The sequence below is a fragment of the Acidimicrobiales bacterium genome, from assembly GCA_040219085.1.
Lineage (GTDB): Bacteria > Actinomycetota > Acidimicrobiia > Acidimicrobiales > JAVJTC01 > JAVJTC01.
This window is the reverse complement of the sequence record JAVJTC010000026.1, coordinates 1-56,351: the sequence shown is the minus strand read 5'-3', so window position 1 is coordinate 56,351 and position 56,351 is coordinate 1. Positions and strand designations below refer to the sequence as shown.

Here is a 56,351-nt window from a genome sequence, read left to right as displayed (position 1 = left end):
GCGGCGCCCGCCCGATAGCATCCGAGTTCGCACATCACGGGCTGTGGCGCAGTTTGGCTAGCGCGCTTCGTTCGGGACGAAGAGGTCCCGGGTTCAAATCCCGGCAGCCCGACAGCCACCCTTGCAATCCGACGCATGACCCCTGGCAAGCACCACGTTCACGTGGCCGTTCAGGTGACCGGACGTCCCGCAGGCGCGGAACGACGACGCTGCGAAACCTAGGCGCGGTGTTCGAGCGCCCCGAGGAGGTCGCCGACCATGTGGTGGGCCTCGAGGGGGTGGCGCATCGGCACGTCGGTCTTGAGGTGGTAGTGGTTGCGCCGGCCGACCTTCTCACGCTCGATGTAGCCCGCGGCCTCGAGATCGGTGATGATTCCCATCGCCGTGCGTTCGGTGATGCCGACGAGAGAAGCGATGTCTCGCAGCCGCAGATTCGGGTTGGTCGCGATCGCCAACAGCACGTGGCCGTGGTTGGTGAGAAACGTCCAGCGGGGCGACTCGTCGGTTTCGGTGCTCATTGGTACCCCATTGGTAGAGGATTGATTCCACCCACATGTCATGTAAGTGAAACTTGCTCGCTACGGATAAACGGACTTCACGGACACTACCCCCGTCGGACGACGGAGACACGTTTCGCTACCCCTGTTGAGTTCACCTTTCGTTAACCCGCCCGCCGACCCCCGTTCGACCGGCGTTCGGCCAGACTGTCCGCGGTGCCGCCTGAACTCGTGATCTTCGACAACGACGGCGTCCTGGTGGACAGCGAGCCGTTGTCCAACTCGGTCATGGCGACGGTTCTCACCGAGCTCGGCGTGCCGACGACCGTCGAAGGCTCGATGAGCAGATTCCTCGGTCGATCCCTGCCTGCGGTTCGTCACATCGTCGAGACCGAGGACGGGATCACGCTCCCGATCGACTTCGAAGGGAGCTATACCGACCGCCTCCACGATCTCTTCACGACGTCATTGACGGTGGTACCCGGGATGCGCGATGTGGTCGAAGCCGTAGCCGGAGCCGGCATCGCCTACTGCGTCGCGTCCTCCGGCGGCCACGACAAGATCCGACTCACCCACGCCCTCGTCGGCCTGACAGACCTCTTCGCAGACCTCACGTTCAGCGCGGACGACGTCGCGCACGGAAAGCCCGAACCCGACCTTTTCCTACATGCGGCCGCGTCGATGGCTGTCGACCCCGCCGCGTGCATCGTCATCGAGGACAGCCCGGCGGGCGTCGAGGCCGCCCGACGGGCCGGCATGGACTGCATCGGCTTCGCGGCCCGGACCGGCACGGGTGCACTGCACGCAGCCACCCTGGGGGTCGTCACCGCCGCTGACGACATCGGCCCGATCCTCGGCCTCTAGGCTCTAGCCGTGCAGATTGACGTCATCGTCGAAATCCCCAAGGGCTCGCGCAACAAGTACGAGGTCGACCACGAGACGGGCCAGATCCGCCTCGACCGACACCTGTTCACCGCCACGCGCTACCCCGCCGACTACGGCTTCGTGCCCGACACCCTCGCCGAGGACGGCGACCCGTTGGACGTGCTCGTCCTCCTCGAGGAGCCGACGTTCCCGGGATGCGTCATCGGCGCCCGCCCCATCGGCGTGATGTGGATGCGTGACGAGGCCGGGCCCGACGCGAAGATCCTCGCGGTGCCCGCCGGCGACCCGCGCTGGGACGAATGGCGGGACCTTTCCGACGTGCCCGACCACCTGATGGCTGAGATCCGCCATTTCTTCGAGATCTACAAGGCGCTGGAGCCCGACAAGACCACCGAGGTGCGCGACTGGGAGGGCCGGGAGTCCGCGGAGCGTGTGGTCGAGGAGTCCCGCCGCCGCCACGACGAGCATCACTGACGCCCCACCGCCGCGACTACGGTCCCCGCGATGCAGATCGGCGAGTTCCAGGACCTGATGGAGAACCTCTATGGCGACGCCGACCGCGAGCGCGGGATACCCGCCACCGTTGCCTGGCTGGCCGAGGAACTCGGTGAGCTCGCCCAGGCGGTGAGGAAGGGCACGACCGCTCAACAGCTCCACGAACTGGGCGACGTCTTCGCGTGGCTCGCGTCGCTCGCGAACCAACTGAACCTCTCGCTCGAGGACGCGGCCGACCGCTACGTCACCGACCCGCCGCTCTGAGATCCCCGCTCTACGAACGGCGGGCGAGCAGTGCCTCGGCGATCTGGACCGCGTTGAGCGCGGCGCCCTTTCGGAGGTTGTCCCCTGACAGGAACAGCGCCAGACCGTTGGGCACCGTCGGATCCCGGCGGATCCTGCCGACGTAGGTGGCGTCCACGCCGGCCGCCTTGAGCGGCGTGGGGACGTCGGTCAGGACGACCCCGGGTAGGCCCGTCAGCAACTCGGTGGCGCGCGCCGCGCTGAGTTCACGCTCGAACGACGCGTTGATCGCGAGCGAGTGGCCGGTGAAGACGGGAACCCGCACGCACGTGGCGGACACCTCGAGGTCGGGCAGGCCCAGGATCTTGCGGCTCTCGTTGCGGAGCTTGCGCTCCTCGTCGGTCTCGTCCGAGCCGTCGTCGAGCAGGCTCCCGCAGAACGGGATCACGTTGTGGGCGATCGGTTCGACGAACTTGTCGCCCGGCGGGAACTCCACGGCGCGACCGTCGTGGGTGAGCGCGAGGGCACCGTCGATGGTCTTGTGCAACTGCTCGTCGAGTTCACGCACCCCGGCCAGGCCGGCTCCGGAGGTGGCCTGGTAGGTCGAGACCACCAACGAGGTGAGGCCGGCCTCACGTGCGAGGGGGTCGAGGACCGGCATGGCCACCATCGTCGTGCAGTTGGGATTGGCGACGATCCCCTTGGGGATGTGTGCCAGCGCGGCCTCGTTCACCTCGGGGACCACGAGCGGGACGTCGGGGTCCATGCGCCAGGCCGAGGAGTTGTCGACCACGATCGCCCCGTCCGCGGCGACCTTCTCGGCCAACTCCCGGGAGGTCCCGCCACCGGCGGAGAACAGAACCACGTCGAGATCGCCGTAGTCAGCTGTCGACGCGTCCTCGACCGTCACCTCCGCCCCGGCCCATGGCAGTGTCGTGCCCGCCGAACGGGCTGACGCAAAGAAACGGATCCGGCCGACGGGGAACTCACGCTCGGCGAGGATCGACCTCATGACGCCGCCGACCTGGCCGGTTGCTCCAACGATTCCGATGTCCATGCTTCGAGGCTACCGGCCACCGTCGGAGCGCCCCAGGGGTCATCGAACCGCTCAGGTCACACCGACCGGTCCTCGGGGGCGAGATGGAGTTCGAAGGCGGCGTGCAGCAGCTGGATCGACCGTTCCGCGTCGGACTCGTCCACGACGCAACTGATCCGGATCGGCGAGGTCGAGATCATCTCGAGGTTGATACCGGCGTCGGCGAGGGTCTCGAACATCTTGGCGGCGACGCCCGGGTTGGTCTTCATGCCGGCGCCGATGAGAGACACGAGGGCGATCGTCTCGTCGAAGGAGGTGTCCTTGGCACCGATCGCCTCCACGAGGCCGGCCGCAGCGGCGGTCACGGCGTCGATCTGGCCGCGCGGGACGGTGAACGAGATGTCGGTCACCCCCTGATCCGACACGTTCTGAACGATCATGTCGACGTTGACGTCGACGTCCGCGAGCGTGCGGAACACGTTGGCAGCGACGCCCGGCTGGTCCGGGACGCCGCTGATGGTGACCTTTGCCTGGTCGACCTCGTGGGTGACCGCGCGGATGATGGCCTTCTCCATGGACGAATCCTCCTCGGAGACGATGGTGCCCCGTTCCCAGGTGAACGCGGAACGGACGTGGAGCGTGACCCCGTAGGCGCGTGCGACCTCGACGGAACGCATCGCGGGCTTGGGGCAACCGGTGGCGGTCATTTCCAACAGCTCGTCGAAGGTGACCCGTGACATCTTGCGGGCGTCGGGCACGACGCGGGGATCCGTCGTGAACACACCAGACACGTCGGTGTAGAGCTCACACGCGTCCGCGTCGAGGACCTGGGCGAGAGCAACCGCAGTGGTGTCGGAACCGCCCCGACCCAGGAACGTCACGTCCCTGTCCACCGACACGCCCTGCGAACCGGCGACGACCGGGACGCGCCCGGCCGCGACGGCCTCACGGATACGGTCCGGCCGGATCTCACGGATACGGGCGTTCTGGTGGATGCCGTCGGTGATGAAACCGGCCTGGCTGCCGGTGAACGAATCGGCCGGTACGCCCAAATCTGCCAGCGCCATGCAGACGAGAGCACAGGCCTTGCGCTCGCCGGTGGTGATCAACATGTCCATCTCACGACCGGGCCTGGTGCTCGAGACGGCGTGCGCCACCCGCAGGAGCTCGTCGGTCTCCTTGCCCATCGCCGACACGACCAGAACGATCTGGTCGCCGCGCTTACGGGCCGCCGCGACCTGACGCGCGACCTCCCGGATGCGATCCGGGTCCGCGACGGAGGTGCCGCCGAATTTCTGTACGAGCAGAGCCACGGGCGCTCACGCTATCGCCGCGTTGTGGCCGGCCCCGACGGCACCGCTATCGCGGACCGCCCCGCGGGCGGTAGCTTGCCTGCGCATGGGTACCGACAAGCGTGAGCGCCAGAAGCAGGGCCGACAGGAGAGACTCGCCGAGAAGCAGGCCGCTGAAGCGCGCGCCAAGCAGCGCAAGACGATCATCCGGGTGGGCGTTCTCGCCGCCATCGCCGCCATCATCATCGTCTTGTTCGTCACCCTCGGAGGCGACGACTCCGACGACAGCCTCGTCGGCGGCGACACCAGCACCACGACGACCACCGCACCGCCGGAACTCGTCCTCGAGCCTTTCGTGGACAGCGACTACGGCGAGGGTGAGTGCGCTCCCGTCGACGGCGTCGACGAACCCGTCACCACCTTCGACGACGCCCCGGCACTGTGCATCGACCCCACCGAGACCTACGTGGCGACGTTCGCGACCACCGCCGGCGACATCGTCGTGGAACTGACCGCCGCCGACACACCCGGCACGGTCAACAACTTCGTGAACCTCGCCCGCTACGGCTACTACGACGACACCCTCGTCCACCGGGCGGACGACAGCATCGGCATCCTCCAGGGCGGCGCCCCCACCACGAACTCGGCCGCAGATCCCGGTCCCGGCTACACGATCCGCGACGAGGGCGCCGGCTTCACGTACGAAGCCGGGCAGATCGCCATGGCGAACCGTGGGCCCGACACGGCAGGCGGCCAGTGGTTCTTCACCGTCGACGAGAACGCGGCGCTGCTCGACGCCCAGGGAGCCTGGACGGTCTTCGGGGAGGTCACCGAGGGTCTCGACATCCTCGTGGACGTCCTCGCCACTCAGGTCGACGACGACAGCGGCCTCGGAGGCAGCCCCGACCCCGACGTCGTCGTCGAGTCCGTCACGATCACGACGCCCGACGGAGCCGGAAGCCCCGCCGAGAGCTGAGCTCACACAGGCGAGGGAAGGTCGGCGAGCGACGCCGGCGTGCCCGCCCTGTAGACCTGCACCGAACCGACACCGCGCACGACCCACTCACCGTCGATGTGGGCGAGCACCGTCCGGTCCTCGATGCCCGCGATCGTCATGTCCGCGGAGGCGAGGCGGATCGTGCGGCGGATCTTGTCGCGCGACCAGCGGTTGTGATGCGGGATCACCGACAGCCCGGTGAGAACACCCAACCCGACCGTGAAGGCACCCCCACGGGAGTCGACCATCGCGTCACAGAGCACGTCGGCACCGGCACCCGAGGCGACGAGGGCCGCCCCGCCGCGCCACGCCTCGACGATCGCCTCGAGCGAGTCGGTCTCGTGCAGCACCGAGCGCAGGTGCATCGCCGCACCGTCGAGGACGTAGACCATGCGCGCCGCCCGCAACTGAGCGGCCACACCGGGGTCCTTGGCTCCCTGACGGTCCCACACATCGAGCACGACGGACTCGAGGCCGACGGCCGCGAGACGCGACCGTGCACGGTCCAGGTGGCGGCCACGGTCGAGATACGCGGCGGCCGACGGCACGATCACGACGGCATCGGCCCCGGCGGCCGTGGCGATGTCGGCGTCGAAGTCGCACCCGTCGGTGAACTCCTCGCCGCCGACGAGAGCGAGCGGTCCCAGCGTGGTCATCGAGCCTCATCTCCTGTCGAGTGTGTTGGAGAGTCTCTCGCGGGTCGTGCCGTTCCCCACACCCAGTCCCGCAGCGGCAGGACGAGCGTCGGGACGCTGAAGCGCCGGACGCGCAGCACCGACATCCCCCCGGCCCAGAGCCGACGCGTCAGATCCGTCCCCACGTCGACACCCGCCAGCGACCACAGGCGGGATGCTCCACGGCCGGCGGTGCCCGGTCCCGGGTCGGGCTCGACGAAGACGAGCCGGCCGTCGGGAGAGAGGCCCGCGGCGATGGCGCCGATCAGCGCATCGGGGTCCGCGTCGAACGCGAGTCGCCCCATCGACACGACCGTGTCGAACGGAGCCAAACCCTCGATCTCGGACGCGAGACGGCCCGGGTTCGCCCCGAGCACGGTCACGGATCCGCGAACGTCGGGCGGATAGTCCGCGACCGATGAGAGGTCGCCGCCCAGATCCACGATCCGACCCTGGGCGACGAGCAGCGACCGCCCGACCCGGGCCCGCACGAGCCTGCGCACTGCGAGTGGAAGCGCATTCCGGCGAGCCGGAGCCGGGGGGAACGTGAGACGCTTCGCCACGCCGGCAACCTAGCCGCCCCCGCGGGCCCACCGAGACCGATAGCGTCGGATCCGTGCCGGTCGAACCCCCACCGTCACCGTGGTTGTTCCCACACCCCGGCGAGGGCGACCCCGACGGTCTCGTCGCCGTCGGAGCGGACCTCGCCCCCGGGACCCTCCTGCAGGCCTACCGCAGCGGGATCTTCCCGATGCCGATAGGTGACGGCCGCCTCGGCTGGTGGTCACCTGACCCGAGGGGCATCATCGAACCCGACGCCCTACGGGTGTCACGGTCGCTGCGGCGCTCGACGCGGCGCCTCGCCACCACCTTCGACGAGGACTTCACCGCGGTCGTGACCGCGTGCGCCACCACGCCCCGGCCCGGTGGGTGGATCACACCCGGCTTCGTGGACGCCTATGCCCACCTGCACCACCTCGGCTGGGCGCACAGCGTCGAGGTGTGGGACGACACCGGCCACCTCGTCGGCGGCCTCTACGGAGTCGCCATCGGCGGCCTCTTCGCCGGCGAGTCCATGTTCCACACGACGACCGACGCGTCGAAGGTCGCCCTGGTGTCCCTGGTCGAGGCATTCCGGCTCGGCGGTGGCCTCCTGCTCGACGTGCAGTGGTGGACACCCCACCTGGAGACACTGGGCGCAACCGAGGTCCCCCGACGCGAGTATCTTCGGCGTCTGCGGATCGCAGTCGAATCACCACAGGTCCAGCTGGGACCTGCCGATGACTCCGGGGGATCGTGACCGCAACCGACCGGGGGAGCCCCATGTCCACGAGCGCCGAACGGATCATCGTCTTCATCTGGGCCGCCGTCGGCGTCGGCGCGCTCATCGTGGGCGCCGTCGGCGAGGCCGACGACCGGGTGATGCGTCCGCTGGCGGCCGGCGGGGTGATCGCCGCGATCTGTTTCGGAGCGATCGTCGCCACGTGGGCACTGCGCTCAACCCATCGACGTGCCTACACACGACTCGCCGAGCTCGAGCAGGCGGTCGTCGCCCAGAACTCCGTCGAGACCGAACTGCACAAGACGGTGCACGAGGCCGCGGTCGCTGCCGCCGGAGGGGGCGGCGCTATCACCGATACCGACTCCGGTCTTCTCAACGAGACGTACCTGAGAGCTGCCCTCGTCGGCCGGGTCCACAACGCCCGGCGACACCTGCGCCCTCTCGCCTACTGCATCGTCCACGTGGGACGGGACGCCGACTCGCCCGAAGCGCCCGAGCCGTCGGCCGAACGCATCGCCGCGATCCTCGACGAGACACTGCGTGACGCCGACACCTCGTGTCGCCTCGACGACGGGCGATTCGGTCTCCTACTCGAGGACACTCCCGAAGACGGCGCCGTGTGGACCCTCGAACGGGTCCGACGCAACGTCACCGAGCAGTTGCCGGGGGCCACCGTGTGGGCCGGCGTCGCGACCTATCCGGCCCATGCGACCGACAGCGACGAACTGGCCGCAACCGCCCGCGACGCCCTCGCCCGGGCCCGCGAGTGGAAACAGAGCCGCATCGAAGTCGCTGCCCGAATCGGTTAGGGAGTCCCGGCTGCTACAGACGAGGCCGCTGGCGCCGTAGCGGCGCAGGCTCGCGCCACCAGCGGCCCGAGAAGCGCCACCGGCGGGCGTTGCCGGCGGATTCGTCGGAGTCCTCACCGGTCCCACCGGCCGACAGCCACGTCGCCTGGGCCGCCGCCACGATGGCCGCCGCCTCTTCGGGCGTCGGGACCGGGCGGATCTCGAGGCTCACAGCGGCATCACGCCGTGCTTGCGCTTCGGAAGCTCCTCGCGCTTGGAGCGGAGGAGCTCGAAACCGGCGATGACCTTCCGGCGCGTCTCGGCCGGATCGATCACATCGTCGATGTAGCCCCGCTCAGCGGCGATGTAGGGGTGGGCATAGCGTTCGATGTACTGGTCGATGAGCTCGGCCCGCTTGGCGACCGGATCCTCGGCTGCGGCCAACTCACGCCGGTTGATGATCTCGACGGCACCCTGGGGTCCCATGACGGCGAGCTCAGCGGAGGGCCACGCGTAGCAGAGGTCCGAGCCGACGGACTTGGAGTCCATGACGACGTACGCCCCGCCGTAGGCCTTGCGCGTGATGACCTGGATCCGCGGGACGGTCGCCTCGCAGTAGGCGTAGAGCAACTTGGCCCCGTGACGGATGATGCCGCCGTACTCCTGATCCACCCCGGGCAGGAACCCGGGTACGTCGACGAAAGTGAGTAGCGGGACGTTGAAAGCGTCACACGCGCGCACGAACCGGGCCGCCTTGGACGACGACTCGATGTCGAGGACACCGGCGAGGACCATCGGCTGGTTGCCGACGATGCCGACGGTGCGGCCGTCGAGGCGGCCGAACCCACACACGATGTTCTGCGCCCAGCTCGCGAAGTACTCGAGGAAGTCACCGTCGTCGACGACCGACGCGATGACGGACTTCATGTCGTAGGGCTGGTTCGGCGACGCGGGCATCAGGTCCCGCAGCTCCGGGCACGAGCGCGTCGGGTCGTCGCCCGCGGCGTAGGCCGGCGGATCCTCGAGGTTGTTGGCCGGGAGGTAGCCGACCAGTTCCTTCACCGAGTCCAGGACGTCGGTCTCGCTGTCACCGACGAAGGTGGCGACGCCGGACTTGGTCGCGTGGCTGTTGGCACCACCCAGTTCCTCGAGAGTCACCTCCTCGCCCGTGACGGTCTTGACCACGTCGGGGCCGGTGATGAACATGTGTGAGCTCTCGCGCACCATGAAGATGAAGTCGGTCATGGCGGGGCTGTAGACGGCTCCGCCGGCGCACGGGCCCAGGATCACGCTGATCTGGGGGATGACCCCCGACGACTGGACGTTGCGGAAGAAGATCCCGCCGTAGGAGTCCAGCGAGACGACGCCCTCCTGGATGCGGGCGCCGGCGCCGTCGTTGAGACCGATCATCGGGGCCCCGACCGACAGGGCGAGGTCCATCACCTTGTGGATCTTCTCCGCGAAGACCTCGCCGAGTGCGCCGCCGAAGACGGTGAAGTCCTGGGAGAACAGGAAGACCTTGCGGCCGTCGATAGTCCCCCAACCGGTGATCACACCGTCCGTGTAGGGGCGCTCCTCGATCCCACTCTCATGGGCGCGGTGGCGCGCCAACATGTCGAGCTCGTGGAAAGAGCCCTCGTCGAGCAGATACTCGATCCGCTCACGCGCGAGCATCTTGCCCTTGTCGTGCTGGCGCTGGACCGCCCGTTCCGAACCGGCATGGAGCGCCTGCTCCCTGCGGTCGAGGAGGTCGGCCAGTCGTTCGTCCATCGATCGTTCGGCCATCGGCGGCGATGCTACAGGGTCGACGGCGGGAGTCCGGAAAGCGGGCGCCGTGACCCCGCCCGCGGGACTACAGTCCGCGCCATGTCGGACCCCACTCGAGTGTGCGTCTTCTGCGGATCGGCGAGCGGCGCAGACCCCCGGTTCGAGGACCTCGCACGGGAACTGGGCACCCGCCTCGCCGAACAGGGACTGGGTCTCGTCTACGGCGGCGCGTCGGTCGGGCTGATGGGCACGGTCGCCGATGCGGCGATGGCTGCCGGTGGCGAGGTCATCGGCGTCATTCCGGGGAACCTGATGGAGCGCGAGATCGGCCACGAGCGCCTCACGGAGTTGATCGTCGTCGACACGATGCACCGGCGCAAGGAGCGCATGTACGCCCTGGCGAGCGGCTTCATCGCGCTACCGGGAGGGCTGGGAACTCTCGAGGAGCTCTTCGAGGCGGCCACGTGGAACCCGCTCCGGCTGCACGGCTCCGATCCGAAGCCGCTCGTGATGCTCGACGTCGGCGACTACTGGCGACCACTCGCGCAGTTCCTCGACCAGACCGTGGCGAGCGGCTTCGTCAAGCCACGGTGGCGAGATCTGATCGGCTACGCGACGGACCCGGACGCCGCGTTGGCGTTCGCGGCCGGATCCGTCATCCACTGACGTGGGGGTCGGCGACCTCCCGGTGAAGCCGCCGGTCAAGCCGATGCTCGCCAAGGCGGTGGACGGCTTCGAGGCCCTCGGGGGCCGCGAGCTCGTGTTCGAACCGAAGTGGGACGGATTCCGCTGTATCGCATTCCGCCACGACGACGACATCGAACTCGGCAGCCGCAACGAGCGGCCGCTCACCCGGTACTTCCCCGAGGTCGTCTCGCTGCTGCGCGAACACCTGCCGGCGCGTTGCGTCGTCGACGGTGAGCTGATCGTCGCCTCCGGCGACCACCTCGACTTCGCCGCACTGCAGCAGCGGATCCACCCGGCGGAGTCCCGGATCACGATGCTCGCCGAGACGACGCCGGCGGCCTTCGTCGCCTTCGACGTCCTCGCCGCGGGAGAGGTGGACCTGCGTGCGCGGCCGTTCAGCGAGCGCCGCGCCGTACTCGAGACCATGGCCCCCGCCTTCGGGCCGGACGTGCGCCTCACGCCGACAACCGGGGACCGCACCGTGGCCGCCGAGTGGTTCGTTCGGTTCGAGGGGGCGGGGCTCGACGGTCTGATCGCGAAGCCGCCCGGAGATCCCTACGTCGAGGACCGCCGCACCCAGTTCAAGCTCAAGCACACCCGCACTGCGGACGTCGTGGTCGCCGGGTACAGGATCCACAAGGACCGGCGCGGCGTCGGGTCGCTGCTACTCGGCCTCTACGCCCGGGACGGGTCGCTGTCCCACATGGGTGTGGCCGCCAGCTTCACGACGAAGCGACGCACGGAGCTTCTCGAGGAGCTCTCCTCGGTGACCATGGACGACCCGGACGGTCACCCGTGGGCGGCGTGGGCCGGATCCGGCACACCCAACCGGTGGAACGCGGGTCGCGATCAGTCGTGGACGGCGGTCCGCCCCGAGCTGGTCTGCGAAGTGAAGTACGGATCGACGCTCGGAGGTCGCTTCCGCGCGACGACACGCTTCGTGCGCTGGCGCCCGGACCGTGACCCGGCGTCATGCAGCTTCGACCAGCTCGAGGAGCCGACCCCCATGCCGCTGCGCGACGTCTTCGAACCCTGAGTCGTCCCCGGCTCCGTCAGCCCTCGCTGCGCCCGCCCGCGAGCCGGCGCAGGCGCACGGCCAGATCCGGCGCGTCGATGTCGGCACACACGGCGTCGATGTCGGGGCTCGGTCCGTCCCAACGCCAGTCGTCAACCGTCCCGACCTCGACGTCGCGCTCGACGGTGGCGATGCGACGGAACAGCAACGCGTCGGCCAGGTCGGCGGCGAGAGTCGTCGCGAGCTTCTGGGCACCTCTCACCTTCACGTCCCAGTCCGCCGCATCCGTCGGGATGTCCTCGATGTGGCCGTACCGGGCGAGGACGGTGGACGCGGACTTCGCGCCCCACCCCGGCAGGCCGGGGAATCCGTCGGCGCTGTCGCCGACGAGTCCGAGATAGTCGGCGATGGATCCGGGCTCCACGCCGAACTTGTCGACGACACCGTCGTGGTCGATCAGCAGGTCCCTGCGACGGTCGAGTTGCACCACGCGCCCGTCACGGGTCACGCACTGGCCGAGATCCTTGTCGGGCGTGCAGATGACAGCCCTCCTCACGCGGCTGTCCGCCGAGGCGACGGCCGCCGCCGACGCGAGAGCGTCATCGGCTTCGTGCTCGACCATCGCCCACACCGTGAATCCCGCGGCGGCGAGGACCGTCTCGAGGAGGGCGAACTGTGAACGCAGCTGCGGGTCGATGCCCTCGCCGTTCTTGTAGCCCGGGTAGAGGTCGTTGCGGAAGGACTCGATGACGTGGTCCGTGGCCACACCGACGTGGGTGGCACCCGACTCCACGAGACCGGCGATGCTGCCGAGGACGCCTCTGGTGGCCGCGACCTCGCGACCCGAACCGTCGACGTGTGACGGGAGGGCGAAGAAGTAGCGGAACAGCTCGTACGTTCCGTCGACGAGGTGGACCTCCATCGACGCCCTCTACTCCTCGACGAGTTCGATGAGCGTCCCGAATGATCCCTTGGGGTGGATGAACGCCACGGTGGTCCCACGCGAGCCGGGGCGCGGTTTCTCGTCGATCGCACGAGCTCCTGCCGCGACCATCGCGTCGAGCGCAGCGGCACAGTCGTCCACCCTGTAGCCGACGTGATGCAGACCTTCACCCTTGCGCTCGATGAACTTCGCGATGGGCGAGTCCTCGCGGGTGGCCGCGGTGAGCTGGATGTAGGAGTCGGCGACCTTGACGAGCGCCTCCTCGACGCCGTCACTGTCGACGACCTCCCGATGATGGACCTCTGCGCCGAAGGCCCGCCGGTAGTAGTCGACGGCGGCGTCGAGGTCCGCGACGGCGATGGCGACGTGATCGATCTCCGTGAGAATCATGACGAGATCATTCCAGACCCTCACTCCCGGCGCCGAGGCGCCGATGTGTTGATGAAGGTGTCAGCGCGTGTGGAGGTGGGCAGTGCCCGCGAATTCCGAAGAGATCATCGCCAAGGACTTCGACGTGGTCCGCAAGGGCTTCGACCGGGATCAGGTCAAGACGTTCCTGCGCACCGTCGCCGAGAGCGTCGCGCGCTCCGAGGCGGAGCTGCAGAAGGCGCGCGTCGAGGCCCAGACCGCCGAGCGCCGCGCAGCCGAGGCCCAGCAGGCGGCAGGTGAGGCCGCTGAAGCCCCGGCGCCTGCGGCAACGCCCGAACCCGACGACGACTTCGCCCGACTCGGCTCGCGGGTGGCGGCCGTCCTGCAGTCGGCCGAGATGCAGGCCGCCGAGATCACCGACGAATCCCTGGCCGACGCCCAGCGGATGCGCTCCGAAACTGACGAGTACGTCCGCACTGCGCGTGGGGAGGCCGATGAGTACTCGCGTCGCACACGCAGCGAGGCCGACGCCTACGCGGAACTCGTGAGGGGTGAGGCCGAGACCCGCGCCCGGAGCCGGGTCGAGACCATCCTCACCGAGGCGGCCGAGGCCCGCGACCGGGCCACCGCCGTGGAGTCTGCCCTCGAGAGTCGCCTGCGCACTGCGCTCGAAGACGTGCGACTCACCCTCGAGGCATTCGAGGCCGACCGTCCCTCCGACGCTTCGCAGCGACCCGGCGACGACGCCGATGGCGTGCTCGCAGAGGTGCGCGAGGCCGCCGGGGTGTTCGCCGGCGCGAGCAGGCCCGACGAGGGCACCGACCGGGACAACTGGGGCTGAACCCGCGCGCCGGGTGTTCGCCGGCGCCCCACGTCGTGTTACGAACCTGTGACACCTGGGCACTGCGCGCGTTGTACCGAACACTCTCCGTGTACCCACGTCGGGCCGACCGGCGCCCGAACACGCCCAGGGCGCGCCTCGGCCGCCACGCGCTTGCACCGCTGGCCCTGACGATGTAACATGACCGCAACGTTCACGACGGGGGGATTCGTCCAGTGAAGACCGACGGCACAGAGGTCGCAGCGACGGCCCGCCGCGGTCGGAGCCGGACACGGGTTTCGCATTTGCCACGAACCTCCCCTCCACCCTCCGTCGAGGACGTAGGGGTGCCGTTCCGCTGACGCCGGACTGTTCGCCCGCGCCCGACGGCTCGGAGCGGCACCCCTGAGTTCCCTCTCCACGGTTCGGCCGGGCTCTTCGGAGCCCGGCCGTTCCGCGTATGACGGGAGTTCAGCCGGCGTCGAGGGTGCGTCGGCCTTCGAGAGCCCGACCCAACGTCAACTCGTCGGCGTACTCGAGGTCGCCGCCGACGGGTAGCCCGCTGGCGAGTCGGGAAACCGTCACCCCCAGCGGAGTCAGCAACCGGGCGATGTACATCGCCGTCGCCTCACCCTCGATGTTCGGGTTCGTGCACACGATGACCTCTTCGATGCCGCCCGCGCCGATCCGCTCCAACAGTTCGGCGACGTGGAGTTGCTCGGGGCCGATCCCCTCGATGGGGTTCATGGCGCCGCCGAGGACGTGGTAGCGACCGCGGTACTCGTTGGTCCGTTCGACCGCGACGATGTCGCGCGCATCTTCGACGACACACACGAGCGATGCGTCGCGACGGGGGTCCTCGCAGATCTCACAGCGTGCGGCGGACGCGAAGTTGAAGCACTCGTCGCAGAACCTCACCAGGCGACGCGCCTCGAGAATCGCCTCGGCCAGGCGCTCTGCGTCTGCGGCGGGCACTCTCAGCAGGTGGAAGGCGAGCCGCTGTGCGGACTTGGGACCGATGCCGGGAAGACGGCCGAGTTGGTCGATGAGTTCCTGGACCGGTGGGGTGTAGACCCCGATCATTCCTCTTCCTCGTCGTCCCCGCCGATGTCGATCGCGCCCGGCATGGCACCGAGGCCGCCGAGGGCGCCCAGCCCACCCGGAAGCCCACCGCCGAGGCCGCCCATGAGGGCGCCGAGATCCATCCCGCCGAGGTCGGGACCCTCGTCGGCCGCCGAAGCCCTGCCGACGGCATCGTGCAGCGCCGCGAGGACCAGGTCCTCGAGCATCTCGACGTCGTCAGGATCCACGACGGAGGGATCGATGGAGACCGACGTGAAGTCCATGCCGCCGGTCACCGTGATCTTCACCGCACCACCGCCGGCGTGCCCCTCGAACTCGGCCGCCGCCGCTGCCGCCTGAGCCGCCATCATCTGCTCGCCCATCTGCTGCGCTGTGTGCAACAGCGCCTCCATGTCGAAGCCGGGCATCCCGCGGGGGTCGTGGCTGTCGCTCATCGCATTCTCCGGTTCAGGTCTCGTCGGGGTCGAGGATCTCGGCCCCGGGGAAGGTCTTCGTCAACGTCTCGAGGCCGCTGCGCTCAGCCGCCGGCGCATCCACGAGATCCGCGACGTCGATGTTGTCATCATCGCCGTCGTCGTCAGGGGACGGTCCGTCCGGTGAACCCGGTCGGGGCGTCGACCCGTCGTCCACCTCGAGGCGCAGCGGGACCGCCTGACCGAAGTGGGCGGCGAGAGCCTCGTCGACGTCGGCCCGCACATCCTCGCACCGGTCCCGGTGGATCGCGTTCGGCAACCCGAAGACGATCGTGTCCCCGTCGTCGGGGAGGAACCGCCCACCGGCGAAGCGCGAACGAACCTTCGGTGGGAGCGACGGCAGCACGACGTCACCCCAGGCGAGGGCCACGTCGTCGCGCGTCGGTCGTCCCTCGGCGGCGGCAGCGGCGGACATCGGCTGAGCTGGTTGCGGGTGCACATCCGCAGCCGCAGCGGACTCTGACGACGTCGCCGGAGGCGGCGCCGGTTCGGGTTCGGGCGCGGGCTCGGGCGGCGCGGCGGGCCGCTCCTCCGTGGGAGGTGGCGCGGGCGCCTTCGCGCCCAGACGGGCACGTGCGGCATCGGCAGGACGGAGGCGCCTGCCGCTGTCGGGCGACGGAGCGGGTGGGGCGGCGTCCTCAGCCGGAGGTACGGCGTCGTTCTTCGGAGATGCAGCCGGCGGGGAGCCGGCCGGTGGCGAACCGGCTTCGAGACGTTCCACCCGGGCGGTCAGACCGGCGAGGTCGCCGCTCATCTGCGGGCGCGTCAGGCGCACGAGGGCGAGTTCGATGTCCACCCGGGGATCGGGGGCCTGGCGCATGTCCACGGCGGCGGTTCCGAGCGTCTCGAGTGCCCTGGTCAGGCCGGGCGCGCCCAGTGCTTCGGCGCGGGACCTCGCCCGGGTGAGTTCCGCTTCGGAGACGTGGTCGACGATCCCGCCCATCTCGACGAGGAAGGCGTCGCGCAGACGGCTCATGCACTGTTCTGCGATGACGCGCGGGTCACGGCCGGCGACGAGCGCGGCCTGTACGCCGGCGAGGGCCCGGCCCGTGTCAGCTCCGGCTATGGCGTCGACGACCTCCTCGATGGCTTCGATGTCGTCGGGGGCGCCACCGGAGGCGACCACCTCGTCGAGCGCCGAGAGCGTGTCGCGCACCGAGCCGCCGCCGGCCCGCAGGACATAGGCGACGTCGGCGTCGGTCACACCCAGTCCGGCATCGTCGGCGACTGCCCTGACGTGAGCCTCCAACAGGTCGGAACCGAGCAGCTCGAACCGGAGGTGCTGCGTGCGGCTTCGGATGGTCGGGACGACCTTGTGGGGTTCGGTCGTCGCCAGCACGAACACGACGTGGTCCGGCGGTTCCTCGAGCGTCTTCAACAACGCGTTCTCCGCGCCGCCGCTGAGCATGTGGACCTCGTCGAGGATGTAGACCTTCATCCGCCCGGGCGAGCCCAGCGCCACCTTGGCGATCAGATCGCGGATGTCGTCGACCTTGTTGTTGGACGCCGCGTCGAGCTCGTGGAGGTCATAGGAGGTCCCGGCGGTGATGGCCACGCACGACGCGCAGGTGCCGTCCGGGTCCCCGTCGACGGGATTCTCGCAGTTGAGCGCCTTGGCGAGGATTCTCGCCGTGGAGGTCTTGCCGGTCCCGCGCGGACCCGAGAAGAGATAGGCGTGGCCGACCCGGCCGTCCCGTACGGCGTTGCGCAGGGCCGCGATGACGTGATCCTGGCCGACGACGTCGGCGAAGGTGCCCGGGCGGTAGCGGCGGTACAGCGACTGGTGCGCCATCTTTCGCACTCTAGGCTCGCGAGCCCGGACGCGGGGGTGCCCGTCCTCGAAAGTGACGGCCAGGCGATCTGCGGCACCCCGAGGGTTCCGCTGAGAGCTGCTGCCTCCCGGCCCTGACTCGGTTCACGGGCCTCAGCTGCGCAGGGCCCGACCGTCACATTCCAGAACGGGCACTCGGATTCAGAGGATACCCTGTCGGCCGTCTCCGTCACCACGCGGCTTGCCTCGTGTCGACGGGTCCGGAGGGATGCGAGAGCGGACGATTCGGCACGCCTGGAGTGCGTGTGTGGCTTCGGTCACCGGGGGTTCGAATCCCCCTCCCTCCGCTCGGTCCCGTCGAACGGGCTGGCGCCCACCGCCCGCAGGCGGCGCGACACGCAGATCGCGCCAACGTCATGGCGAATCAGGTACGGCCGTGCGCGGAGCGGCAATTCACTGTTGCAACCCTGTGACGCGCCCCTCGTGGTTGCGGTGGTTCCGACTTCTCAGGCGGAGTCGGAATCCGAACCGGTGGTCCGGTCCGGGGCCGGCTCGGCCCTCGTCGAGGGGGTGTCGGACTCGACGGACCCCTTCTCGAACTCGACCTTCGCCTGACCCAGCGAGCGGGCGAGCTGTGGGAGCTTCGCCCCGCCGAAGACCAGGAGAACGACGAGCAGAATGATGATGAGCTCACCCGATCCGAGATTCATGCCACGACGGTAGGCGCGGCAGCGGACGGATGCTGACCAGTCGGGAACATGAGCCCCTTCCCTGCCACCGGTGACATCGGCGGCCTGCCGACACCGCGCCCGATCGCCGCTAGATTTCTCCGGTGACCGTCCACGGAATGCACCACTCCGACTTCATCGAGATCGCCGCGCCGGCTGACGAGCTCTACCGACTGGTCGCGGGTCTCGAACACATGGGTTCCTGGAGTCCCCAGAACGCCGAGGTCCACTGGGACGATGGAGCGACCGGCGCCGTGGGCGACGAGTTCACCGGGTTGAACCGACAGGACGGGCACGAGTGGTCGGTCCCCTGCAAGGTCACCGAGGCGGAACCCGGCGTCGTCTTCGAATGGGTGACCCGTCCCCAACTCGGCGGCTGCGTGCGTTGGACCTGGCGCTTCGACGAGACGGCCGGCGTCACCACCGTCACCGAGGCCTGGGACGTCCAGCGACTCCCACCGCCCCTGGAAGGACTCACCGAGTCGGACTACGCCGAGATCGTCGAGCGGACGAAGGTCGGCATCCGCACGACACTCGAGAACCTGCGAGCCCACGTCGAGGGCTGAGCTGCCGTGGAAGTCGAAGCGACTCCCGACCGGCCCCGCGATCGGCGAAGGGCCGGGACGGCCGCCGACATCCGGTGCTATACATCGTGTATCCGAAGTCGGGAGGGTGGAAGATGATGCTGACGGGTAGAAGAAGCGTTTCGACTCTTGCAATGCTCGCCGTTCTGGCAGCGACGTGGACGTTCGCCACCGCGGCGCCCGCCGGCGCCGTGGACCACTCGTGTCGCAGCGTCAACGGTGTCCTCGAGGAACAGTCCGGCAACGCCACCTGCATCAGCACCCGTGGTAATCGCGCCGTCGCCACCGGCGACGGCTCCGTGGCCGAAGCGACCGGCGGGTGGGGGAACGTCGCCATCGCCCACCAGAGCTCGACGGCCACCGCATCCGGATACTTCAGCCAGGCCACGGCCGTCGACAACTCCCAGGCGATCGCGGTCGGAGTTCTCAACCGCGCCAGAGCCGAGAACAGCTCGGACTCCACCGCCGGCGGCAACGCCACCCGCGCCACGGCGACGAACACCTCGTCGGCGGCGACCTCCGGTCAGGGCACGACGGCCACCGCGGACGCGGGAAGCAGCGCCGTCGCAGCGGGAACCGGGACGACCGCCACAGCGCAGGACGCTTCGGTCGCATCGGCCGACGGGGTGCGGTCCCGAGCATCGGCGCTCGACGACAGCGCCGCCTCGGCGACCGGAACTCGCGCCGTGGCCGACGCCGCTGTCACATCTGCGGCACAGAGCAACGGCACGGCGCCGACCGCGTACGCACGGGACGGCTCCGTCGCGACAGCGGACGGGGCATACGCCTATGCGAAAGCCATCGGGCAGAGCAGCGCGTCGACCGGTCTCGGGGACTCCAATCGGGCCATCGCCATCGACCAGAGCCTCGCTCAGGCGGGCAACGGGAACGCGAACCTCGCGTTCGCCACAGGAGTGTCGGACGCCACGGCATGTGGCGGCGGTGAGCGGGCCCTCGCGTTCAACGGCAACTCGGTAACCGCCGGGATCTGCCCCTGACCCCGGGCTTCAGTCTCCGCTCTCGGACGCCTCGATCTCCTCGACTGAATCGCCGCCCGCCCAGCTGTCAGGGGCGGCGGGTGCCGGAGCCGAGAGTCGGCTCCAGACGAGGAACGCGATGGCCCCCAGGATCAGTCCGCCCATCAGCCACACGTTCCAGCGGACGCCGAGAAGTTCCTCGGACGTGTCGATACGGATCGCCTCGATCCAGATCCGCCCGGTCGCATAGCCGAGGACGTAGACGGCGAACAGACGACCGGGACGCAGGACGCCGCGCCGGTCCAACCACAGCAGGAACCCGACCAGCGCGACGTTCCAGAGCGCCTCGTAGAGAAATGTGGGGTGAAAGGTCTCGTCGGCCTCGAAACCGCTCACCCGGTTCTCCGGATCGATCTCGAGACCCCACGGAAGGTCCGTCGGCTTTCCGTAGAGCTCCTGGTTGAACCAGTTGCCGAGGCGCCCGATCGCCTGGGCGAGAGGCAGCGCCGGCGCGGCCGCGTCGAAGAACGCCGCCACGGGGATCCCGTCGCGCCTCATCACATACAGGCCGCCGAGAACGCCCCCGACGACGCCGCCCGGGATACCGAGGCCACCGTTCCAGATCTCGAATGCCTCGCCCCAGTTACCCGAGAACCGGTCCCAGCTCGTGAACACGTGATAGGCACGCGCCCCCACGAGACCCGCAGGTACCGCGTAGACGGCCACCCGCGATGCCCATTCGGGGTCCCCGCCCCGTTGCTCGAGTCGCCGTCCGAGCAACCAGACCGCTGCGATGACCCCCAGCGCGATGAGGATTCCGTAGGCGCGCAGATTCAGCGGGCCGATCTCGATTCCGTTGTCCGAGGGGCTGGGGATCGAACCCAGCAGCGATGCGTTCATGATGAAGGGGCCGGTGGTCACGGGAGGAGAACCGAGCGTACCGCCGGGTTGTTCCCCGACGGACCGAGGTCATTCGCGCGACGGCACGTCCGATGCGGCGGCATCGTGGACCACCGCTGTGTCGCCGCCCGCCCGCTTCGCCAGGAGCTGGGCCTGATCGGCGGCATCCACCAGGTCCTCGGCATCGGTGCCCGCCGCGATACCGATACTCGCGGTGATACCGAAGGTCGTCGCACCGACCACGATCGGCTCTGACAGCACCGCGAGCACCCGGTCGGCGATGGCCGCGGCCTCATGACGACCGCAGTCCCGACACAGGACGGCGAACTCGTCACCGCCGACACGGCCCACGACGTCTCCGGGCCTCACCGCGGATCGGATCCGCTCGGCGACCGCCCGCAGGACCAGATCCCCGGTCGAGTGCCCGTGCATGTCGTTGACAGGCTTGAAGCCGTCGAGGTCGATGTACAGAAGGGACTTCTCGCCTCCGGAAGCGGCCGCCAACTCCGCTGCGAACGTCGCACGGTTGGCCAGACGGGTGAGGTCATCGTGTCGGGCGGCGTGCTCGAGGCGCTCCAGGGAATCACGCCAGGCGAGGATGACCTCGACGAGATCTCTCAGCACACGGACCCAGCTGGCCGTGAGTTCCACCGCCAGCCCCACACGCCGTGTCCACACCGTGATGACGGCATCACGACGACCACGTCGATCGGGCACCGGGACGATCCAGGCTGTATGGAGGTCGCCATCGCGGGCATGTCGGGCCAAGCCGGCATCGAGCGAAGCGGCGTCCACGATCCGTTCGGTGCCTGCCTGGAGGGCGTCACGCCACGGACCATCGACGTCGGCAAGACCACAGATCTCGGCAGCGACCACGTCGCCCACCCGGCGCAGGACCCCGTTCACGTCCTCCCACACGACCGTGCAGAGGTACTGATCCGAGCGCCAGCCGCCGAAGTCGACCAGCGGCGCAAGCACCTCGGCCGTGTCGGCCCCTGCCAGAAGCCCTTCGAGGAGTTGGGTGAGCAGATGGGCGTCCTGACCACGCCGCAACTGGAGCACGAAATCCTCGTGGGGCGCGGTGTCGTCGAGCGGTACACCGGTGATGTCGAAGCGGACCCAGGAACCGTCGGCATGGAGCAGGCGGTAGTTCGCTGCCCCGTCCGGCTCCGAGCGCGTCCGGCTGGCCACATAGACCGCCATCGCCCGCTCGACGTCCGTCGGATCGATGAAAGCGAGGAAGCTCCTCCCGAGGACGTCGGACGGTTCGTACCCGAGCGCGTCGGTCACCGAGGGACTCACATAGGTGATGCGACCCTCACCGTCGATGGCGCAGGTGACGTCGAGGCAGCGTTCGACCATCTCGACCGCCAGCGCGGGATCCAACGGGACACGTCCCCGCTCCCGAGTCGCCCCAGCACCCGCGTCCACTCGATCTGACACATCGCTGACGGTACCGCCACGACCACTCCGTAGTCCCTGCGGACACGATCCGACGACTAGCCTGCGCGCTGTGAACCCCGACACCCGCCTCGCGGACGCCCTCCCCGACTACTCGATCGTGCGTGAACTCGGCCGCGGGGCGATGGGGATCGTGTATCTCGGCGAGCAGAAGTCTCTCGGCCGATCCGTGGCCATCAAGGAACTGCCGGAGGCCTTCGTCCGCGATCAGACCGTTCGGGAGAGGTTCCTCGCCGAGGCCAAGGCTCTCGGTCGCCTGGGCCACCCCCATGTCGTGCCGGTGTACGAGTTCGTGGAACGCCCCGACATGTGCGCTCTGGTGATGGAGGCACTGCCGGGCGGCACCGTGTGGTCGCGCTTCATCGACACCGGCCTGACACCTCAGGAGAGCTGCGCGCTCGTCATCGCGACCGCGGCGGGCCTCCAGCACGCTCACGAGCGCGGCATCCTGCACCGCGACATCAAGCCGGAGAACCTCCTCTTCGACGAGGCCGGCACCCTCAAGGTGTCCGACTTCGGGATCGCCAAGGTCGTGAACGGAGCAACCACCAAGGCGACCGTCGAAGGCAGCGTCCTCGGGACCCCGGCCTACATGGCGCCCGAGCAGGCCGAGGGACGTGACGTCGACGAGCGCGCCGACGTCTACGCCGCCGGCACGATGCTCTTCGAACTCCTCTCCGGGCGGCTGCCGTACGAGCCGACCGACGGCGGTCCGCTGTCACTGCTCACGCAACGGATCACGACCGATCCCCCCGACATCGGAGACGTCGCGCCCGCCACCCCACCGGAAATCGCGGCCGTCGTCATGAAGAGCCTCGCCCGCGACCCGAAAGACCGCTACAGCACCGCCGAGGACTTCGGCTGCGCTCTCGGCGAGGCGGCAGCCACCGCCTGGGGTCCTGACTGGGGCGACGCGACAGGCGTTCCCGTACACGGCTCGGAACGCCTCTCGGCGTCGATGCGGACGACCCACAACCCGATCGTGACCGACGACCCGCTGGCCACGCAGGCCGCAGGCATGGCGTCAGTCGCACCCACCCAGGCGATCCGACCGTCATCGAGTGCGTTCCACCCGGCCAAGCGCACCGGAGGCGGCACGGCAATGGAAGCCGGGGACCTCCTCTCCGTCGGCGAGATGCTGACCCCACCGGCGTTCCCGGTGATCCAACTCGTGGTCGGGGTGGTCGCTCTCGTCGTCGCCGCGATCATCGGAATCGTCGGCTTCGGGAGCGTGGACCGAGTGAGCGGCCTCGAGCCCGGCGTCGTGACGATCAACGGAACCGACGTCACCGACGGGACCATCGACCTGGACCTCACCGGCGACACGACGCTGGTGATCTCCGAGATCATCCCGGGCGCCGACCAGGTACGCCTCGAGATCGTCGGCGCGGACATCGAGCTGACCGACATCGGCCCGGCCGATGTCGAGGTCGGCGAACCGATCGTGTGGGAGTCCAGCTCGGCCCGCTGGTACGTCGGCGGATCGGCCACCGGCCGCCTCGTGTTCACCGACACCGACGGGTCAGAGGTCGTCAGCCACGAGTTCGAGATCGACAACACCGGTCGCTGGCTGACGGGGTCCGGTGCGATCGCCCTGATCCTCGCGCTCGCCGTGTTCGCCTACCTCGAATCGAACATCAGGCCCCTCCGCAAGGGACGCCGGAAGATCTCCGCACTCGTGGGGATGTTCATCACCGGCGCCTTCGTCGGCCTCCTGTTCGTCGCGCTCGGCGCGGTGCTCGGCTACGGCGAGCCGACGGTCCCCCACCTGATCGTCGCGGCCCTGGCCGGAGCGGTCGGGAGCGCGGCGCTGGGCTGGGCGCTGCTCACGGTCGGACGGCGCGGCCGCATCCGGCGGGCATCGCGTACGGCCTGACCGCCGCTCGCGGCCTGGCAGGCCTGCACCCCTGACGTCTAGGCTTGCACGGTCGGTTGTTCACGCTCCGACACCACCACCCGCCTCACGACCCCCTGGGACCCCGTGGTGACCCGACTCTCCCGTCCGAAGCTCGTCGGCGGCTTCACAGCCGCCGTGCTGGTCGCGTCGGTGCTCACCTGGGTCGGCTCCATCGGCCCGGCCGGCGCCGTGGACCCACCCGCTCCGCCGTCCCCCGGCGCGGCCGCCGTCGACGACGTGTTCGCGATCGCCGAACCCGACGCGCCCACCGCCACGCGTCAGACCGCCCTCGACGTTCTCGCCAACGACTCGTACGGGCTGCTCCCGCTGGACTCGGGATTCGTCTCGGAACTCTCCATCGCCGTCACCACAGACCCCACATCGGGCTCCGCCACCGGCGAATCGGACGGGACCGTCACCTACACACCCGATGACGGCTTCGGCGGCGTCGACTCCTTCGCCTACACGTGGACGGCGACGATCGAGGGCATCGGCCCGGTGACCTCTCCGTCGGCGACCGTCACGGTAGGCGTCGAGTTGGAGGCTCCCCGCACCGCCGACGACGAGTTCACCGTGACGACGGACCTGCCCCAGAATCTCGACCCCGCCGCCAACGACGTGGACCCCCAGGGTCACGAGGTCTCGGTCACCGCCACCTCGGATCCGGACCACGGGTCGATCGTCGTCGAGAGCGACGGAACGGTCACCTACACCCCCGACACCGGGTACTTCGGGCCCGACTCGTTCACCTACACCGCCGAGGACATCTTCGGAGCCGCGGCGACCGGCCTGGCCAGCATCGACGTGGTCCGTCCCGAGCCCCTCGCGCCGATCGCACGTGACGATTCGGGCTCGACGATCGGGCAGACCATCTACATCGATGTGTCCGCCAACGACACCGATCCCGACGACGGCCCGCCCGAGGAACTCGACTACTCGCTCGTCTCGGGCCCCGGTTCCGGAACCGTCGACTGCGACAGCGGAACAGGCGAGTGCTCCTACGAGATCGGCTACACACCCACCGCCGTCGCGCCGACGACCGACTCGTTCGTCTACGAGGTGTGCGACGACACCTCGCCCACCCCGCTGTGCGACACCGCCACGGTCACGATCGACGTCGACCCGACCGACCTGCCGGCCGCGGTCGACGACACCGCCACGGTGGCAATCGACCGCAACGTCGACATTCCGGTGACCGACAACGACGCCTGGGACGGGTTCTTCGGCTTCGGCGGTGACGTCTCCATCGGCCTCGAAGGCGGCAGCAGCGACACGAGCGACCAGGGCGGCGAGCTCTTCTGCTTCTCGACCTGTCAGAGTTCGAACGGGGTCATCGAGTACAACCCGCCGGAGTCCTACGCCGGTCCGTTCCCCCTGATCGACACCTTCGACTACGAGCTCTGTGACTCGAATCCGACCCTCGAGTGCGTGACGGCGACCGTGACCGTGACGGTGACGGCGTCGACGAACGTCGCTCCGACCGCCGTCGACGACGACGTCACCGTGACAGAGGCCAACGCCGGCGACGGCGAGAGCATCATCATCTCCCCCTTCGGCAACGACACCGACCCGGATCCCGAAGATGACTTCCTCGAGTTCACCAGCCCCGGTCCCGGCTTCGACGACGCCCGCGGCGACCTCGACTGCTTCACCTCCATCTGCTTCTACTCGCTTCCCGATCCGCTGGGCGGCTTCACCTCGACGTCGTTCACCTACCAGGCCAGCGACGGCATCGATGCGAGCAACGTCGCAACGGTGACCATCACCCTCGGTGAGGACCAGCCCCCCGTGGCAGTCGACGACACGGAGTTCGTCTACGGCGGCGAGACGACGAATCTCTTCATCACCGACAACGACACGGACCCGGACGGTCCGTCGCCGTTCAACGACGGAACGATCACCGTCGCGTCGCTCCCGGCCACCGGCACTCTCCTGTGCGACCTCGTCGGCGAGGGCGGCACCGTGACCGCATCGGTCGACGACGAGTGCGACGAGCTCGACTACGACCCCGCGTCGGGCACCTACGTGACGAGCTTCACCTACCGGGTCAACACGGCGGGCAATCAGAGCGGGGACGTCGCCACCGTCACGGTCAACGTCTTCGAGGGACCGGAGACGAACGACGGGACCTTCTACGTTTCGGAGAGGGACGTCGATCCCGACGGCGACCGGGTGTTCGCCTTCATCAGTGACGAAGACCGCTCCGACGTCCCCGGTGATCCGCCGTCGGTCACCGGCGGCCCCACGGACGGTGAGCTGACCTTCGACGGCTACGAGATCAGCGAATGCTGTGACGGGATCGTCTTCGGGTACTCGGCGGACTGGACCTACGTCCCGGATCCCGACCACCTCGGCCCCGACAGCTTCGACTGGGAGATCTGCGAGTTCTTCGTCGACAGCGTGCCCGACTCCGAGGTCGGCGCCGCGGCCACGGTCTGCACGGGCGCTGCGGTCACCGTGATCACCGTCGGCGCCCGCGACGACTCGACTTCCACCCCACAGGGCACCCCCGTCGACGTCGAGGTGTTGCTGAACGACGTCGGGATCCCCGACGGCGTCGGCGAGGGTGACGTCCTCGTCGACATCCGCGTCCGCAGCGGCCCCGCCTTCGGCACCACGGCCGTCGACGACTCCGATTTCGAAGATCCTTTCTTCACCTACACCCCGAACGCGGGCTTCTACGGCGCCGACTCCTTCATCTACGACGTCTGCTGGAGCTTCGGGTTCGAAGGCGAGTCGGACGAGGGGTTGTCGGCCGACTTCGAGGAGTCGGACCAGTGTGGCCGTGCGACGGTCACGATCACGGTTCCAGGCCCGGGACCGGCCGGCCCCATCGCCACCGACGACTTCGACACGACTGCCTTCGAGACACCACTCGTCGTGCCCGCCGACGGCGTACTCGGCAACGACGCCTCCAACGACGAGGTGGCCACCCCCGAGAAGCTGACGGACCCGGCCAATGGTGAGGCCGTGGTCTCCGGCGACGGGTCTTTCACCTACACGCCCGACGAGGGGTTCAGCGGCGTCGACTCGTTCACCTACAGGATCACCGACTCCTACGGCTCCGACACGGCCACCGTGATCATCGTCGTCGAACCCGGCAATGTCACCCCGACGGCGGGCCCGGGTGAGATCGCCTCGGGCGAGGGTCCGGTCGAGTTCTGGATCACGCCCCTCGTCACCGATCCGGACAGCCCGATCGACCCCGGCACGGTCACCATCGTCACGAACGGAACCTTCGGGACCGCCACGCCCAACGGCGACGGTTCAGTGCTGTACACGCCGGACCCGACGGCGATCGGCACGGCCGGAGGCGATATCGACGCCGACGCCGTGTTCACCGACACGATCACCTACGAGGTCACGGACGTCTTCGGCGCCACTTCCAACCAGGCTGACGTGACGATCACGATCACGACGATCGACCCGACGCCGACACCGACGCCCACGACCGAACCGACGCCCACCGTCACCCCGACGCCGAGCCCCACCCCCGCAGCCACCCCATCTCCGACGCCGACACCTTCGCCCACCCCCGCAGCCACCCCATCTCCGACGCAGACACCTTCGCCCACCCCGACGACGCCACCCGTCACGGACCCCACCCCCGCAACGACACCGGACCCGACCGCCGAACCGACCCCGTCGCCCACCGCCGAACCCACAGCCGACCCGACAGCCGAACCGACCCCGTCGCCCACCGCCGCGCCCGACGACGACGGTGAGGTCGCCGTAGGCGCCGACCCTGCGCCGGCGGCCCAGGTCCTCGGTGCCACGGCGGGACGTCCGCTGGTCATTGCCCTTCCCGACTGCGCGGGGGAGCTGACCGCCACGGTCGATGGCGTCCCAGTCGACGGGCCCCACGACGGCGACACCCTCAGTATCGCCACCCTCGGCATCGAATCGGGCCTCCACGAGGTCGAGGTGTTCTGCGACGGAGCATCGGTGCTGATCCAACCGATTCTGATCTCGACATCGAGCGCCGCTCCCGGCGGCGGCCGGACCGTCGTGGTGGTCATCGTCACCGCCGGCCTGCTCGCCCTGTTGTTCCGACTGGTGCCGTCCAACCCGGCGGCCCGCCGACCCGGAGGAGACCGATGATCCGTCGACTCGCCACGATGGCTGCCGCGGTGGTCCTGATGGTGGCCCTCGCCGCACCCCCCGCCTCGGCCGACGACGTCGACATCGATGCCACGATCAACGGCGTCGACCTTGCGGATGCGTCGAGTTCGGATCCGGCCGAACTCCGACCCGGTCCGGACAACGAGATCTTTCTCACCGTCACGAACACCACCGACGAGGAGGTCACGGTCGGTTGGCTGAGGGTGACGGGCAGCGTGATCGGCGTCAGCTTCCTCACCTACGAGACGACGGTCGGCGTCCCCGTCGACGCCGGCGATTCGACCTCGGTGCAGCTTCCACTCGAGTTCTTCGACCTCGAGTCCCAGGCCACAGGTCTCGTGCGAGCGGAGTTGACGCTCTACGACCTCGACCGGGAAGTCGTGGGTTCGACGAAGTTCATCGCCGACGTCCGCGGCAACGCGACCTCCGCCCTCGGCTGGTTCGCGCTCGCCATCCTCCTCTTCACCGTGCTCACGATCGCCTCGCTCGCCGCAGCTGTCTACGGACGTCGCCTGCGCGCCAACCGGTTCACCCGTGGCGCACAGTTCGCCGCACTGGGCCTCGGGGTCGGTCTTCTCGTCACGGTCGGTCTGTCGGTCGTCAGGATCGCCGCCGTGCCCGCGTCGGCGTGGGTGCCGCTCGTGCTGCTGCCGACCATCGGCACATTCATCCTCGGCTACGTCGCTCCCGGATCACTGAGCGAGGCCGTGCGTGATGCCGACCCCGACGACGAGATCGACACCGGCGCGGGGCGCGACGACCGCGGCTACGACGAGTTCGCCACGACGATCAGCTGACCCGGATCAGGAGTCGACGGCTGCGCTCGTCTCCCACAGCACCGGATAGACCAGGTGCTCGCCGCCGACGCCCTTCAGCTCGACCTGACGGGGATCCCCGAAGTCGATGTCACCGCGAGCCGAACTGATCTCCTTGACGAGGCTCGACGCGAGGATCTCGCCACCACTGGCAAGGTTCGCGATCCGCGCAGCGATGATGACGTGCTTGCCGAAGAGGTCCCCGTCGCTGTCGGCGATCACCTCACCCGTGTGCAGCCCGATACGGATCTTCACGGCCACCTCGGGACGGCTCTTCTCGAGCTGGTCCAGCTCGCGCTGAACTGCGATCATGCACAGCAGGGCACGACGCGCCCCGGGGAAGCTCAACATGAACCCGTCGCCCTGGTTCTTGATCTCCCGCCCGCCGAACTTGGTGAGGTTCTGACGGATGATGTCGTTGTGGGTCTCGAGCATCTCCATCCACACGGTGTCGCCGACAGCGAGCGCCCTGTCGGTGGACGACTCGATGTCGCTGAAGACGATCGTCACCGTTCCCTGATCCCCGGCGACGACGTGCTGGGCGATCGGACCGCTCTCCCTCGCAGCCTCGGCGACCATCTCGATCGAGGTCCGTCGGATATCCGCATCTGCACCGGCGGCCGGACGTACACGGCCGTCGGGCGCGTCGCCCCCGGTGGGAGGGGCGCCGCCGATCATGGTGCCCTTGCTGGTCTGAGAACGGGCCGGGGTCTGGCGCACCGGTGCTTCGAGCTCGACGGTGGTCTGGCCGAGACGCACGACGACGCCGGGAGTGAGGCGGACCGCCTTGGTGAGGCGGGTGGAGGCGACGAACGTGCCGTTGGTGCTGCCGAGGTCGTCGATCTCGACCCCTTCTCCGCGGGCGGGCCGGATCACCGCGTGGCGGCGCGATACCTGGGGGTCGGCGAGAATGAGTCCGCCGCACTCCCGGCCGATCTCGACCGGCTCACGCACCGACAGGTGGACGGGGGTGTGGCCGGGTTGTCTGATGACGACGATCGGGTGGGTCATCGTTCACGCATTCTGGGCACCATCGACCGTGATGGTAGCGATCTCACCCGCGTCCGTCGGCCTCGACCGACGCCGGCGATGAACGTGGCCTTGCTACGGGCCGAACCTGCGGTAAACGGGGCGGGAACATCACGACATCCCGCCGATCGGACCTGGCGGGCCGAGTAGGTTCTGGATCCATGAGGACGCTGGACCTGTTCAAGAACCGCGAGGGCGAAATGCTCGCCGCCGGGGATGTTCTTTTCTCCGAAGGTGACCCCGCAGACGACATGTTCGTCATCAAGTCGGGCGAGATCGACATCGCCGTCGGCGACAACGTCGTTCAGACACTCGGCGCAGGTGAGATCCTCGGCGAGATGGCTCTCGTCGACGATTCACCGCGCTCCGCGTCGGCCACCGTGCGCAGCGATGCGGAGGTCGTGCGGATCGACCGGAAGCGCTTCGAGTTCATGGTCCAGCAGACCCCCGGCTTCGCCACCTCCGTGCTCGGCATCATGGCCGACCGCCTGCGCAGCGCGAACGCCAAGGCTTCCACCTGAAGCCGACCGTGGCCGGACCTCAGGGCGTGGCGGTCACTCGATGACAGGCACCGAGCACTCGGTGAGGCTGCCCCTGTTGCAGACCTGCCAGGAGTGGGTGCGGGAGTTGAACCAGATCGAGTCGGTGAACTGACCGTCGTTCGCGGTCGTGGTCCGCAGCGCCCCGTCACGTCGGATGTCGACGGTCGAGGTCGTCGCCCCACTCCATGTGATGTTGAAGCGGTCGATGAAGAAGCCGTCGGTGAGCACGACGTCGGCGGTGATGCTCACCGCGGGCGGGTCGGTCGGGTTCGCCGAACGCGTCGTCGAGTCGTCGAGGCCGGCGCCGTCCTCGACGGTCAGGGTGACCGTACGGGAGCCTGCCGAGGCGTAGGTGTGTGACGTGTTCGGATCACCCTCCGTCGTCCCCGTCGAGTCGCCGAAGTCCCACGTGTAGGAGACGATCCCACCGTCATCGGAGGACCCGGACGCATTGAACGAACACGTCAGGTTGTTGCACGAGACCGTGAAAGACGCCGTAGGCGGCTGATTCTCGAACGGCTGGGCCGATCGGGTTGTGGAGCCGGAGAGGTTCTCGGCGTCGAACACGGTGAGCCCGACCGTGTACGTGCCCGGTGAGGCGTAGGTGTGCGTCGCCACGGACGGACCGTCCGACGACGTCGCGGAATCACCGAAGACCCAGTCGTAGCGGACGACGCCATCGTCGTCGGAGGAACCCGACGCGTCGAAGGTGCACTCGAGTTCGTCGCACGAGACCGTGAAAGACGCCGTCGGCGGCTGGTTCCCCGGCGGCGGATCCTCAGTGCCCGCGACGGTCGAGGGGTCGAAGGCCGAAGGTGCGACGTTCACGCGCGGCTCCAGCACTCCGTCGCCGCTGTTGTCCACCCAGTCCTGAACGCCGTTGGTGACCAACGCCGCGCGGATCGCGAGGACATCGCTGCGGTTGTTCGGGTTGTCGGCACTCGCGAGCAGCGCTGCGGCACCGGCCACGTGCGGCGAGGACATCGACGTACCGCTCTTGGTTCCGTAGGCGCCACCCGGGACGGTCGACCGGATGCAGACGCCCGGTGCCGCTACCGCCACGCCCGTGCCGTAGTTGGAGAACGAAGCACGTGTGTCGTCGGGGGTGGCACAACCAGACCCGTTGCCGCCGGGGGCACCGTCGTAGTCGGCGAACGCGGACACCCCGATGACGTCGGGGTTGCCACCCGGTCGGGTGTTCGCGATGTCGATGCCGTTGTTTCCGGCAGAGGCCACGACGACCACGCCGGCCGCGATCGTGTTGGCGATGGCGGTGTCGAGCGCTGAGCTCTGGCACACACACCCGAGGCTCATGTTCACGACTTCGATCTGCGAGCCGAGCCCCACGACATGGTCGAGGCCGCGGATGATCGAGGAGATCGTCCCGTCCCCGGCATTGTCGAGGACCTTGACGTTCCACAGGCGGGCGCCGGGGGCGACACCGACCACGCCGACGCCGTTGTCGAGCGCGGCGATCGTCCCTGCGACGTGGGTGCCGTGGCTGTCACCGTCCTCGCTGCCGTCGGGCTGGCACGGGTACTCGGCGGGAGGACCTCCGAACCAACGCTCGAAGAACGTGCCCCACCACCAGGCGCTCGGAACCTCGAGACAGTTGACGTCGTAGACGACGTTCAGATCCGGATGATCCCCGTCGATTCCGGTGTCGAGGACGGCCACGTCGACGTCGACCCTGACGTCGTCCGCCTCATTGACGAACTCGTCGCGGCTCGCCGCACCGATCCGTTCGATACCGGGCGGGGTGCTCTGCGCGGTCGCGTGGACGGCCTGATCCACCTCGACGCTCAAGACCCGCGGGTCTGCTCTCAGATCTTCGATGGCCGACTCGGCGACGTTGGCCACGTAGCCGTTGAAGACATTGCGGAACGACTCCTGCACGTCGACGCCGAGCCGCTCGTGATCCGCCGAGGTGGCGGACACGCCGACGCTGGGCGCGAGTTGGACGATGACATCCACCCGTTGGTCGCCAGGAGCGGCAGCAGAGGTACCTGGGGAAGCCAGGGTGAGCACCGACAGGACCAGGGCCATGGCGGCAACAACGACGGCGAGTCTTTTCACGGTTTTCCCCCGCTCGGGATCATGATCACGATCGACATATCGGCACCTTCAGTATGGAACCGTAGGCCCTATCGGGGTGCGCCGTCCGCATCGGCCGGAGGTTCGTGACCACCGAGCCCGGAGTCCGCCGCGAACGCCGGACCACCCTCGGCCCACCGGCGCAGGGCCTCGAACGGGTAGATCCCTGTCGAGTGCCCGTCGTTCCAGGTGACGTTGAGGCCCCAGGCCCCGTGGAGTCGGGCGTCGGTGATGCGCAACGGCTGGGGGCCACCCGGGCGTGGCCACGTGTCCTCATCCCGGTCGCGCAGGCTCCGACATGTCGCGCACGGACAGCCCAGGCGCAGGGTCATGAGGTCGAACTCGGCGACGAAGCCGTCGGGCCACGTGAGGGTGACACCCTCGTCGCGCCGCACATCGATGCCGCTGGGCTGATCCCCGTTCGCCACCGACACAGGATGCCCGACGCGGCCCTACGATCATCGTCGTGCCACAGGAACTCCCCGATGACGAGGCGATGACCGCCGCTCTCGCCGAGGCTCGCCTCGCTCCCGACCACGGCGACGTGCCCATCGGCGCGGTGGTCGTCGTCGACGGCGCGATCGTGGCCCGGGCGCACAACGAGCGGGAGGCGGCATCGGATCCGACGGCACACGCCGAGGTCCTCGCGCTGCGGCGGGCGGCGGACGTGCTGGGGTCGTCGCGCCTCGACGGTGCCGTACTGGTCTCGACCATCGAGCCGTGCCCGATGTGTGCCGGGGCGGCACTACTCGCGCGCGTCGCGCGGGTGGTGTTCGGCTCTCCGGACCAGAAGGCCGGAGCCTGCGGTTCGCTCTACAACCTCGGAGCCGACCCCCGGCTCAACCACGAGTTCGAAGTGGTGGCCGGTGTAGAGGCGTCGCAGTGCGCGGCACTCGTCTCGGAGTTCTTTGCACAACGCCGCTGAGAATTGGCTGGACGTGGGAGTGGCCGTCGCGCCGACAGCTCACTGCGTCGTCGGGCGCAGGACCTCAGACCTGTGCTGCAAAGGCTCGTGCGAGGCGTTCGGTGATCGCTGCGTCGCCCGTCGCACCCGAGTTGACTTCCCAGACCCAGTTGCCGCCCAGGTACATCACGATGGCAACCGGGCCACTTCCTCCTTCGACCAGTACCGCGTCGCCCTGATAGGCCGCGCCGTCGAAGTCGGGAATCGGGGTGACGGTGCGGCGAGATGACCAGAACTCGACGCGGGCCTCGTAGCCGGGCCGAGCACCGTTGTTCAGCAACGTGATCGTCGCCTCCCCCGCAGTGTTCTCACCGTCGAACACCGAGTACATGCAGCCCGTGTTGGTCGTCAGCGGCAGAGATGCGGCGCTTACGCCTTCGAAGATGGCGACGACGTCGTTGGTTCCGATCATCTCGCACACCTCGCCCGAGGTCAGCGTCGGCGGCGGAAAGTCGGTCTCGGCGGGACTGTCACCGCCGGCGGATGCGCTCCCTTCATCATCATCATCACCACCGCCGCAGGCGACGCCGAGCATCGCGAGGGCCAGTACGAGCACGAGACAACTGCGTTTCATGGCTGAGCTCCATAGGTGGAAGGTCAGCGCCTCGACGCTGCTGCCGGATGGTTCGGGTTGTGAGTGGCGGAGGGTATGGGATTTGAACCCATGGTGACGCAAGCGCCACAACGGCTTTCGAGGCCGCCCCATTCGTCCGCTCTGGCAACCCTCCGCCAGCGACGTTATCGCCGTGAACGCCCGGCGGCACGGTGTCCGCCAGCGGCCGCCGCAACGTAGGCGGCCGCTTCGGTCTCCCCGATGCCGTGTGACTCGACGAGACCGACGACCAGGGTGGCGGCGTAGGCGTCGGAGGGTGGTGCCACCTGGTCGGCCAGGTCGACCGGCGTCGTGAAGGTCACCGCCGGCTGGCCGTCGATCGGGTCCAGGTCCAGGCGCCGGGCGTAGCGCTCACCTTCCTGGTCCCACACGTCGATGAACTGCTCCTCGGTGATGAGCCACGCCCGGGCGAGCGTCCGCGCGTTCGCATCAGGCTCCGCGTCGACGTAGGCCACTCCGCCGCCGCCCCACACCGTCGTGTCCCCTGCGAAGTAGAGGCGGTGCGCGATGACGAGCGGCCGGTCCTCACGCGGCGGCGACGGATCCCGCGCGCCGCTCTGGCCCTCGGTGCGGCCGGGCGGGCGCCCTCCGGTCAGGTAGGTCAGGAAACGCTCGCGGGACAGGTTCGACCCGTAGGAGACGTACCAGACGAGGTCGACGGCTACTGACCCTGGCCCAGGGAGAAGCCGGGCTCACCGTCGAAGGTGAACAGGCCTTCTGTCTTGATGAACGGGAAGCCGGCATCGTCGAGACGCGAGAGCAGGGCGATGATCTGCGCGTGGGTGACCGGTGCCCCGGCATCGACCGCCTGGAAGCGGCAGCGCCAGTGGTCGGTCCAGAACGTCTCAGGGGCGCCGTCGGGGTAGACCTTCTGACCCCGGTTGGTGATCATGACCAACTGGAGATCGGGCCCGGCGTGCTCGGAGAGCGCCTTGCCCAGATCGTCGGCCGTGCCATCCCACCAGTCCAGGAACACGTCGGTTCCGACGAAGACCTTCTCGGGCGGTGTCCGCCGCACGACGTCGATGCGGATGGGCTCGGTCCGGTCGGGGTAACTGACCGCGGGCAGGATCTCGGGCGTGGAGCCGACGCGGGCGATGACGGCGTCGGCGAACCCGGAGGTCCCGACCTTCTCCGTCGAGGTCTCCGGGTCGTGGATGTCGTAGGTGTGGACCCCGTCCTCGATGGTGCGCCGCCAGGCGTTCTGCACCTTCGTCGCGACGTCGCCCTGTCCGATGTGCAGGAGCATCTGGACGGCGCCGAGCAGGAGCCCGGAAGGGTTGGCCATGTCCTGGCCGGCCCGCCGGGGCGCCGAACCGTGGATGGCTTCGAACATCGAGACGTCCGAGCCGATGTTCGCGCTGCCGGCGAGACCCACGGAGCCGGCGATCTGCGCCGCCACGTCGGAGAGGATGTCGCCGTAGAGGTTCGGCAGAACGACGACGTCGAAGTTCTCGGGGCTGTCGGCGAGTTTCGCCGCGCCGATGTCGACGATCCAGTGCTCCGACTCGAGATCGGGATAGTCCTCGGCGATCTCGTCGAAGACCTTGTGGAAGAGGCCGTCGGTGCCCTTCATGATGTTGTCCTTGGTGAAGCAGGTCACCTTGGAACGGCCGTAGCTACGGGCGTACTCGAACGCGTAGCGCACGATGCGCTCGGAACCCGGCCGGCTGATCAGCTTCAGCGTCTGGTACACCTCGGGCGTCTGGCGGTGCTCGATCCCGGCGTAGAGGTCCTCTTCGTTCTCCCGGATGATCACGACGTCCATGTCGGGATGACGCGTCTTCACGTACGGCGCATACGAGGGGCAGGGCCGGACGTTGGCGAACATGCCGAATGTCTTGCGCACGGTGACGTTGAGGCTCTTGTAGCCGCCACCCTGGGGCGTGGTGATCGGCGCCTTGAGGAACACCTTGGTGCGCCGCAGGGACTCCCACGATGCCGGCTCGATGCCGGCGGTGATCCCCCGGCTGTAGACGGCCTCACCGATCTCGATCTCCTCGACGGCGATGCGCGCACCCGCCGCCTCGAGGATGCGCAGTGTCGCGTCCATGATCTCGGGCCCGATGCCGTCGCCGCGGGCGACGGTGATCGGAACGAGATCAGCTGAGGTGGTCGACATCGGCGACTCCTTTGGTCGGGAGGGTGGGCTGGCTGCCCTTTGGAACTTATCCAATATATATATGCCATCATCGTTATTGCAACCACGGTATTAGACTTCGCATTCAGCCGGTCTGGACGCGGAGGGGCCCCGCCCGGATCGGACGGGGCCCCTCGCTGACGACAGACGCGGTCGGCCTAGTTGCCGCCCTCGTTCAGGGTGACCTCGATGCGAGTCCAGCCTTCGCCGGTCGTATCGAGACCCGCGGCCTCGAGGTTGGCGACGGCCTCCTCGGCGATATCTGTGCGGAACGCACCGTCATCGGGCGGCGCCTGGAGAATCCCCTCGGTGGTCGCGACCTCGACGGTCTGCTCCCACAGAGCGGGATCCATGACACCCACACCGAGCGGCGAGGGCCAGATGAGACCGTTCATCTCGTTCAACTGCCACGCCTGGTGCGACAGACCGAGCTCGGTCCCCGAGTTGACCACGACGTCCACGCAGGCGTCGAAGTTGTCGCGGCACCAGATCCAACCCTCGAGCGACGCCTGTACGAACCGCACTGCGATGTCGCGATACTCCGGTTCATCGGCGAGGCGACTCTCGTCGGCCCAGATCGCATCCTGGAGCATCGCCGTGCCGACGTCGTTCCAGTCGATGATGTTGAGATCCTCAGGCTGGTAGAGCTCACCCGTCTCGGGGTTGATGCTCTCGAGCACCTGGGCGTACTCGTTGTAGATCATCGCCTGGGCGGCGTCGACGTCGCCGTTGAGCAGCGCGGACATGTTGAAGTCCTGCTGGACCAGTGTCACGTCGCTGGCGGGATCCAGTCCCGCATTGCGGAGGCCGGCGAAGAGTTCGAATTCGTTGCCGAAGCCCCAGTTGCCGACGTTCATGCCCTCGAGATCCTCGACGGTCGTGATGCCGGATTCCACGAAGCTCACCTGTAGCGTGCCCGATCGCTGGAGCACCTGGGCGATGTTCACCATGTCGGCGGCGCCCTCCTCACGTGGCACGAGACCACGGGGCACCCACGAAATGGCGAAGTCGGCTGCGCCCGAGGCGAGCACAGTGGCCGGAACGATGTCGACGGCACCTTCGAGGATCGTCACGTCGAGGCACAGCGCGTCGTAGAGACCCTGGTCCGCGGCCGCGTAGTAGCCCGCGAACTGCGACTGTGCGAACCACTGGAGCTGAAGCGACACCTCGTCCACGGTCTCACAGGTCGCCGCGCCGTCATCAGATGCGGCACCGTCGTCAGATGCAGCGCCGTCATCAGACGCAGCCCCGTCGTCACCGGCAGCGCCGTCGTCAGAGGCGGCTCCGTCGTCACCGGCAGCGGTGTCGTCATCGTCGTCACCGCAGGCTGCGGCGATCAGTGAAAGAGTCAACAGCAGCGCCAGGAGACGCATCAGTCGACGTGGGTTCCCTCTCATGGTTTCCCCTCCTTGGTCGGGATTCGCCCATCGGGCAGAGGATTCAGTGTGCCAGGCCGGTGTTACGCAGATGTTTCGCCTTCGCTTTCGTGGTGCCAGGGCATGACAAGACGTTCGGCGACCACTGCGATGCCGTAGAGGCCGATGCCGATGACGCTGCCGGCCACCACGGCCGCCCATGCGGTGTCGTACCGGGCGAGACCGGCGTTCTGGGTGATGATCGGCCCGAGTGCGTCCTGACGGCCGCCGAAGTACTCGGCGACGATCGCCGCGATGACTGCGAGCGAGGCGACGATCTTGAGCGCGGTGAAGAAATACGGCAGCGCGTTCGGGATCCGCAGCTTCGCCACGATCGTCCACTCGCTAGCCGCGTAGGAGCGCATGAGTTCGACCTGGTCGTACGACACCTGTGTGAGGCCCTTGGCCGTGTTGATGAAGACCGGGAAGAACACCAACAGGACGACGACGGCCTGGTTGGACTCGGGCTTGGTCAGCCCGATCCAGTTGTTGAAGACGGGGGCGAGGGCGATGATCGGGATCGCGTTGATCGCGATGGCGAGCGGAGTGAGCGTCTCGTTCGCCGTACGGAACCGGGTGACCAGCAGCGCCCCCACGACCCCGACGAGAATCCCGAACCCCAGCCCGGTGAGGATGACGAAACCCGTCACGCGGCTGGCCTGCCAGATGACCGACCAGTCTTCGCCGATGGCCGAGACGATGTCGGTCGGCGGGGGAAGGACGAAGCCCTCCGGGTCGGTGGCCGCGAGCAGCGCCTCCCAGATCACGAGGACCGCCACGCCGAACACGAGGGGCGGCCACCACGCCCGGCCGACCCGCTGGACGACGTTCACGCGTGGCCCTCTACGGCGCGCAACGCGGCGCGCACCTCGGTGACCTTCTCGAAGAAGGCCTCGTCGCCGCGGGTGTCGTCGTCGCGGTCGCCCAGGTCCACCTCGATCTCGGTGGCGATGCGACCCGGGCGGGGCGACATGACCACGACGCGGGTGGACAGGAACACGGCCTCGGGGATCGAGTGGGTGACGAAGACGATCGTCGTGTGCGTCTCACGCCAGATCGACAGGAGCTCGGACTGCATGTGCTCGCGGGTCATCTCGTCGAGCGCGCCGAAGGGTTCATCCATCAACAGCAGGGTCGGATTGAACGACAGGGCGCGCGCGATGGCGACGCGTTGTTGCATTCCGCCCGAGAGCTCGCCGGGGTGGTGGTCGGCGAAGTCCCCGAGGCGCACCATGTCGAGCATCTCGAGCGCCCGTGTCCGACGCTTCTCGCGGGACCAGCCCATCAACTCGAGCGGGAGTTCGATGTTGCGGGCGACCGTGCGCCAGTCGAACAGGCCGGCCTTCTGGAACGCCATCCCGTAGTCCTGGTCACGACGCGCCCTGTCGGCGGTCTTGCCGAGGACCGAGATCTCCCCTCCGGTCGGCTCGGTGAGTCCCGCGATCAGGCGCAACAGCGTGGACTTGCCACAGCCCGACGGACCGATCAGCGAGACGAACTCCCGTGCGCCCACCGACAGGTCGATGTCGGCGAGCGCGTGCACCGCGTTGGGCCGACCGGGGTTGAAGGTCTTGTCGACACCACCGACGGTGATCGCGACGTCGGTTCCGTCAGCGTTCATCGGGCTACCTGTCCTCTCCGGCCGAGCACGATCCGCTCGGCGACCGTGATGATCCCGACGACGACGAGACCCAACACCGCCGCGCCGATCACCGAGACGTAGAGCCGCTCCGGACCCGTCGTATAGGTACCGGCGTAGTCGAGGATCAGCCGGCCGAGACCACCTCGCACGCCGCCGGAGATCTCACCCACGATCGCCCCCACCACCGATGCCGTTCCGGCGATCTTGAGCGCGGGGAACAGGTAGGGCAGCGACGCCGGAAGGCGCAGCCGCCACAAGGTCTGCCCCCAGGAGGCCGCGTAGGAATCCATCAACTCGTGGGCTGCGGAGTCCGCCGACTTGAGGCCGCGAATGCCGTTGACCGCCACCGGGAAGAACGTGAGGTAGACCGCGATCAGCGAGACCGACATCCAGTCCTGCCACTCCCACGGCAGGAAGTCGAAGTTCGAACGGCCCCAGATGACGATGATCGGGGCGATTGCGATGAGCGGGATGGTCTGCGAGACGATCACCCAGGGCAGGACGGCGCGCTCCACGATCGGCGCCCGCACGAGTGCGATGGCGATCACGATCCCCACGAAGGCGCCGATGGCGAAGCCCACGGCAGCCTCACGCAGCGTGAAGACGGCGCCGTCGAGGGTCGACCTGCCGATGGTCTTGCCGCCGGCCCGGCGCGACTCGCCGAACTCACGGAGGATGTCGAGGATCGGTGGCATGTTGCGGTCGTCGGAGCGTGGCAGGTAGTCGCCGATGAACCACCAGTCCAGCTGGGAGTCGTCGAGCGCCTGACCGAGCGCCTTGTAGAGCGTGTAGAGGCCGGCCAGCGCTACGACGAAGAGGGCGAAGGTGAGGCTCCGCCGCAGCGCGTTGGAAGCGACGAGGCGCCGATCGGTCCGCCGCCCCGAGGCGGCGGCGAGTTGATCGGCGAGGAGCGGATCCGGCGCACTCACCCCCGTGCACTCACGACGCGAGCGCCTCGCGCACTGCGGGGATGACGACCTGGCCGTAGGCGTTGAGCGTCTCGTCCTTCTGGTCGTGCATGAGGTAGATCGAGAACTGGTCGACACCCAGCGCGGCGAGTTCGGTCATCCGCGTGACGTGCGCCTCGGGCGGACCGAGGACGCAGAATCGGTCCACGATCTCGTCGGGCACGAAGTCCACGTGGGTGCTCGAGGCCTTGCCGTGTTCGGCGTAGTCGTAGCCCTTGCGACCCTCGATGTAGTCCGTGAGTGCGGCGGGCACGGCGTCGCCTGCGTCGCCGTAGCGTTCGACGAGATCGGCGACGTGGTTGCCGACCATGCCGCCGAACCAACGGACCTGGTCCCGCTGGTGGGCGATGTCGTCGCCGACGTAGGCGGGGGCGGCGACGACGATGTACAGGTCGTCGGGATCCCGGCCGGCCGCGGCCGCCGCCTCTTTGACGGTGTTGATGGTCCACTCGGCGATGGACAGGTCGGCGAGCTGCAGTACGAATCCGTCGGAGCGTTCACCGCACAGCTTCAGCGCCTTGGGCCCGTAGCCGGCCATGAGCACCTTCAACTCGCTGCCGTGGGACCACGGGAAGTCCAGGTCGGTGTCGTTGTAGGCGATCCGCCCCGAGTTGCCGAGGGCTCTGATCACGTCGATCGCCTCACCGGTGGTGGCGAGGTTGCACGGCTTGTTCCCGATGACACGCATCGCGGAGTCGCCCCGGCCGATCGAGCAGATCGTGCGGTTGCCGTACATGTCGTTGAGCGTGGCGAACAGCGATGCGGTGACAGTGGCGTCGCGGGTGCCGGGATTGGTGACCATCGGCCCGACGATCATCCGGTGCGTCTCGGCCAACATGGCGGAGTAGATGACGAACGGCTCCTGCCACAGGACATGGGAGTCGAAGGTCCAGCCGTAGCTGAACCCGAGCGTCTCGGCCCGCTTGGCGAGATCCACGACGCGCCACGCGGGCGGATCGGTCTGCAGTACGACACCGAAGTCCATCGGGTTCTCCTCGTCTCGGTTCTCGGTGGGCTCTCAGCGGGTCTCGGGGAAGCCGAGATCCACGGTGGAGGTGGCCGGGTCGGGCCAACGGCTCGTGACGACCTTGCCCCGCGTGTAGAACTGCACGCCCTCGGGGCCGTAGACGTGGGTGTCGCCGAACAGTGACGCCTTCCAGCCCCCGAAGCTGTAGTACGCGACGGGCACCGGGATCGGCACGTTCACCCCGACCATCCCCGCAGGGGCCTCCCGGACGAACTTGCGGGCGGCGCCGCCGTCACGGGTGAAGATCGCGGTGCCGTTGCCCCACGGGTTGTCCTCGAGGAGGTGCAACGCCTCCTCGTAGGTGCCGACGCGCAGCACCGTCAGAACCGGTCCGAAGATCTCGTCGCGGTAACAGTCCATCGATTCGGTCACGTGGTCGAGGAGGCTGACGCCGAGGAAGAACCCGCTCTCGTCGAGGTCGTCGGCGCGCCCGTCGCGGACCACCGTCGCGCCCGCCCCGGCCGCCCCGGCGACGTAGGCCGCCACCCGGTCACGGTGCTGGGCGGTGATCAGCGGCCCCATCTGGGAGTCCTCGTCGAGGCCGTCGCCCACGGTGACGTCGTCGAGGCGGGCGGAGATCGCGTCGACGAGACGATCGCCGATGTCACCGACCGCCACCACTGCGGAGATGGCCATGCACCGCTCCCCCGCCGAGCCGTAGCCCGCGGAGATGGCCGCGTCGGCCGCCAGGTCCACGTCCGCGTCGGGCAGGACGACCATGTGGTTCTTCGCGCCGCCCAGGGCCTGCACCCGCTTGCCGTGGGAGGTGCCCGTCTCGTAGACGTAGCGGGCGATGGGCGTTGAGCCGACGAAGCTCACCGCGGCGACGTCCGGGTGTTCGAGCAGACGGTCCACTGCCACCTTGTCGCCCTGCACGAGGTTCACGACGCCGGGCGGCAGTCCGGCCTCGGCCAGGAGTTCCATCGTGAACAACGGTGCCGACGGGTCCTTCTCCGAAGGCTTCAGGATGAAGGTGTTCCCGCACGCGATGGCGTTGGGATACATCCACATGGGAACCATCGCCGGGAAGTTGAACGGCGTGATCCCCGCCACGACGCCCAGGGGTTGACGGATCGAGTAGACGTCGATGTCGGTGGACGCCTGCTCGGAGAAGCCGCCCTTCAACAGCTGGGCGATCCCACACGCGAACTCGATGTTCTCGAGACCCCTGGCGACCTCGCCCATCGCGTCGGAGAGCACCTTTCCGTGCTCGAGGGTCAGGCGCCGGGCGATCTCGGTGCGGTTGCGGTGCACCAGTTCGCGGTAGCGGAACAGGATCTCGGTGCGCTTCGCGAGCGAGACGTCACGCCACGACTCGAAGGCGAGGCGGGCCGACGCCACCGCCAGATCCACCTCCGCCACGTCCGCGAGGCCGACCTCCGCCGTCTGCTTGCCGGTCGCCGGGTTGAAGACCGCCGAGGTGCGCCCCGAAGACGACTCGAGCGGCTTCCCGTCGATCCAGTGATCCAGTCGCTCCATGGCGACGCTCCTTCGTTGGTGTTGGTCGGCCGCTCAGTGCAGGTACTGCGACGTCTTGCGCCGCAGGTACGCACCGTCGCCGGGCTTGCCGTGGTAGGCACCACCTTCGATCAGGACCTTGCCCTTGGAGATGACGGTCTCGACCCTGCCGTCGATCTCGAAGCCCTCCCAGGCCGAGTAGTCCATGTTCATGTGGTGGTTGTCGACGCTGATGGTCGTCTTCGCGTTCGGGTCGTAGAGGACGATGTCCGCGTCGGAACCGGGGGCGATGATGCCCTTCTGCGGATACATCCCGAACATGCGCGCCGGGGTGGTCGAGCAGGTCTCGACCCAACGCTCGAGGCTCAGTTCACCGGTGACGACGCCCTGGTAGATGAGGTCCATGCGGTGCTCGACCGAGCCGATCCCGTTGGGGATGGCGCGGAAGTCCTCGCGACCGAGTTCCTTCTGGTCCTTCATGCAGAAGGGGCAGTGGTCGGTGGCGACGATGGACAGGTCGTTGGTGCGCAGACCCCGCCACAGGTCCGCGTGGTGGTGTTCGTGCTTGGTCCGCAACGGCGGCGAGCACACCCACTTCGCACCCTCGAACCCGGGGGCGCCCAGTTGGTCCTCGAGGGTCAGGTACAGGTACTGGGGGCAGGTCTCGGCGAACACGTTGTGCCCCTCGTCACGGGCGGCCGCAACGTGTTCGAGCGCCTCGGATGCCGACAGGTGCACGAAGTAGACGGGGGCTCCGGCGACGAGCGCCAACTGGATCGCACGGTTCGTGGCCTCACCTTCCAACCGCGACGGCCGGGTGATGCCGTGGTAGATCGGGTCGGTCTGGCCGCGTGCCGCGGCCTGCTCGGCGATCACGTCGATGGCGATGCCGTTCTCGGCGTGCATCTGGATCAGTCCGCCGTTGTTGGCGGCCACCTGCATCGCCTTGAAGATCTGGCCGTCGTCGGAGTACAGGACCCCCGGGTAGGCCATGAACAGCTTGAAGCTCGTGATGCCCTCGGCGACGAGAGCGTCCATCTCCTTGAGCGCGGCATCGTCGACGCCACCCATGATCATGTGGAACCCGTAGTCGATGGCGCAGTTGCCCTCGGCCTTCTCGAACCAGGCGTCGAGGCTCGCCCGCACGCTCTCGCCGTAGGTCTGGACGGCGAAGTCGACGATCGTCGTCGTGCCTCCCCAGGCGGCGGCCCGGGTGCCGGTCTCGAACGTGTCCGACGCGAAGGTCCCGCCGAAGGGGAGTTCCATGTGGGTGTGGACGTCGATACCGCCGGGCACGACGTAGCGGCCGGACGCGTCGATGCGCCGGTCCACGTCGCCGACGGCTCCAGCCAGGGCCGAACCCGGCCGGATGAGCGCCTCGATGACGCCGTCCTGGACGAGGACGTCGGCTGGCTCCGCCCCCGTGGGCGACACGACCGTCCCGTTCTCGATGAGCATTCGCATGCGCTGGCCTCCTAGGAGATCTCTTCGATCGATGTGGCGATGATGTTCACGGCGGTGTCGACCTCGTCCTCGGTCACGCTCAGCGGCGGGGCGATCCGCAGGACGTTGCCGTAGAGACCGCCCTTGCCGATGAGCAGACCGTGGCGCCTCGTGGCTTCGAGCAGTGCACCCGCGCGGGCGGCGTCGGGGGTGGTCCCGCCCACCTCGACGCACTCGAAGGCCTGCATGAGCCCCCGACCACGGACCTCGGCGATCCAGTCGGTCCGTTCCACGAGCGGCTCCAGCCCCTCCCGGAGCCGGTTGCCGGTCTTGTGGGCGTTGGCCTGCAGGTCATGGCTCAGGAGGTACTCGAGGTTGGCGAGGCCCCCGGCGGCGACGAGTGGGTTGCCGCCGAACGTGGAGATCGAATTGGCACCGAGGCAGTCCATGACGTCGGGCCGGGCGATGACACCGGCGAGAGGCAGCCCGTTGCCGACGCCCTTCGCGAAGGTGACCATGTCGGGCACGACGCCGTGGGCCTGGTAGCCCCAGAAGTGCTCACCGGTGCGGCCCCAGCCGGTCTGGACCTCGTCCGCGACGAAGAGGATCCCTGACTCGTCGAGGACCTTCTTGAACTCCCCGAAGAAACCGTCGGGCGGCACTGTGAACCCGCCGACCCCCTGGATGGGCTCGGCGATGAGGCATGCGACGTCGCCGGCGGTGCACATGTCGATCACGTCGCGAAGGTCCTGCACACACGCCGCCGTGTACTCCGCATCGGGGAGTTCACGGAACGGGCTCCGGAGCCGGTAGCCGCCGTGGACGTAGTTGACCGACAGACCCGACAGGCTCGACGACGACCACGACCGGTTGCCGGTGATCGCCATGGTCGAGAACGACCGGCCGTGGTAGCTGTTGCGCATCGCGAGGATCTGGTTGGAGCGGCGGTAGCTCGTCGCCAGGAGCAGCGCTGCGTCGTTGGCCTCGGTGCCCGACGTCGTGAAGAACACCTTGACACCGTCGATGTCGGACAGCCCGGCGATCTTCTCGGCGAGAGCGACCATCGGCTCGATGAGGTACAGCGTGGAGGTGTGCAGCATCTTCGCCGCCTGGGCCTGGATGGCCTCGACCACCTCGGGCACCGCGTACCCGGTCATCGTCGTGAGGATGCCGCCGAAGAAGTCGAGGTAGCGGTTGCCGTCGCCGTCGGTGACGTGACGCCCCTCGCCGTCGACGATCTCCATCGGATCCTCGTAGTACAGCGCCAACCAGGACGGCATGACCTCCCTGTGGCGGGCGAGCAGTTCGTCGCTCATCCCGCTCAGATCTCCGTGAGTGATCCGTAGGCGTCGGGGCGGCGGTCCCGGTAGAAGGCCCAGAGGTTGCGGACCTCGGCGATCATGTCCATGTCGAGGTCCCGCACGACGAGCTCCTCGTCGTGACCCGACGCAGGCTCGCCGACGAACTGGCCGCGTGGGTCCACGAAGTACGAGGTGCCGTAGAAGTCGTTGTCGCCGAGCGGTTCGACGCCCACGCGGTTGATGGCGGCGACGAAGTACTCGTTGGCCACCGCCGATGCGGGTTGCTCGAGCTGCCACAGGTACGACGACAGGCCCCGTGAGGTGGCCGACGGGTTGAACACGATCTGGGCACCGGCGAGACCGAGGGCACGCCAGCCCTCGGGGAAGTGCCGGTCGTAACAGATGTAGACGCCGACCTTGCCGACGGCGGTGTCGAACACCGGCCAGCCGACGTTGCCGGGCCGGAAGTAGAACTTCTCCCAGAACCCGTTGACCTGGGGGATGTGGTGCTTGCGGTACTTGCCGAGGTAGGTCCCGTCGGCGTCGATGACAGCGGCGGTGTTGTAGAGGAACCCGGGCTGCTCCTCTTCGTACATCGGGACCACGAGCACCATCGACAGCTCCGCGGCGAGCTCACACATCAGCCTGGTGGTCGGCCCGTCGGGGATCTGCTCGGCGTAGCCGTAGTACTCGGTCTCCTGCACCTGGCAGAAGTACGGGCCGTAGAACAGCTCCTGGAACCCCATCACCTGCGCGCCCTGCGCCGCCGCCTCACGGGCGTACCCGACGTGTTTCTCGATCATCGAGTCCTTGTCGCCCGTCCATGTCGTCTGGACGATCGCCGCTCGGACGTTGCTGGCCATCGGGTGCTCCCTCTCGTCGTGACGTGACGGGGACGGCGATCCGACGCCGGGTGGCGACCTCGATCGCTGCTGCGACGGACGGCCCCGTAGACCGACTCTAGATGTCGGGACCGGCCTCGTCACGACCGGGCCGGTCGACGGCGCCAATACCCTGCGGACATGCGCATGAGTCCCCACGCGGCGATCGGCCACAACCCCGACGACGTGAAGGGCCAGCAGGTGACGAAGGGGACGGTGCTGCGCGTCGTCGCCCTCGCCCGCCCGTACCGCGCGATGCTCATCGGCTTCATCGCTGCCATCCTGCTCACCGCGCTCCTCGCCCTCGTCCCGCCGCTGCTGTTCCGGCGCATCATCGACGACGCGATCGCCAACGGCGACCGGGGCCAGTTGAACCTGCTCGCCGGGCTGATCCTCGCCGCGGCGTTCGCCGAGGCCGGGCTCGCGATGATCGAGCGGTTCTTCTCGGCGCGCATCGGCGAGGGCCTGATCTACGACCTGCGGACGAAGCTCTACGACCACGTCCAGCGGATGCCCATCGCGTTCTTCACCCAGGTGCAGACCGGCTCGCTCATCAGCCGCATGAACAACGACGTGATCGGAGCTCAGCGGGCCATGACCGGCACGCTCGGTCAGGTCATCTCGAACGTGATCGTGCTGATCACGACTCTCGTGGCCATGTTCTTCCTCGAGTGGCGCCTGACGCTGCTCGCCCTGGCCCTGCTTCCACTGTTCGTGCTCCCGACGAAGAAGGTGGGCCGCAAGCTCCAGGCGCTCACCCGACGCCAGATGGAGAACAACGCCGAGATGAACACGACGATGACCGAACGGCTCAACGTGTCCGGCGCCATGCTCGTCAAGTTGTTCGGCCGCCACGACGACGAGTTGGAGGAGTTCTCCGACAGGGCCGGTCAGGTGCGTGACATCGGCGTCACGTCTGCGATGTACGCCCGCACGTTCTTCATCGCACTGAGCCTCGTCGGCGCCGTCGGCACGGCCCTCATCTACTGGGTGGGCGGGTGGCTGACGATCGAGAACACGATCACGATCGGCACGCTCACCGCGATGAGCCTGTTCGTCGCCCGGATCTACACACCGCTGACGAGTCTCACCAACGCCCGCGTCGACATCATGACGGCGTTCGTGTCCTTCGACCGCGTCTTCGAGGTGCTCGACACGGAGAACCCGATCACCGACCGTCCGGGCGCGATCGACCTGATCGACCCCGTCGGACGCGTCGAGATCGACGGCGTGCGCTTCACGTACCCGCCGGCGGACGCGACGACGGTCGCGTCGCTCGAGAGTCGGCCCGAGCTCCCCGCCGAGCGGGCAGCCGGACCCGCCATCGACGGGGTGACGCTGCGCGCCGAGCCGGGCCAGCTGATCGCACTCGTGGGACCCTCGGGCGCGGGCAAGACCACCCTCGTGTCGCTCATCACCCGCCTGTACGACGTGGACGAGGGCCGGGTGGTCATCGACGGCCACGACGTGCGTGACCTCACCCAGCAGACGCTGCGCCGCTCGATCGGCGTCGTGTCCCAGGACCCGCACCTCTTCCACGATTCGGTGGCGGTGAACCTGCGGTACGCCCGTCCCGGCGCGACCGACGCGGAGATGGTGGCGGCGTGTCAGGCGGCCCAGATCCACGAGGTCATCGCCGCGCTGCCCAACGGCTACGACACCATCGTCGGCGAACGCGGCTACCGGCTCTCCGGCGGCGAGAAACAGCGCCTCTCCATCGCCCGGATGCTGTTGAAGAACCCGTCCATCGTTGTGCTGGACGAGGCCACGAGTCATCTGGACTCCGAGAACGAGGCGCTCGTCCAGCGGGCGCTGGCCAAGGCGCTCGAGGGTCGCACGGCGATCGTCATCGCCCACCGGCTCTCGACGATCACAAACGCCGACGCCATCGCGGTGCTCGAGAAGGGGCGGCTCGTCGAACACGGGCGCCACGACGAACTCCTGGCGGCCAACGGGCTGTACTCGGAGCTCTACCGCACGCTCGTGCGCTCGGAGAGCGCCCCCACCGCGTGAAGCCCGTGGCGGACGCCGACCGGCTCTTCGACCCCGACCCGACCTTCGGGGTCCGGGAACTGGCCGACCGGATCCGTGGCGTCCTCGACAGGACGTTCCCCGGCGAGGTCTGGGTCCGCGGTGAGATCCGCAACCTCAGCCGGTCACGTTCGGGCCACGTCTACTTCGACCTGGTGGAGCCGCCCGAACCCGGGCGCGAACCCACCGCCGCTGTCAACGTCGTGCTCTTCGACGACGCCCGCCAGATCGTCAACCGGATCCTGACGCGCGCCGGGGCCGTGAAGATGTCCGACGGCGTGGAGATCCGCCTGCGTGGCGTCGTCGACTACTACGCGCCACGGGGACGTCTGCAGGTGCGGATGACGAGCATCGACCCCGAGTACACGCTCGGGAGACTCGCCGCTGACCGCGAGCGGATCCTCGCCGCGCTCGCCGACGACGGCCTGCTGACCTTGCAGAAGACCCTCACCGGGCCACTGGTGCCGCTGCGCGTCGGCCTCGTGACCTCAGCCGATTCCGCTGCGTGTGCCGACGTCTGCGAGCAACTCGCCGCGTCCGGCCACGGCTGGCGCGTCAGGATCGTGGACACCCGCGTGCAGGGCCCCACGGCTGACCGCTGGGTCGCCGACGCGGTCATGAGGGCCGCCCGCCTCGACGTCGACGTGATCGTCGTCGTGCGCGGCGGCGGCGCACGCACTGAGCTGGCCACCTTCGACTCCGACCTGCTCGCGCGGGTGATCGCCCGCTGCGAGGTCCCCGTGTTCACGGGCATCGGCCACGAGATCGACACGTCCATTGCGGACGAGGTGGCCCACGAGGCGCACAAGACACCGACGGCGTGCGCCCAGGCGCTGATCGACCGGGTCCGGTCCTTCGAGGACCGTTTCTGGTCGGCATGGTCCGACGTCGCCGAGGAGTCACGGCGACACCTCACCGACAACCGTCGACGCGTGGACGGCGCCGGCCGCCGCGCGGTCGACGCGAGTCGCGCGCCCTTGCGTGCGGGTCGTCAGCGCCTCGACGGCACCGATCGCGCGGTGCGCCGCGAAGCCCGGCGGCATGTGGCCACCGGCCGTCGCCACCTCGATGTCGCCGGTGGCCGACTGTTCAGCGACGCGCTCGGCCGTACCCGCCGCGCCCGCACGGTGGTCGAAGCGGCCCGACGGACGCTCCTGCGCGACGCGACCCGGGCCCTCACGCCCCACCGGCGACAGCTGGACGTGGCGGGTGCAGTACTGGACGGGCGCAACCCGGCCCGTCTGCTGGCCCGGGGGTGGACCATCACCCGTCGTGGCGACGGGCGGATCCTGCGGTCCACATCCGACGTCACGCCAGGTGACACGATCGTGACGAGACTGGCCGACGGGACCGTGATCAGCACGGTCGACGGCGACGAGGGAGACCGATGAGCGACGAGACGGCGAACACGAGTGGCGGCGATCAAGTCGCCGAGGGCTATGCCGCTGCGCTCGACGAGCTCGAGGCGATCCTCGCCGAACTCGAGGACGACGACATCGACGTCGACGCCCTCGCCGGCCGGGTGGAGCGGGCGAGCGATCTCCTGAAGTTCTGTCGGGAACGCATCGACCAGGCCGAGATGACCGTCGAACGCATCGTCACCGACCTCGCCGACGACACCCCCGACGGCGGCGACCCGGGCGCCGCCGGATCCGGAGACGACGGGTAGCCACCCCGTCCGAGGGCTGCGGCTGGCGGCCACCACCCGCCTGGATGGCAGAATGCGGGCTGTGCGTATCCACAAGCTGACCTCGACCGACGCGTTCATCGCCTTCGACCTCGACGACGCGCCCAGCGCGACCGGCGTCGTCCGGTGCGCCCGCAAGGTGCTCGAATCCTCTGCGAGTGAGCTGGCTCGCGCGTCGACCTACATGTTCGCGGCGTTCGGCCTCGAGGTCGGCGGCGCATCGGCCGGCATCAACGCCGAAGGTGACGACGTCGCCGCGGCGAAGGCGGCGTTCGTCGAGGAGATCGCCGAGATGGTCGCGGCAGGGACGTTCCTGCCGAACCCGGCGCTCGGCGTGACGCCCGAAGACCTCGCTGCCCTGACCGGCGCCGACACGCGTAGCGCCCTGCGTTTCGAGTCGGTCGGCGGGACGCCGCTACCGGATCATCTCGTCGGCGTCGGCGCCGTCGCCGCCGCGGAGGCGCTGAGCGGCGACCTGTCCGGTCGGACGGTGGCCATCGACGGATTCGACGCCGCAGGACCGACTCTCGCCACCGAACTCGCCGCCCGGGGGGCGAAGGTCGTCGCAATCGCCACGCGCTCGGGTGCCGCCGTGTCGAAGGACGGCTTCGACGCGACCGCGCTGTCCGAGGCGTGGGCCGCCCACGGGCAGGACCTCGTGTCGGAGCTCGGCGTCGAGGCCGGAATGGAATGGAAGGTCCGGGCCACCCCTGTCGACGTGTTCTTCGCCGGAGCGAAGATCGGCTCGATCGACCACAAGAACGCGGACAAGCTCCCGGTGAAGGCGATCGTCCCGACGGGGCCCCTTCCGTACACGACGAAGGCGTGGGTCATGTTGGAGCGCCGGGACGTGAAGCTCCTGCCGGACTTCGCGTCGATCGGCGGGCAGGTCTTCGCCGGGTTCCCGCCCGATGGCGTCGACACGATCGACGGCGCCGTCGCCGCCGCCCGGTCCGCCGTCACCGACCTCATCGCCGAGATCTCGACACACGAGCGAGGCGCGGTGATGGGCGGGTTCGCCCACGCCGAGAGCTTCCTGCGGACCTGGCGCGACGAGCTCCCCTTCGGTCGACCCCTGGCTCCCTGAGCCCGGCGCCCACCGTGTCCGACGTGGGCGACATCAGCGACGACGGCGGTGACCCCCCGCGCCGGACGTCTGTCACGCTGCGCTACACGCGGCGGACGATCGTGTTGCTGGTCGGCGCGCTCACGTTGTACTTCGTCATGCCCAGCGTGCTCGAGGTCTTCTCTGCCTGGGATGAGGTCTCCACCCTCGGCTGGGGTTGGCTGACCCTGACGGTCGCGTGTCAGACGGCGAGCTTCGGGTGCATCTGGGCGCTGCAGCGCCTCGCACTACGGACGAGCTCGTGGGAACCCGTGATCACGTCCCAACTCGCCGGCAACGCCGCGAGCCGGGTGATCCCCGGAGGCGGCGCCACCGGGGCGACGGTGCAGTTCTCGCTTCTACGCAGCGCGGGTATCGACGCGGCCCCGGCGGCGTCGGGGCTGGCGGCGGTGAGCATCCTCCAGTTGGGCACGACGCTCGCACTCCCGGTGGTGGCGCTTCCCGGGATCCTCCTCGGCGCACCGGTCGACTCGAACCTGGTCCACGCGGCGTGGCTGGGCGCAGCGATCTTCGTGGCGCTGTTCGCACTCGTCGTCGTCGCCCTGGTGCGCGACGGCCCGCTGCGGGTGATGGGCAACAGCGTCGGATGGTTGCGCAACACCGTCGTGCGACGCGGCAGGCGCTGGTCCGCGACGGGCGAACGCTTCATCGCCGAACGCAACTCGGCGATCGGCGAGTTGGGTGACCGCTGGCGGATCGCGCTCGCCCTCGCCGTCGGCCGCTCGCTGTTCGACTACCTCACGCTGCTGGTTGCGCTCCGGGCGGTCGGGGCTGAACCGCGCGTGTCACTCGTTCTCCTCGCCTACGCGGCCGGCTCGTTGTTGACGCTCATCCCGATCACCCCGGGCGGTCTCGGTTTCGTCGAGGCCGGCCTGACCGGCACGCTCGCGCTGGCCGGGATCGGCGCGAGTGCCGCTGTCAGCGCGTCGCTGCTATACCGCCTCGCGTCGTTCTGGCTCCCGATCCCCGTGGGCCTCGTAGCGGGCGTGACCCACGGGGTGCGGTACCGCCGAGCGAACGGCAACGGCGGATCAGCGAAGGACTGAGGCGAGGACCCGCCGCGCAGCGTTGTGGCCACACATGCCGTGGACGCCACCGCCGGGCGGCGTGGACGACGAGCACATCCAGATGGCGTCGTTGGGCGTGGCGTAGCTGCGCCACGTCGGGCGGAAGACGAGCTGGAGGCCGTCGTGGGCCCCGCCGGTGATGGACCCACCGAGCAGTGACGGGTTGTAGGCCTCGTAGTCGGGCGAGTTCATGGTGGCCCGACCGCGGACGACGTCACGGAAGCCCGGGGCGAACCGTTCGATCTGTCCTTCGATCGCCGCGGTCTGGTCCAGCGTCGAGCCGTTGGGGACGTGGCAGTAGGCCCACAGCGTGTGCTTGCCCTCCGGGGCGCGGGTCGGATCCATCACGGACTGCTGCGCGACGAGGACGTAGGGGCGTTCGGCATGACGTCCGGCCGCAACGTCGGCTTCGGCGGCCGCGACCTCGGCCATCGTGCCCCCGAGGTGCACGGTGGACGCCTGCGCACTGTGGGGGTCGGCCCAGGGGACGGGACCGTCGAGCGTGTAGTCGATCTTGAAGACGCCGGGTCCGGGGCGGAACCGGCTCAGCTTCCGACGGAAACGCCCGGGGAGCGAGTCGTGTGCGATGGCGGCCACCTGGGCGGGGGCGATGTCGAACAGCACCGCTCTCGACGATGGCAGCTCGGCGAGGTCGGCGATGCGTCGGCCGGTGGTGATCTCTCCGCCGAGTTCGGTGAGCAGGCCGGCCACCGCCTTCGTGATGGCGTGGGAGCCGCCCTCCGCGACGGGCCAGCCGGCAAGGTGGGACCCGGCGAGAAGCGTGAGCCCGAACGCGCCGGAGAAGAGATGGTCGAGCGGGAGGAACGCGTGAGCAGCCGCGCCCGCCAGGAGCGCCTTCCCCTCGTCGGTGGAGAAACCGCGTCCGAGGACGGTGGCGGGAGCCATGGCGACGACCCCGAACCGGGCGAGCGCCACCGGGTGTCGGGGGAGGTGCACGACCGGGCCGAGAACGGAATCCACGAGCTTCGGCCAGTTGCGCACCGTCGGCCCGACGAGGCGCTCGTAGGCGTGGCCGTCCTCGCCGAGTCCGGCGACTGTGGCAGCGAGGTCGTGACGCAGCACGGCGACCCGACCCCCCTCGAGGGGATGGGTGAGGTCGATCTCCGGGCGGCACCAGCGCAGACCGTGGCGTGCGAGGTCCTCGGCTTCGTGGGCGAAGAACGGCGAGAGGACACCGAAGGGGTGCACGGCCGAGCACACGTCGTGGTGGAAGCCCGGTTCGATCAGCTCCGCGGTGCGGGTGCCGCCACCGATCTCGTCGGCCGCCTCATAGACGTGGACGCTGCGTCCCGCCCGGGCGAGGGTGATCGCGGCGGCGAGCCCGTTGGGGCCCGAACCGACGACGACAGCGTCTGGTACGGAGTCCGTCACGGTCCGATCCTACGGCGCGACCTGCGCAGGGGCCTTGACGAATACCGTGCGGTCATGGCCGTCAACCGCCGCGGGCTCCTCTTGGGAGGTGTCGTGGCTCCGGGGGTGTTCGTCGCCGTCTCGCTGGTGGCCGCCGTGGTCGAGCCCGGCTACTCGATCGTCGACGACCACCTCAGCGGCCTCGCCTCGACGGCCGCGACGACCCGTTGGGCGATGACGGCGGCGTTCGTCGTTCTCGGTGCCGGCGTCGGCACGCTCGCAGCGGCGCTACGCCATCATCTCGGGGGAATGGCGATCCCGGCGGTGCTCACCGTTGCGGCGGCGTGCGTCGTGGCGATCGGGCTCTTTCCCAGATCGTGCGTCGAGACCGCGTGCGTCCAGACCGCATGGCACGACACCGCCCACGACGTCGTGAGCGTGCCCGCCTACGCCGCGCTGCTGGCCCTCCCGCTCCTCGTCGCGCGCCACCGCGCCGAGGTCGGACCCTGGGCCGTGCGGGGACTCGTCGTCGTCGGTGTCGTGGCCGCACTCGTCACGGTCCTCGCGCTCGATCCCGGGCGCTCCGGCAGTGGCATCGTGCAACGGTCGATCGCCGGGCTGCCGCTGCTGTGGCTCGCTGGTCTCACCGTCCACCTCGACCGGACGGCGCGTACAGGCGAAGGGCGCGGCGCGGTGGCCCCTCGCGGTTACGCTCGTACCCGTTCGGGGCTGTAGCTCAGCTGGCTAGAGCATCTGCTTTGCAAGCAGAGGGTCGTGGGTTCGAGTCCCATCAGCTCCACTGGCGTCGTCGATTTCACCACGTTTCGCCTGATCACGGGGTGGTCCGAGTAGCAACGGCCAGCCCACTGCTGTTCCTCGGCAGCACGATGGCGTGGGTCGCGGTCACTGGTCGAGAAGGCGTCGCAGCACGTCCAGGAACGCGTTCGGGCGAGAGCGTAGGAGTTCGCCGGCCGCCCGGTCGGTGACGTGCAGCAGCCAGCCGTCGCGGTCGCTCGCCCGCTCCACGATGCGGAGGCGGCTAGCTCTGTCGTCACGCGCCGTACCATTCGCTCGAGCGCTCCCATGCACAGCGCCGGCCCGGCTTGGTAGTAGACGTGGTCCTGAAGAAGGCAAGGGTGAAGCGATCGGCGGTGATCCTCCTCGCACAGAAGGGGCACAGTTCTATGGCATTCAAAGAAGGTCTACTCGCTGGCTGGATCGAGTCGAATTTCCCCGGTGAGACACTGGCGGGCTACACGGTCGCTACCGCTTCGGGCGGCAGCGAACAGGGGACCCGCCACTCGACGGCGGGTGTCGACGGCGACGATCAACGCGACCAGCTCAGGATCCGACTCGGATTCGCCGACGACGCCAAAGTGACAGTCGGCGAGAGCGGCACGTTCCTCGCTGCGACGCAGACCCGCCTGATCGTCGGATCCCGCTCGTCGGTGAGGAACCGACCGAAAGACCTGATCGTCGCAGCGCCGCTCACCGACGTGCGCGTGCACTGGTTCGACGCCACCGTCAGCTCCAACTGGTTCCGCCACTGGGTCATCGACCTCGGCGGGGGGCGCTGGCGGACGGACCGCACCGGATTGAAGGCGCTCGGCCGGGAGACCCAGATCGCCCCCGTGGCCGACGAGTTCGTCGCCGTGCTCGGTGACCGCGCAGTGCAGCACTGACCCTCCGGGCTCGTCAGATCCGGCTCCTGCGCGCCCGTCACCGGCGAGGCTACGCGCTCGTCGTCGGGCTGCGGGGGCTCAGCCACAGCGGTGACGGACACGCGTTGGAGGTCGACGACGCCACGCAGCGTCGTGAGGAACGCGGTATGCCACGCGTCGGCTCCGGTGGCGGTGCGCACAAAGGACTGCCGTTGGGCCAGCAGGGTGGGATCGACGAGGCGCCACTGTCCGGGCCGGTCCGACTCGCAATACCGGCTGGGCCGGAGATGACCGCAACCCGGGATGCGACGGATGCCCTACCGTCATCGGTCATGGACGACGGTGGCGACGTGCCGACTCAGCCAGCGTGGATGAGTCGAAACCTTCGCCCGAACCCGAGGCGACTCGTCGCCTCGATGACACCCACGGTCACGTTCCTGGCAGCTGACCGGTGGTTCGCCGTGGTGACCGCGATCCTGGCCTCGACCGTCGTGGCGACGGTGCTGGTACTCGAGCGGCACTTGAGAGGAGTGCGCATCGGTTGGGTCATGCCGGTGACGCTGGGCGACGTCGCCATCCGCGGGTTGGTCAGCATCGCAACGCGCTCCGACGACGTCTACTTCGGCTTCGGCCTCGTTGCCAGCGGGGCGTTCGCCCTCGGTGTCCTCGGAACGGCCTTCACGCGGTCCCCGATCGCCGTGCACGTCATCCCGCTGGTCAAGCGCTACGACTCCGACGTCGTGACGCATCCCCAGTATCGCCGCGTGGCCGCGCACGTCACGGCGGCCTGGGGTGTCTGCGAACTGGGCGTTTCGTTGTGGGAGGCGTCGCACCTCCGGGGAATGTCGGCAGCCGAGTTCGTCGCTATCCGCTCGTTCGTCGGATGGCCGATCATGGCATTCGTGGTGTTCTGGCTCATCTTCTACGTACGCGCTCGACTCGATCGGCTCGAACACCGGTTGCGGCACTGACCACCTGCCACCAGCTCGACGACCTCCGGGGGTCCCTTTCGTTCGACCCGCACTGCACGCATGCCGTTCTCCCCAAGGTAGGAGTGATTCCGTGGAAGCAAAGGTGGGGACGTCAACGGAACAGTGGGCGCTCGCCAGTCTGTTCAGTGATCTGGTCCGGCTCGAGACCGAGCTGTGGGATGTGGTGGACCGCAGGCTCCAGCTAGTGGTCCGTCGCGGAATTGGTCTGGTGGGTCAGGGCGGCGCGGCCTCGTCGGACTTTGGTGATGATGTCGTTGGCCGGCTTGGTCCACACGAACGGTCGCGGGTCCTCGTTCCA

General features: G+C 68.8%; 58 protein-coding genes, 4 tRNA genes and 1 other RNA gene (1 of these 63 running past the window's edge). 29 read left to right on the top strand and 34 right to left on the bottom strand.

The features are described 5' to 3' along the window. Together RIE08_10735 and RIE08_10730 are read left to right on the top strand one after the other, a co-directional pair. Positions 1 to 18 carry the end of a hypothetical protein gene (locus RIE08_10735; protein ID MEQ8718070.1) on the top strand. 387 nt of this gene lie to the left of the window's left edge, so the window shows 18 of its 405 coding nt (coding positions 388-405); the start codon falls outside the window, past its left edge; it ends in the stop codon at positions 16 to 18. A 19-nt stretch (positions 19 to 37) separates the two neighbouring features. Continuing rightward, a tRNA-Pro gene (locus tag RIE08_10730) sits at positions 38 to 112 on the top strand. Positions 113 to 218: 106 nt separating this feature from the next. Here RIE08_10730 and RIE08_10725 read toward each other — a convergent pair. After that, on the bottom strand, positions 219 to 518 hold the full coding sequence (locus tag RIE08_10725; protein MEQ8718069.1) for a MarR family transcriptional regulator: 300 nt from the start codon (positions 516 to 518) through the stop codon (positions 219 to 221). 195 nt (positions 519 to 713) lie between these two features. On the opposite strand from RIE08_10725, the gene RIE08_10720 reads away from it, so the two are divergent. The 3 genes from RIE08_10720 to RIE08_10710 are packed head-to-tail and all read left to right on the top strand — an operon-like array spanning position 714 to position 2,141. Continuing rightward, the gene (locus tag RIE08_10720) at positions 714 to 1,361 is read left to right on the top strand and encodes an HAD family phosphatase (protein ID MEQ8718068.1); all 648 of its coding nucleotides are present in this window, start codon (positions 714 to 716) and stop codon (positions 1,359 to 1,361) included. 9 nt (positions 1,362 to 1,370) lie between these two features. Further along, positions 1,371 to 1,856, top strand: coding sequence for an inorganic diphosphatase (locus tag RIE08_10715; GenBank protein ID MEQ8718067.1), 486 nt, complete (start codon positions 1,371 to 1,373; stop codon positions 1,854 to 1,856). Positions 1,857 to 1,886: 30 nt separating this feature from the next. Beyond that, entirely contained in the window at positions 1,887 to 2,141 is a 255-nt protein-coding gene (locus RIE08_10710) for a MazG nucleotide pyrophosphohydrolase domain-containing protein (protein MEQ8718066.1), read from the top strand. A 10-nt stretch (positions 2,142 to 2,151) separates the two neighbouring features. On the opposite strand, the gene RIE08_10705 is transcribed toward RIE08_10710, so the two are convergent. Both RIE08_10705 and RIE08_10700 read right to left on the bottom strand, forming a co-directional pair. Continuing rightward, on the bottom strand, positions 2,152 to 3,177 hold the full coding sequence (locus tag RIE08_10705; GenBank protein MEQ8718065.1) for an aspartate-semialdehyde dehydrogenase: 1,026 nt from the start codon (positions 3,175 to 3,177) through the stop codon (positions 2,152 to 2,154). A gap of 56 nt (positions 3,178 to 3,233) precedes the next feature. Continuing rightward, complete coding sequence (locus tag RIE08_10700) at positions 3,234 to 4,469, bottom strand: aspartate kinase (protein ID MEQ8718064.1); 1,236 nt, start codon at positions 4,467 to 4,469, stop codon at positions 3,234 to 3,236. Positions 4,470 to 4,554: 85 nt separating this feature from the next. Here RIE08_10700 and RIE08_10695 point away from each other — a divergent pair, with 85 nt between their 5' ends. After that, a complete protein-coding gene (locus tag RIE08_10695) occupies positions 4,555 to 5,424 on the top strand; it encodes a peptidylprolyl isomerase (protein ID MEQ8718063.1) in 870 nt (289 codons plus the stop codon). Positions 5,425 to 5,426: 2 nt separating this feature from the next. On the opposite strand, the gene RIE08_10690 is transcribed toward RIE08_10695, so the two are convergent. Both RIE08_10690 and RIE08_10685 read right to left on the bottom strand, forming a co-directional pair. Next, positions 5,427 to 6,101, bottom strand: a complete 675-nt coding sequence (locus RIE08_10690) for a Type 1 glutamine amidotransferase-like domain-containing protein (protein MEQ8718062.1) — start codon at positions 6,099 to 6,101, stop codon at positions 5,427 to 5,429. Further along, on the bottom strand, positions 6,098 to 6,682 hold the full coding sequence (locus RIE08_10685; GenBank protein ID MEQ8718061.1) for a hypothetical protein: 585 nt from the start codon (positions 6,680 to 6,682) through the stop codon (positions 6,098 to 6,100). The genes RIE08_10690 and RIE08_10685 overlap by 4 nt, the downstream gene beginning before the upstream one ends. Positions 6,683 to 6,735: 53 nt before the next feature. Between RIE08_10685 and aat the strand changes: the two genes are divergently transcribed. Together aat and RIE08_10675 are read left to right on the top strand one after the other, a co-directional pair. Next, a complete protein-coding gene (aat, locus tag RIE08_10680; GenBank protein ID MEQ8718060.1) occupies positions 6,736 to 7,419 on the top strand; it encodes a leucyl/phenylalanyl-tRNA--protein transferase in 684 nt (227 codons plus the stop codon). 23 nt (positions 7,420 to 7,442) lie between these two features. Then, positions 7,443 to 8,210 (top strand): diguanylate cyclase, encoded by a 768-nt coding sequence (locus RIE08_10675; protein ID MEQ8718059.1) that lies wholly within the window; start codon positions 7,443 to 7,445, stop codon positions 8,208 to 8,210. A gap of 13 nt (positions 8,211 to 8,223) precedes the next feature. Here RIE08_10675 and RIE08_10670 read toward each other — a convergent pair whose 3' ends face one another. Continuing rightward, positions 8,224 to 8,421, bottom strand: coding sequence for a hypothetical protein (locus RIE08_10670; GenBank protein ID MEQ8718058.1), 198 nt, complete (start codon positions 8,419 to 8,421; stop codon positions 8,224 to 8,226). Next, positions 8,418 to 9,974 (bottom strand): acyl-CoA carboxylase subunit beta, encoded by a 1,557-nt coding sequence (locus RIE08_10665; protein MEQ8718057.1) that lies wholly within the window; start codon positions 9,972 to 9,974, stop codon positions 8,418 to 8,420. Before RIE08_10665 ends, RIE08_10670 begins: the two co-directional genes overlap by 4 nt. An 81-nt stretch (positions 9,975 to 10,055) precedes the next feature. Here RIE08_10665 and RIE08_10660 point away from each other — a divergent pair, with 81 nt between their 5' ends. After that, positions 10,056 to 10,622, top strand: coding sequence for a TIGR00730 family Rossman fold protein (locus RIE08_10660; protein ID MEQ8718056.1), 567 nt, complete (start codon positions 10,056 to 10,058; stop codon positions 10,620 to 10,622). A gap of 1 nt (position 10,623) precedes the next feature. Further along, on the top strand, positions 10,624 to 11,679 hold the full coding sequence (locus RIE08_10655) for an ATP-dependent DNA ligase (GenBank protein MEQ8718055.1): 1,056 nt from the start codon (positions 10,624 to 10,626) through the stop codon (positions 11,677 to 11,679). 16 nt (positions 11,680 to 11,695) lie between these two features. Here the strand turns inward: RIE08_10655 and RIE08_10650 are convergent, their stop codons facing one another. Together RIE08_10650 and mce are read right to left on the bottom strand one after the other, a co-directional pair. Then, positions 11,696 to 12,580, bottom strand: a complete 885-nt coding sequence (locus RIE08_10650) for a 5'-3' exonuclease H3TH domain-containing protein (GenBank protein MEQ8718054.1) — start codon at positions 12,578 to 12,580, stop codon at positions 11,696 to 11,698. Positions 12,581 to 12,589: 9 nt separating this feature from the next. Beyond that, positions 12,590 to 12,991 (bottom strand): methylmalonyl-CoA epimerase, encoded by a 402-nt coding sequence (gene mce, locus RIE08_10645; GenBank protein ID MEQ8718053.1) that lies wholly within the window; start codon positions 12,989 to 12,991, stop codon positions 12,590 to 12,592. Between the two features lie 82 nt (positions 12,992 to 13,073). Between mce and RIE08_10640 the strand changes: the two genes are divergently transcribed. Then, entirely contained in the window at positions 13,074 to 13,811 is a 738-nt protein-coding gene (locus tag RIE08_10640; protein MEQ8718052.1) for a hypothetical protein, read from the top strand. A gap of 450 nt (positions 13,812 to 14,261) precedes the next feature. On the opposite strand, the gene recR is transcribed toward RIE08_10640, so the two are convergent. The 4 genes from recR to ffs all read right to left on the bottom strand — a co-directional run bounded on the left by recR (position 14,262) and on the right by ffs (position 17,291). Further along, positions 14,262 to 14,873 (bottom strand): recombination mediator RecR, encoded by a 612-nt coding sequence (recR, locus tag RIE08_10635; GenBank protein MEQ8718051.1) that lies wholly within the window; start codon positions 14,871 to 14,873, stop codon positions 14,262 to 14,264. Then, entirely contained in the window at positions 14,870 to 15,307 is a 438-nt protein-coding gene (locus RIE08_10630; GenBank protein MEQ8718050.1) for a YbaB/EbfC family nucleoid-associated protein, read from the bottom strand. Before RIE08_10630 ends, recR begins: the two co-directional genes overlap by 4 nt. Positions 15,308 to 15,320: 13 nt before the next feature. Then, on the bottom strand, positions 15,321 to 17,138 hold the full coding sequence (gene dnaX, locus RIE08_10625) for a DNA polymerase III subunit gamma/tau (protein ID MEQ8718049.1): 1,818 nt from the start codon (positions 17,136 to 17,138) through the stop codon (positions 15,321 to 15,323). A gap of 54 nt (positions 17,139 to 17,192) precedes the next feature. Then, positions 17,193 to 17,291: signal recognition particle sRNA small type (gene ffs / locus RIE08_10620), an RNA gene on the bottom strand. Positions 17,292 to 17,379: 88 nt separating this feature from the next. Between ffs and RIE08_10615 the strand changes: the two genes are divergently transcribed. Further along, positions 17,380 to 17,464, top strand: a tRNA-Ser gene (locus RIE08_10615). A gap of 159 nt (positions 17,465 to 17,623) precedes the next feature. Here RIE08_10615 and RIE08_10610 read toward each other — a convergent pair. Then, positions 17,624 to 17,827, bottom strand: a complete 204-nt coding sequence (locus RIE08_10610) for a twin-arginine translocase TatA/TatE family subunit (GenBank protein ID MEQ8718048.1) — start codon at positions 17,825 to 17,827, stop codon at positions 17,624 to 17,626. A 122-nt stretch (positions 17,828 to 17,949) separates the two neighbouring features. Here RIE08_10610 and RIE08_10605 point away from each other — a divergent pair, with 122 nt between their 5' ends. Both RIE08_10605 and RIE08_10600 read left to right on the top strand, forming a co-directional pair. Beyond that, a complete protein-coding gene (locus RIE08_10605; GenBank protein ID MEQ8718047.1) occupies positions 17,950 to 18,411 on the top strand; it encodes an SRPBCC family protein in 462 nt (153 codons plus the stop codon). 152 nt (positions 18,412 to 18,563) lie between these two features. After that, positions 18,564 to 19,427, top strand: coding sequence for a hypothetical protein (locus RIE08_10600; protein MEQ8718046.1), 864 nt, complete (start codon positions 18,564 to 18,566; stop codon positions 19,425 to 19,427). Between the two features lie 9 nt (positions 19,428 to 19,436). Here RIE08_10600 and lgt read toward each other — a convergent pair whose 3' ends face one another. Next, on the bottom strand, positions 19,437 to 20,327 hold the full coding sequence (gene lgt / locus RIE08_10595) for a prolipoprotein diacylglyceryl transferase (protein ID MEQ8718045.1): 891 nt from the start codon (positions 20,325 to 20,327) through the stop codon (positions 19,437 to 19,439). Between the two features lie 48 nt (positions 20,328 to 20,375). Continuing rightward, entirely contained in the window at positions 20,376 to 21,692 is a 1,317-nt protein-coding gene (locus tag RIE08_10590) for a GGDEF domain-containing protein (GenBank protein MEQ8718044.1), read from the bottom strand. Positions 21,693 to 21,819: 127 nt separating this feature from the next. On the opposite strand from RIE08_10590, the gene RIE08_10585 reads away from it, so the two are divergent. The 3 genes from RIE08_10585 (at position 21,820) to RIE08_10575 (ending at position 28,583) form a co-directional block, all read left to right on the top strand. Then, entirely contained in the window at positions 21,820 to 23,643 is a 1,824-nt protein-coding gene (locus tag RIE08_10585; protein ID MEQ8718043.1) for a protein kinase, read from the top strand. 108 nt (positions 23,644 to 23,751) lie between these two features. After that, a complete protein-coding gene (locus RIE08_10580) occupies positions 23,752 to 27,765 on the top strand; it encodes an Ig-like domain-containing protein (protein ID MEQ8718042.1) in 4,014 nt (1,337 codons plus the stop codon). Continuing rightward, positions 27,762 to 28,583 carry a hypothetical protein gene (locus tag RIE08_10575; GenBank protein ID MEQ8718041.1) on the top strand — a complete coding sequence of 274 codons (822 nt, stop codon included), beginning with the start codon at positions 27,762 to 27,764 and terminating at the stop codon, positions 28,581 to 28,583. The genes RIE08_10580 and RIE08_10575 overlap by 4 nt, the downstream gene beginning before the upstream one ends. Positions 28,584 to 28,589: 6 nt before the next feature. Here the strand turns inward: RIE08_10575 and RIE08_10570 are convergent, their stop codons facing one another. Then, on the bottom strand, positions 28,590 to 29,612 hold the full coding sequence (locus RIE08_10570) for an adenylate/guanylate cyclase domain-containing protein (GenBank protein MEQ8718040.1): 1,023 nt from the start codon (positions 29,610 to 29,612) through the stop codon (positions 28,590 to 28,592). A 179-nt stretch (positions 29,613 to 29,791) separates the two neighbouring features. Here RIE08_10570 and RIE08_10565 point away from each other — a divergent pair, with 179 nt between their 5' ends. After that, on the top strand, positions 29,792 to 30,151 hold the full coding sequence (locus RIE08_10565; GenBank protein MEQ8718039.1) for a cyclic nucleotide-binding domain-containing protein: 360 nt from the start codon (positions 29,792 to 29,794) through the stop codon (positions 30,149 to 30,151). Between the two features lie 33 nt (positions 30,152 to 30,184). On the opposite strand, the gene RIE08_10560 is transcribed toward RIE08_10565, so the two are convergent. Next, complete coding sequence (locus RIE08_10560) at positions 30,185 to 32,248, bottom strand: S8 family serine peptidase (protein ID MEQ8718038.1); 2,064 nt, start codon at positions 32,246 to 32,248, stop codon at positions 30,185 to 30,187. A gap of 68 nt (positions 32,249 to 32,316) precedes the next feature. Then, on the bottom strand, positions 32,317 to 32,694 hold the full coding sequence (locus RIE08_10555; GenBank protein ID MEQ8718037.1) for a DUF971 domain-containing protein: 378 nt from the start codon (positions 32,692 to 32,694) through the stop codon (positions 32,317 to 32,319). A gap of 38 nt (positions 32,695 to 32,732) precedes the next feature. Between RIE08_10555 and RIE08_10550 the strand changes: the two genes are divergently transcribed. Next, complete coding sequence (locus tag RIE08_10550) at positions 32,733 to 33,191, top strand: nucleoside deaminase (GenBank protein MEQ8718036.1); 459 nt, start codon at positions 32,733 to 32,735, stop codon at positions 33,189 to 33,191. Positions 33,192 to 33,255: 64 nt separating this feature from the next. Here the strand turns inward: RIE08_10550 and RIE08_10545 are convergent, their stop codons facing one another. The 13 genes from RIE08_10545 to RIE08_10485 all read right to left on the bottom strand — a co-directional run bounded on the left by RIE08_10545 (position 33,256) and on the right by RIE08_10485 (position 46,100). Continuing rightward, positions 33,256 to 33,804: a hypothetical protein gene (locus RIE08_10545; GenBank protein MEQ8718035.1), complete on the bottom strand. Its 549-nt coding sequence runs from the start codon at positions 33,802 to 33,804 to the stop codon at positions 33,256 to 33,258. A gap of 64 nt (positions 33,805 to 33,868) precedes the next feature. Further along, positions 33,869 to 33,958, bottom strand: a tRNA-Ser gene (locus RIE08_10540). A gap of 10 nt (positions 33,959 to 33,968) precedes the next feature. Further along, complete coding sequence (locus RIE08_10535; protein ID MEQ8718034.1) at positions 33,969 to 34,298, bottom strand: hypothetical protein; 330 nt, start codon at positions 34,296 to 34,298, stop codon at positions 33,969 to 33,971. Between the two features lie 206 nt (positions 34,299 to 34,504). After that, positions 34,505 to 35,965 carry an NADP-dependent isocitrate dehydrogenase gene (locus tag RIE08_10530; GenBank protein MEQ8718033.1) on the bottom strand — a complete coding sequence of 487 codons (1,461 nt, stop codon included), beginning with the start codon at positions 35,963 to 35,965 and terminating at the stop codon, positions 34,505 to 34,507. 176 nt (positions 35,966 to 36,141) lie between these two features. Further along, complete coding sequence (locus RIE08_10525) at positions 36,142 to 37,380, bottom strand: ABC transporter substrate-binding protein (GenBank protein MEQ8718032.1); 1,239 nt, start codon at positions 37,378 to 37,380, stop codon at positions 36,142 to 36,144. A 62-nt stretch (positions 37,381 to 37,442) separates the two neighbouring features. Next, the gene (locus tag RIE08_10520) at positions 37,443 to 38,231 is read right to left on the bottom strand and encodes an ABC transporter permease subunit (GenBank protein ID MEQ8718031.1); all 789 of its coding nucleotides are present in this window, start codon (positions 38,229 to 38,231) and stop codon (positions 37,443 to 37,445) included. Beyond that, positions 38,228 to 39,019, bottom strand: a complete 792-nt coding sequence (locus RIE08_10515; GenBank protein MEQ8718030.1) for an ABC transporter ATP-binding protein — start codon at positions 39,017 to 39,019, stop codon at positions 38,228 to 38,230. The genes RIE08_10520 and RIE08_10515 overlap by 4 nt, the downstream gene beginning before the upstream one ends. Beyond that, positions 39,016 to 39,969, bottom strand: a complete 954-nt coding sequence (locus RIE08_10510) for an ABC transporter permease subunit (GenBank protein ID MEQ8718029.1) — start codon at positions 39,967 to 39,969, stop codon at positions 39,016 to 39,018. The genes RIE08_10515 and RIE08_10510 overlap by 4 nt, the downstream gene beginning before the upstream one ends. 10 nt (positions 39,970 to 39,979) lie before the next feature. After that, positions 39,980 to 40,993 (bottom strand): TIGR03842 family LLM class F420-dependent oxidoreductase, encoded by a 1,014-nt coding sequence (locus tag RIE08_10505; protein MEQ8718028.1) that lies wholly within the window; start codon positions 40,991 to 40,993, stop codon positions 39,980 to 39,982. Between the two features lie 33 nt (positions 40,994 to 41,026). Beyond that, complete coding sequence (locus tag RIE08_10500; GenBank protein ID MEQ8718027.1) at positions 41,027 to 42,514, bottom strand: CoA-acylating methylmalonate-semialdehyde dehydrogenase; 1,488 nt, start codon at positions 42,512 to 42,514, stop codon at positions 41,027 to 41,029. A gap of 33 nt (positions 42,515 to 42,547) precedes the next feature. Further along, positions 42,548 to 43,957, bottom strand: a complete 1,410-nt coding sequence (hydA, locus tag RIE08_10495) for a dihydropyrimidinase (GenBank protein MEQ8718026.1) — start codon at positions 43,955 to 43,957, stop codon at positions 42,548 to 42,550. 11 nt (positions 43,958 to 43,968) lie between these two features. Continuing rightward, positions 43,969 to 45,252: an aspartate aminotransferase family protein gene (locus tag RIE08_10490; GenBank protein ID MEQ8718025.1), complete on the bottom strand. Its 1,284-nt coding sequence runs from the start codon at positions 45,250 to 45,252 to the stop codon at positions 43,969 to 43,971. A gap of 5 nt (positions 45,253 to 45,257) precedes the next feature. Then, complete coding sequence (locus RIE08_10485; protein MEQ8718024.1) at positions 45,258 to 46,100, bottom strand: nitrilase-related carbon-nitrogen hydrolase; 843 nt, start codon at positions 46,098 to 46,100, stop codon at positions 45,258 to 45,260. 159 nt (positions 46,101 to 46,259) lie between these two features. On the opposite strand from RIE08_10485, the gene RIE08_10480 reads away from it, so the two are divergent. Genes RIE08_10480 through RIE08_10460 form a run of 5 tightly spaced genes read left to right on the top strand, consistent with a single transcriptional unit; the run spans position 46,260 to position 52,008 of the window. Continuing rightward, a complete protein-coding gene (locus RIE08_10480; GenBank protein ID MEQ8718023.1) occupies positions 46,260 to 48,131 on the top strand; it encodes an ABC transporter ATP-binding protein in 1,872 nt (623 codons plus the stop codon). Next, a complete protein-coding gene (gene xseA, locus RIE08_10475) occupies positions 48,128 to 49,540 on the top strand; it encodes an exodeoxyribonuclease VII large subunit (protein MEQ8718022.1) in 1,413 nt (470 codons plus the stop codon). The genes RIE08_10480 and xseA overlap by 4 nt, the downstream gene beginning before the upstream one ends. After that, complete coding sequence (xseB, locus tag RIE08_10470; protein MEQ8718021.1) at positions 49,537 to 49,818, top strand: exodeoxyribonuclease VII small subunit; 282 nt, start codon at positions 49,537 to 49,539, stop codon at positions 49,816 to 49,818. Before xseA ends, xseB begins: the two co-directional genes overlap by 4 nt. Positions 49,819 to 49,870: 52 nt before the next feature. Further along, positions 49,871 to 50,923, top strand: a complete 1,053-nt coding sequence (locus tag RIE08_10465) for a hypothetical protein (GenBank protein MEQ8718020.1) — start codon at positions 49,871 to 49,873, stop codon at positions 50,921 to 50,923. Positions 50,924 to 50,946: 23 nt separating this feature from the next. After that, positions 50,947 to 52,008: a lysylphosphatidylglycerol synthase transmembrane domain-containing protein gene (locus tag RIE08_10460; protein MEQ8718019.1), complete on the top strand. Its 1,062-nt coding sequence runs from the start codon at positions 50,947 to 50,949 to the stop codon at positions 52,006 to 52,008. Here the strand turns inward: RIE08_10460 and RIE08_10455 are convergent. After that, complete coding sequence (locus RIE08_10455) at positions 51,994 to 53,421, bottom strand: NAD(P)/FAD-dependent oxidoreductase (protein ID MEQ8718018.1); 1,428 nt, start codon at positions 53,419 to 53,421, stop codon at positions 51,994 to 51,996. The genes RIE08_10460 and RIE08_10455 overlap by 15 nt on opposite strands. 54 nt (positions 53,422 to 53,475) lie before the next feature. Between RIE08_10455 and RIE08_10450 the strand changes: the two genes are divergently transcribed. Together RIE08_10450 and RIE08_10445 are read left to right on the top strand one after the other, a co-directional pair. Continuing rightward, positions 53,476 to 54,135 (top strand): DUF998 domain-containing protein, encoded by a 660-nt coding sequence (locus RIE08_10450; protein ID MEQ8718017.1) that lies wholly within the window; start codon positions 53,476 to 53,478, stop codon positions 54,133 to 54,135. Further along, a tRNA-Ala gene (locus tag RIE08_10445) sits at positions 54,126 to 54,199 on the top strand. The genes RIE08_10450 and RIE08_10445 overlap by 10 nt, the downstream gene beginning before the upstream one ends. 104 nt (positions 54,200 to 54,303) lie before the next feature. Here RIE08_10445 and RIE08_10440 read toward each other — a convergent pair. Further along, entirely contained in the window at positions 54,304 to 54,426 is a 123-nt protein-coding gene (locus tag RIE08_10440; GenBank protein MEQ8718016.1) for a hypothetical protein, read from the bottom strand. A 110-nt stretch (positions 54,427 to 54,536) separates the two neighbouring features. Between RIE08_10440 and RIE08_10435 the strand changes: the two genes are divergently transcribed. The 3 genes from RIE08_10435 to RIE08_10425 form a co-directional block, all read left to right on the top strand. Further along, a complete protein-coding gene (locus tag RIE08_10435) occupies positions 54,537 to 55,082 on the top strand; it encodes a hypothetical protein (GenBank protein MEQ8718015.1) in 546 nt (181 codons plus the stop codon). A gap of 350 nt (positions 55,083 to 55,432) precedes the next feature. Further along, a complete protein-coding gene (locus RIE08_10430; GenBank protein ID MEQ8718014.1) occupies positions 55,433 to 56,032 on the top strand; it encodes a hypothetical protein in 600 nt (199 codons plus the stop codon). A gap of 91 nt (positions 56,033 to 56,123) precedes the next feature. Beyond that, on the top strand, positions 56,124 to 56,351 hold a 228-nt coding region (locus RIE08_10425), incomplete at its 3' end, for a hypothetical protein (protein MEQ8718013.1).

Excerpts from the sequence above, each read along its gene's own strand:
- recR (MEQ8718051.1), bottom strand. The coding sequence starts at position 14,873 with ATGATCGGGGTCTACACCCCACCGGTCCAGGAACTCATCGACCAACTC.
- RIE08_10545 (MEQ8718035.1), bottom strand. The coding sequence starts at position 33,804 with ATGAAACGCAGTTGTCTCGTGCTCGTACTGGCCCTCGCGATGCTCGGC.
- RIE08_10710 (MEQ8718066.1), top strand. The coding sequence starts at position 1,887 with ATGCAGATCGGCGAGTTCCAGGACCTGATGGAGAACCTCTATGGCGAC.
- RIE08_10600 (MEQ8718046.1), top strand. The coding sequence starts at position 18,564 with ATGCTCGCCGTTCTGGCAGCGACGTGGACGTTCGCCACCGCGGCGCCC.
- RIE08_10690 (MEQ8718062.1), bottom strand. The coding sequence starts at position 6,101 with ATGACCACGCTGGGACCGCTCGCTCTCGTCGGCGGCGAGGAGTTCACC.
- xseB (MEQ8718021.1), top strand. The coding sequence starts at position 49,537 with ATGAGCGACGAGACGGCGAACACGAGTGGCGGCGATCAAGTCGCCGAG.
- RIE08_10665 (MEQ8718057.1), bottom strand. The coding sequence starts at position 9,974 with ATGGCCGAACGATCGATGGACGAACGACTGGCCGACCTCCTCGACCGC.
- RIE08_10530 (MEQ8718033.1), bottom strand. The coding sequence starts at position 35,965 with ATGTCGACCACCTCAGCTGATCTCGTTCCGATCACCGTCGCCCGCGGC.
- RIE08_10500 (MEQ8718027.1), bottom strand. The coding sequence starts at position 42,514 with ATGGAGCGACTGGATCACTGGATCGACGGGAAGCCGCTCGAGTCGTCT.
- hydA (MEQ8718026.1), bottom strand. The coding sequence starts at position 43,957 with ATGCGAATGCTCATCGAGAACGGGACGGTCGTGTCGCCCACGGGGGCG.
- dnaX (MEQ8718049.1), bottom strand. The coding sequence starts at position 17,138 with ATGGCGCACCAGTCGCTGTACCGCCGCTACCGCCCGGGCACCTTCGCC.
- RIE08_10465 (MEQ8718020.1), top strand. The coding sequence starts at position 49,871 with ATGCGGGCTGTGCGTATCCACAAGCTGACCTCGACCGACGCGTTCATC.
- mce (MEQ8718053.1), bottom strand. The coding sequence starts at position 12,991 with ATGATTCTCACGGAGATCGATCACGTCGCCATCGCCGTCGCGGACCTC.
- RIE08_10575 (MEQ8718041.1), top strand. The coding sequence starts at position 27,762 with ATGATCCGTCGACTCGCCACGATGGCTGCCGCGGTGGTCCTGATGGTG.
- RIE08_10515 (MEQ8718030.1), bottom strand. The coding sequence starts at position 39,019 with ATGAACGCTGACGGAACCGACGTCGCGATCACCGTCGGTGGTGTCGAC.
- RIE08_10430 (MEQ8718014.1), top strand. The coding sequence starts at position 55,433 with ATGAGTCGAAACCTTCGCCCGAACCCGAGGCGACTCGTCGCCTCGATG.
- RIE08_10610 (MEQ8718048.1), bottom strand. The coding sequence starts at position 17,827 with ATGAATCTCGGATCGGGTGAGCTCATCATCATTCTGCTCGTCGTTCTC.
- RIE08_10525 (MEQ8718032.1), bottom strand. The coding sequence starts at position 37,380 with ATGAGAGGGAACCCACGTCGACTGATGCGTCTCCTGGCGCTGCTGTTG.
- RIE08_10565 (MEQ8718039.1), top strand. The coding sequence starts at position 29,792 with ATGAGGACGCTGGACCTGTTCAAGAACCGCGAGGGCGAAATGCTCGCC.
- RIE08_10695 (MEQ8718063.1), top strand. The coding sequence starts at position 4,555 with ATGGGTACCGACAAGCGTGAGCGCCAGAAGCAGGGCCGACAGGAGAGA.
- RIE08_10650 (MEQ8718054.1), bottom strand. The coding sequence starts at position 12,580 with ATGGAGGTCCACCTCGTCGACGGAACGTACGAGCTGTTCCGCTACTTC.
- RIE08_10660 (MEQ8718056.1), top strand. The coding sequence starts at position 10,056 with ATGTCGGACCCCACTCGAGTGTGCGTCTTCTGCGGATCGGCGAGCGGC.
- RIE08_10725 (MEQ8718069.1), bottom strand. The coding sequence starts at position 518 with ATGAGCACCGAAACCGACGAGTCGCCCCGCTGGACGTTTCTCACCAAC.
- RIE08_10480 (MEQ8718023.1), top strand. The coding sequence starts at position 46,260 with ATGCGCATGAGTCCCCACGCGGCGATCGGCCACAACCCCGACGACGTG.
- RIE08_10570 (MEQ8718040.1), bottom strand. The coding sequence starts at position 29,612 with ATGACCCACCCGATCGTCGTCATCAGACAACCCGGCCACACCCCCGTC.
- RIE08_10505 (MEQ8718028.1), bottom strand. The coding sequence starts at position 40,993 with ATGGACTTCGGTGTCGTACTGCAGACCGATCCGCCCGCGTGGCGCGTC.
- RIE08_10485 (MEQ8718024.1), bottom strand. The coding sequence starts at position 46,100 with ATGGCCAGCAACGTCCGAGCGGCGATCGTCCAGACGACATGGACGGGC.
- RIE08_10490 (MEQ8718025.1), bottom strand. The coding sequence starts at position 45,252 with ATGAGCGACGAACTGCTCGCCCGCCACAGGGAGGTCATGCCGTCCTGG.
- RIE08_10705 (MEQ8718065.1), bottom strand. The coding sequence starts at position 3,177 with ATGGACATCGGAATCGTTGGAGCAACCGGCCAGGTCGGCGGCGTCATG.
- RIE08_10630 (MEQ8718050.1), bottom strand. The coding sequence starts at position 15,307 with ATGAGCGACAGCCACGACCCCCGCGGGATGCCCGGCTTCGACATGGAG.
- RIE08_10675 (MEQ8718059.1), top strand. The coding sequence starts at position 7,443 with ATGTCCACGAGCGCCGAACGGATCATCGTCTTCATCTGGGCCGCCGTC.
- RIE08_10450 (MEQ8718017.1), top strand. The coding sequence starts at position 53,476 with ATGGCCGTCAACCGCCGCGGGCTCCTCTTGGGAGGTGTCGTGGCTCCG.